Annotated in this window: 52 protein-coding genes and 1 pseudogene (2 of these 53 cut by a window edge); 29 read left to right on the top strand and 24 right to left on the bottom strand. The window is 68.9% G+C overall.

Features of this window, described 5'->3' with window-relative positions:
* A protein-coding gene (locus IEY95_RS31245) for an SDR family oxidoreductase (protein WP_189189519.1) crosses the window boundary here: on the top strand, positions 1–464 show its 3' portion. It extends 298 nt beyond the left edge of the window; only the last 464 of its 762 coding nucleotides appear in the window; its start codon lies beyond the left edge, outside the window; its stop codon occupies positions 462–464.
* 113 nt (positions 465–577) lie between these two features.
* Here IEY95_RS31245 and IEY95_RS31250 read toward each other — a convergent pair whose 3' ends face one another.
* From IEY95_RS31250 to argG, 3 genes are all read right to left on the bottom strand, one after another.
* The gene (locus IEY95_RS31250) at positions 578–1,351 is read right to left on the bottom strand and encodes a CAP domain-containing protein (RefSeq protein WP_189189520.1); all 774 of its coding nucleotides are present in this window, start codon (positions 1,349–1,351) and stop codon (positions 578–580) included.
* Between the two features lie 726 nt (positions 1,352–2,077).
* The gene (locus IEY95_RS31255; protein ID WP_189189521.1) at positions 2,078–3,997 is read right to left on the bottom strand and encodes a cellulase family glycosylhydrolase; all 1,920 of its coding nucleotides are present in this window, start codon (positions 3,995–3,997) and stop codon (positions 2,078–2,080) included.
* Positions 3,998–4,587: 590 nt separating this feature from the next.
* Positions 4,588–6,033: an argininosuccinate synthase gene (argG, locus tag IEY95_RS31260; RefSeq protein ID WP_189189522.1), complete on the bottom strand. Its 1,446-nt coding sequence runs from the start codon at positions 6,031–6,033 to the stop codon at positions 4,588–4,590.
* Positions 6,034–6,165: 132 nt separating this feature from the next.
* Between argG and IEY95_RS31265 the strand changes: the two genes are divergently transcribed.
* The 3 genes from IEY95_RS31265 to IEY95_RS31275 all read left to right on the top strand — a co-directional run bounded on the left by IEY95_RS31265 (position 6,166) and on the right by IEY95_RS31275 (position 8,516).
* A complete protein-coding gene (locus tag IEY95_RS31265) occupies positions 6,166–6,624 on the top strand; it encodes a MarR family winged helix-turn-helix transcriptional regulator (protein ID WP_189189523.1) in 459 nt (152 codons plus the stop codon).
* Positions 6,625–6,635: 11 nt separating this feature from the next.
* The gene (locus tag IEY95_RS31270; protein WP_189189524.1) at positions 6,636–7,055 is read left to right on the top strand and encodes an SRPBCC family protein; all 420 of its coding nucleotides are present in this window, start codon (positions 6,636–6,638) and stop codon (positions 7,053–7,055) included.
* 396 nt (positions 7,056–7,451) lie between these two features.
* A complete protein-coding gene (locus IEY95_RS31275; protein ID WP_189189525.1) occupies positions 7,452–8,516 on the top strand; it encodes a LacI family DNA-binding transcriptional regulator in 1,065 nt (354 codons plus the stop codon).
* Here IEY95_RS31275 and IEY95_RS31280 read toward each other — a convergent pair.
* The 4 genes from IEY95_RS31280 to IEY95_RS31295 are packed head-to-tail and all read right to left on the bottom strand — an operon-like array spanning position 8,479 to position 13,092.
* Positions 8,479–9,870 carry a glycoside hydrolase family 32 protein gene (locus IEY95_RS31280; protein WP_189189526.1) on the bottom strand — a complete coding sequence of 464 codons (1,392 nt, stop codon included), beginning with the start codon at positions 9,868–9,870 and terminating at the stop codon, positions 8,479–8,481. The genes IEY95_RS31275 and IEY95_RS31280 overlap by 38 nt on opposite strands.
* The gene (locus tag IEY95_RS31285; RefSeq protein ID WP_189189527.1) at positions 9,867–10,721 is read right to left on the bottom strand and encodes a carbohydrate ABC transporter permease; all 855 of its coding nucleotides are present in this window, start codon (positions 10,719–10,721) and stop codon (positions 9,867–9,869) included. The genes IEY95_RS31280 and IEY95_RS31285 overlap by 4 nt, the downstream gene beginning before the upstream one ends.
* Positions 10,722–10,735: 14 nt before the next feature.
* On the bottom strand, positions 10,736–11,686 hold the full coding sequence (locus IEY95_RS31290; protein ID WP_189189528.1) for a carbohydrate ABC transporter permease: 951 nt from the start codon (positions 11,684–11,686) through the stop codon (positions 10,736–10,738).
* The gene (locus tag IEY95_RS31295) at positions 11,683–13,092 is read right to left on the bottom strand and encodes an extracellular solute-binding protein (RefSeq protein ID WP_189189529.1); all 1,410 of its coding nucleotides are present in this window, start codon (positions 13,090–13,092) and stop codon (positions 11,683–11,685) included. The genes IEY95_RS31290 and IEY95_RS31295 overlap by 4 nt, the downstream gene beginning before the upstream one ends.
* A gap of 168 nt (positions 13,093–13,260) precedes the next feature.
* On the opposite strand from IEY95_RS31295, the gene IEY95_RS31300 reads away from it, so the two are divergent.
* Positions 13,261–14,805 carry a glycoside hydrolase family 32 protein gene (locus IEY95_RS31300; protein ID WP_189189530.1) on the top strand — a complete coding sequence of 515 codons (1,545 nt, stop codon included), beginning with the start codon at positions 13,261–13,263 and terminating at the stop codon, positions 14,803–14,805.
* Between the two features lie 262 nt (positions 14,806–15,067).
* Here the strand turns inward: IEY95_RS31300 and IEY95_RS31305 are convergent, their stop codons facing one another.
* On the bottom strand, positions 15,068–15,889 hold the full coding sequence (locus tag IEY95_RS31305) for an SAM-dependent methyltransferase (protein ID WP_189189531.1): 822 nt from the start codon (positions 15,887–15,889) through the stop codon (positions 15,068–15,070).
* Positions 15,890–16,149: 260 nt separating this feature from the next.
* Here IEY95_RS31305 and IEY95_RS31310 point away from each other — a divergent pair, with 260 nt between their 5' ends.
* Positions 16,150–16,647: a DUF1877 family protein gene (locus IEY95_RS31310; protein ID WP_189189532.1), complete on the top strand. Its 498-nt coding sequence runs from the start codon at positions 16,150–16,152 to the stop codon at positions 16,645–16,647.
* 7 nt (positions 16,648–16,654) lie between these two features.
* Here the strand turns inward: IEY95_RS31310 and IEY95_RS31315 are convergent, their stop codons facing one another.
* A complete protein-coding gene (locus tag IEY95_RS31315; RefSeq protein WP_189189533.1) occupies positions 16,655–16,855 on the bottom strand; it encodes a hypothetical protein in 201 nt (66 codons plus the stop codon).
* Between the two features lie 56 nt (positions 16,856–16,911).
* Positions 16,912–17,193: a hypothetical protein gene (locus IEY95_RS31320; RefSeq protein WP_189189534.1), complete on the bottom strand. Its 282-nt coding sequence runs from the start codon at positions 17,191–17,193 to the stop codon at positions 16,912–16,914.
* Positions 17,194–17,540: 347 nt separating this feature from the next.
* Here IEY95_RS31320 and IEY95_RS31325 point away from each other — a divergent pair, with 347 nt between their 5' ends.
* The 3 genes from IEY95_RS31325 (at position 17,541) to IEY95_RS31335 (ending at position 21,853) form a co-directional block, all read left to right on the top strand.
* Positions 17,541–18,500 (top strand): LysR family transcriptional regulator, encoded by a 960-nt coding sequence (locus tag IEY95_RS31325; protein WP_189189729.1) that lies wholly within the window; start codon positions 17,541–17,543, stop codon positions 18,498–18,500.
* Positions 18,501–18,718: 218 nt separating this feature from the next.
* Positions 18,719–20,674: a collagenase gene (locus IEY95_RS31330; protein WP_189189535.1), complete on the top strand. Its 1,956-nt coding sequence runs from the start codon at positions 18,719–18,721 to the stop codon at positions 20,672–20,674.
* A gap of 381 nt (positions 20,675–21,055) precedes the next feature.
* On the top strand, positions 21,056–21,853 hold the full coding sequence (locus IEY95_RS31335) for a maleylpyruvate isomerase family mycothiol-dependent enzyme (protein WP_189189536.1): 798 nt from the start codon (positions 21,056–21,058) through the stop codon (positions 21,851–21,853).
* Positions 21,854–22,045: 192 nt separating this feature from the next.
* Here the strand turns inward: IEY95_RS31335 and sbnA are convergent, their stop codons facing one another.
* Positions 22,046–23,032, bottom strand: coding sequence for a 2,3-diaminopropionate biosynthesis protein SbnA (gene sbnA, locus IEY95_RS31340; RefSeq protein ID WP_189189537.1), 987 nt, complete (start codon positions 23,030–23,032; stop codon positions 22,046–22,048).
* A gap of 596 nt (positions 23,033–23,628) precedes the next feature.
* On the opposite strand from sbnA, the gene IEY95_RS31345 reads away from it, so the two are divergent.
* The 7 genes and pseudogenes from IEY95_RS31345 to IEY95_RS31370 all read left to right on the top strand — a co-directional run bounded on the left by IEY95_RS31345 (position 23,629) and on the right by IEY95_RS31370 (position 32,569).
* Entirely contained in the window at positions 23,629–26,280 is a 2,652-nt protein-coding gene (locus tag IEY95_RS31345) for a Pls/PosA family non-ribosomal peptide synthetase (protein ID WP_229703490.1), read from the top strand.
* Positions 26,281–26,317: 37 nt separating this feature from the next.
* Entirely contained in the window at positions 26,318–28,831 is a 2,514-nt protein-coding gene (locus tag IEY95_RS31350) for a non-ribosomal peptide synthetase (RefSeq protein WP_189189539.1), read from the top strand.
* A gap of 64 nt (positions 28,832–28,895) precedes the next feature.
* Complete coding sequence (locus tag IEY95_RS31355; RefSeq protein ID WP_189189540.1) at positions 28,896–29,900, top strand: TauD/TfdA family dioxygenase; 1,005 nt, start codon at positions 28,896–28,898, stop codon at positions 29,898–29,900.
* On the top strand, positions 29,897–30,967 hold the full coding sequence (gene sbnB, locus IEY95_RS31360; RefSeq protein WP_189189541.1) for a 2,3-diaminopropionate biosynthesis protein SbnB: 1,071 nt from the start codon (positions 29,897–29,899) through the stop codon (positions 30,965–30,967). The genes IEY95_RS31355 and sbnB overlap by 4 nt, the downstream gene beginning before the upstream one ends.
* A gap of 409 nt (positions 30,968–31,376) precedes the next feature.
* Positions 31,377–31,793, top strand: a pseudogene (locus IEY95_RS49385) (molybdopterin-dependent oxidoreductase); the annotation flags it as partial.
* A gap of 4 nt (positions 31,794–31,797) precedes the next feature.
* A complete protein-coding gene (locus tag IEY95_RS49390; protein ID WP_229703491.1) occupies positions 31,798–32,265 on the top strand; it encodes a ferredoxin reductase domain-containing protein in 468 nt (155 codons plus the stop codon).
* A 31-nt stretch (positions 32,266–32,296) separates the two neighbouring features.
* Entirely contained in the window at positions 32,297–32,569 is a 273-nt protein-coding gene (locus IEY95_RS31370; RefSeq protein WP_189189542.1) for a DUF6510 family protein, read from the top strand.
* 220 nt (positions 32,570–32,789) lie between these two features.
* On the opposite strand, the gene IEY95_RS31375 is transcribed toward IEY95_RS31370, so the two are convergent.
* Positions 32,790–34,004 (bottom strand): carbohydrate-binding protein, encoded by a 1,215-nt coding sequence (locus IEY95_RS31375; protein ID WP_189189543.1) that lies wholly within the window; start codon positions 34,002–34,004, stop codon positions 32,790–32,792.
* 99 nt (positions 34,005–34,103) lie between these two features.
* Here IEY95_RS31375 and IEY95_RS31380 point away from each other — a divergent pair, with 99 nt between their 5' ends.
* Positions 34,104–34,262 carry a hypothetical protein gene (locus IEY95_RS31380; RefSeq protein ID WP_189189544.1) on the top strand — a complete coding sequence of 53 codons (159 nt, stop codon included), beginning with the start codon at positions 34,104–34,106 and terminating at the stop codon, positions 34,260–34,262.
* A gap of 73 nt (positions 34,263–34,335) precedes the next feature.
* Here the strand turns inward: IEY95_RS31380 and IEY95_RS31385 are convergent, their stop codons facing one another.
* From IEY95_RS31385 to IEY95_RS31395, 3 genes are all read right to left on the bottom strand, one after another.
* Positions 34,336–35,073 (bottom strand): DUF899 domain-containing protein, encoded by a 738-nt coding sequence (locus tag IEY95_RS31385; RefSeq protein WP_189189545.1) that lies wholly within the window; start codon positions 35,071–35,073, stop codon positions 34,336–34,338.
* A 268-nt stretch (positions 35,074–35,341) separates the two neighbouring features.
* Positions 35,342–36,247 (bottom strand): serine hydrolase, encoded by a 906-nt coding sequence (locus IEY95_RS31390; RefSeq protein ID WP_189189546.1) that lies wholly within the window; start codon positions 36,245–36,247, stop codon positions 35,342–35,344.
* Between the two features lie 292 nt (positions 36,248–36,539).
* A complete protein-coding gene (locus tag IEY95_RS31395) occupies positions 36,540–37,100 on the bottom strand; it encodes a TetR/AcrR family transcriptional regulator (RefSeq protein ID WP_189189547.1) in 561 nt (186 codons plus the stop codon).
* A gap of 298 nt (positions 37,101–37,398) precedes the next feature.
* On the opposite strand from IEY95_RS31395, the gene IEY95_RS31400 reads away from it, so the two are divergent.
* The 3 genes from IEY95_RS31400 to IEY95_RS31410 all read left to right on the top strand — a co-directional run bounded on the left by IEY95_RS31400 (position 37,399) and on the right by IEY95_RS31410 (position 40,020).
* Positions 37,399–38,310: a hypothetical protein gene (locus IEY95_RS31400; RefSeq protein ID WP_189189548.1), complete on the top strand. Its 912-nt coding sequence runs from the start codon at positions 37,399–37,401 to the stop codon at positions 38,308–38,310.
* Between the two features lie 79 nt (positions 38,311–38,389).
* A complete protein-coding gene (locus tag IEY95_RS31405; RefSeq protein WP_189189549.1) occupies positions 38,390–39,295 on the top strand; it encodes an NmrA family NAD(P)-binding protein in 906 nt (301 codons plus the stop codon).
* A gap of 167 nt (positions 39,296–39,462) precedes the next feature.
* Positions 39,463–40,020, top strand: coding sequence for a DoxX family protein (locus IEY95_RS31410; protein WP_189189550.1), 558 nt, complete (start codon positions 39,463–39,465; stop codon positions 40,018–40,020).
* Between the two features lie 244 nt (positions 40,021–40,264).
* On the opposite strand, the gene IEY95_RS31415 is transcribed toward IEY95_RS31410, so the two are convergent.
* The gene (locus tag IEY95_RS31415) at positions 40,265–41,497 is read right to left on the bottom strand and encodes an FAD-dependent oxidoreductase (protein ID WP_189189551.1); all 1,233 of its coding nucleotides are present in this window, start codon (positions 41,495–41,497) and stop codon (positions 40,265–40,267) included.
* A gap of 105 nt (positions 41,498–41,602) precedes the next feature.
* On the opposite strand from IEY95_RS31415, the gene IEY95_RS31420 reads away from it, so the two are divergent.
* The gene (locus IEY95_RS31420) at positions 41,603–42,829 is read left to right on the top strand and encodes a cytochrome P450 family protein (RefSeq protein ID WP_189189552.1); all 1,227 of its coding nucleotides are present in this window, start codon (positions 41,603–41,605) and stop codon (positions 42,827–42,829) included.
* Positions 42,830–42,917: 88 nt separating this feature from the next.
* Here the strand turns inward: IEY95_RS31420 and IEY95_RS31425 are convergent, their stop codons facing one another.
* From IEY95_RS31425 to IEY95_RS31455, 7 genes are all read right to left on the bottom strand, one after another.
* Positions 42,918–43,091 carry a hypothetical protein gene (locus IEY95_RS31425; protein ID WP_189189553.1) on the bottom strand — a complete coding sequence of 58 codons (174 nt, stop codon included), beginning with the start codon at positions 43,089–43,091 and terminating at the stop codon, positions 42,918–42,920.
* Positions 43,092–43,382: 291 nt separating this feature from the next.
* Complete coding sequence (locus tag IEY95_RS31430; RefSeq protein WP_189189554.1) at positions 43,383–43,607, bottom strand: hypothetical protein; 225 nt, start codon at positions 43,605–43,607, stop codon at positions 43,383–43,385.
* Positions 43,604–44,329 carry a nucleotide-binding protein gene (locus tag IEY95_RS31435; protein WP_308429359.1) on the bottom strand — a complete coding sequence of 242 codons (726 nt, stop codon included), beginning with the start codon at positions 44,327–44,329 and terminating at the stop codon, positions 43,604–43,606. Before IEY95_RS31435 ends, IEY95_RS31430 begins: the two co-directional genes overlap by 4 nt.
* 243 nt (positions 44,330–44,572) lie before the next feature.
* Positions 44,573–45,064, bottom strand: coding sequence for a peptidylprolyl isomerase (locus IEY95_RS31440; RefSeq protein ID WP_189189556.1), 492 nt, complete (start codon positions 45,062–45,064; stop codon positions 44,573–44,575).
* A 184-nt stretch (positions 45,065–45,248) separates the two neighbouring features.
* Positions 45,249–46,784: a carboxylesterase/lipase family protein gene (locus IEY95_RS31445; RefSeq protein ID WP_189189557.1), complete on the bottom strand. Its 1,536-nt coding sequence runs from the start codon at positions 46,782–46,784 to the stop codon at positions 45,249–45,251.
* 167 nt (positions 46,785–46,951) lie between these two features.
* Positions 46,952–47,185: a hypothetical protein gene (locus IEY95_RS31450; RefSeq protein WP_189189742.1), complete on the bottom strand. Its 234-nt coding sequence runs from the start codon at positions 47,183–47,185 to the stop codon at positions 46,952–46,954.
* Between the two features lie 207 nt (positions 47,186–47,392).
* Positions 47,393–48,301, bottom strand: a complete 909-nt coding sequence (locus IEY95_RS31455) for an SMP-30/gluconolactonase/LRE family protein (protein WP_189189558.1) — start codon at positions 48,299–48,301, stop codon at positions 47,393–47,395.
* 76 nt (positions 48,302–48,377) lie between these two features.
* On the opposite strand from IEY95_RS31455, the gene IEY95_RS31460 reads away from it, so the two are divergent.
* Together IEY95_RS31460 and IEY95_RS31465 are read left to right on the top strand one after the other, a co-directional pair.
* Positions 48,378–48,824 carry an Lrp/AsnC family transcriptional regulator gene (locus IEY95_RS31460; RefSeq protein ID WP_189189559.1) on the top strand — a complete coding sequence of 149 codons (447 nt, stop codon included), beginning with the start codon at positions 48,378–48,380 and terminating at the stop codon, positions 48,822–48,824.
* Positions 48,825–48,849: 25 nt separating this feature from the next.
* Complete coding sequence (locus IEY95_RS31465; protein ID WP_189189560.1) at positions 48,850–49,407, top strand: molybdopterin cofactor-binding domain-containing protein; 558 nt, start codon at positions 48,850–48,852, stop codon at positions 49,405–49,407.
* 174 nt (positions 49,408–49,581) lie between these two features.
* Here the strand turns inward: IEY95_RS31465 and IEY95_RS31470 are convergent, their stop codons facing one another.
* Positions 49,582–50,994, bottom strand: coding sequence for an alpha/beta hydrolase family protein (locus tag IEY95_RS31470; protein WP_189189561.1), 1,413 nt, complete (start codon positions 50,992–50,994; stop codon positions 49,582–49,584).
* Between the two features lie 248 nt (positions 50,995–51,242).
* On the opposite strand from IEY95_RS31470, the gene IEY95_RS31475 reads away from it, so the two are divergent.
* From IEY95_RS31475 to IEY95_RS31500, 6 genes are all read left to right on the top strand, one after another.
* Complete coding sequence (locus IEY95_RS31475) at positions 51,243–51,884, top strand: class I SAM-dependent methyltransferase (protein WP_189189562.1); 642 nt, start codon at positions 51,243–51,245, stop codon at positions 51,882–51,884.
* Between the two features lie 341 nt (positions 51,885–52,225).
* Positions 52,226–52,777, top strand: coding sequence for a YciI family protein (locus IEY95_RS31480; RefSeq protein ID WP_189189563.1), 552 nt, complete (start codon positions 52,226–52,228; stop codon positions 52,775–52,777).
* A gap of 372 nt (positions 52,778–53,149) precedes the next feature.
* Positions 53,150–54,316 carry an acyl-CoA dehydrogenase family protein gene (locus tag IEY95_RS31485; RefSeq protein ID WP_189189730.1) on the top strand — a complete coding sequence of 389 codons (1,167 nt, stop codon included), beginning with the start codon at positions 53,150–53,152 and terminating at the stop codon, positions 54,314–54,316.
* Positions 54,313–54,510, top strand: coding sequence for a type 2 periplasmic-binding domain-containing protein (locus IEY95_RS31490; RefSeq protein WP_189189564.1), 198 nt, complete (start codon positions 54,313–54,315; stop codon positions 54,508–54,510). The genes IEY95_RS31485 and IEY95_RS31490 overlap by 4 nt, the downstream gene beginning before the upstream one ends.
* Before the next feature lie 171 nt (positions 54,511–54,681).
* On the top strand, positions 54,682–55,608 hold the full coding sequence (locus IEY95_RS31495) for an SGNH/GDSL hydrolase family protein (RefSeq protein ID WP_189189565.1): 927 nt from the start codon (positions 54,682–54,684) through the stop codon (positions 55,606–55,608).
* Positions 55,609–56,014: 406 nt separating this feature from the next.
* Positions 56,015–56,784, top strand: the 5' end (the start) of a protein-coding gene (locus tag IEY95_RS31500; protein WP_189189566.1) for a propionyl-CoA synthetase. The gene runs 1,120 nt beyond the window's last position; only the first 770 of its 1,890 coding nucleotides appear in the window; the start codon lies at positions 56,015–56,017; the stop codon falls past the right edge of the window.

The raw sequence follows: 56,784 nt of genomic DNA on the forward strand, positions 1-56,784 counted from the left end.
CCTACATACCCTTGGCAGGTATGGACCTCGCAGCCGCCCGCCGAGAGTTCGACGAGCGTTTCGCCACGACACTCGGGGTCGCCCTCTACAGCCGTGACAAGGTCCGAGCCGGCGGCACGCTGCTGTTCATGGGCGGCACCGGCGGCCGACGCCCTGGTGTCGGCATGGCCGTCGCGTCCACCCTCACTGCGGCGCTGCCCGCGCTCATCGCCAACCTGGCGCTCGAACTGGCGCCGATCCGGGTGAATCTCATCGCTGCCGGATTCGTCGACACGCCCCTGTCGGCCTCGCTGCTGGGCGATCAACTCGACGCCCGGCGTGAGGAACTGCGCGCCGCGCTCCCCATCCGCCGGGTCGTCGAACCGGCGGACGTCGCCGCTCTGGCCGTGCACATCATGTGCAACGACGCGCTCACCGGCGCGACGTACGACATTGACGGGGGCCAGCAGCTCGTCGCCCACTGACCACCGGGAAGGACTCGGGGACGGCAGTGCCTCCTTCGGGGCCGCCCCGGGACCGATATCCCGGGGCGGGGCCAAGAACGTCGCGATGGGCGCGGAGTCCGGCGCGGGCCCGGTCAGCGGGCCGTGCCGAAGTCCTGCGTCCAGTAGCTGCCGGGCTGCGCCAGGCCGACGCCGATCTCCTTGAAACCGCAGTTCAGGATGTTCTGCTTGTGGCCGGGACTGGACATCCAGCCCGCCATGACCTGCTCGGGAGTGGAGTATCCGTACGCGACGTTCTCGCCGTAGGCGCTCCAGGTGTAGCCGGCACGCGTGATCCGTTGGCCCGGGTCCGAACCGTCGGAGCCCGTGTGGGACATGTTCTTGTGGCTTGCCATGTCCGCGCTGTGATCCTGGGCGGCCTTCGAGAGCTTTGCGTTCAGCGTCACGGGGGAGCATCCGGCCTTGCTGCGCTCGCTGTTGACCAGGGCCACGACGCGAGCCACGGCGCTGGATGCCGGGGCCGCCGTGCTGGGTGCGCTGGGGGATGCGGCGGGGGGCGTCCTGGGTGCGGCGGGTGCCGTCGAGGCCGGAGCGGTAGGTGGAGCGGCCGGCGCCGAGGGCGCGGTGGGGGGAGCGGGTGCCGTCGTGGCGGGCGCGGTGGGTGCGTGCGAAGCCCGTGCCCAGGGCTTCGAGGTCTTCTTGCCGCCGCTCCACCGGTGTTCGCCGCCGCTCCACCGGTGTTCAAGGGACGCGTTCTTCCACTGCCTCCACTGGCCGTAGGGCTTGGCGTTGTCGCTGCCCGGATCGTTCGTACAGGCCAAGGCGGCGGACGGTATGGCCAGCGCGCTCAGTGAGACGGCAGCGATGGCTATCTGCCGGTGGCGCGTCTTCCTGCGGTGCTTGCTCATGCGGACCTCGCTCCGTCGTCGCGGGAGCGCCTCCGCTGGGCTCGGCTCTGCACGGACGCGGTGCCTGAGCTGCGGTGACGCCTGCTGGGGCCGTCATTGTTAAAACCTGAGTGAGCGACTGCAACGAGCAGCACTACTACCCTGCCTCGTAGTCCGCGATCGCCCTTGAATCGGGCGCACAGGTGTGCAGCCCCGGCTCGCTGGATCCTGGCAAGACCTGACGCTCCGTCAGGAGGCCCTATGTGCCCGGCGAGCGGCGCGAGGGAACAGAGTGGGACGCATGCCACCAGATCATGTGCGCCGTTTGTCTGTTTCCGGATGGCAAGTCTCCACATGTCGCCCGGGAGTCATGTACTACCGAGCCGCGTTGGTGCGGGAGTGCGGCGTGACGGATGTCACTATGAGTCGGTGCAACCATTCCCGACGGGGCGACGGGGAGCGGTTCGGTAGGGGCCCACCACCCGCCGTGCGTTTCTTCGGCAGCGCGGACTGCCCGAGGCGCCCACTCCTGGTGAACGCCAGGAATCGTGTTCGCGAACGCTGCTGAGATGTCGACCTTGGACACGTCCGGCATGGTCCGGCGCCCACAGCCCGAGGACGGTGTCCAGGGGGACAGCGGTAACCCGACGCCCCGCTCCGGCGGCTGAGGCTGCGGTGGACTCGGCCGCCCCCAGGGCCGGGTCCACCCTCACCTGTCCGGTGGCGTCGGTCAGGACAGCCGGTGCCTCAGGGTTGCAGCGGGCTGCAGTACAGGGCCGCGGGCCCTGGAGTACTGCCCAGGCGGGTGGTGAAGGCGATACCGGCGGCGTATTCGTCGGCGGCGCACTGGCCTTTGTAGTGGCCGTGGGCGAATTCGCCGCCGGCTCCATCGGTGGGCCGGTTGTCGGAGCGGTCGAACCAGAGGGTCCGTCCAGTGCGGCCCAGCGAGGCGCGGGCGGGCGCGCACAAGGCCGCCGACACACGGTCACCGCGGCGGCTGTAGCCGATGAGGAACTGCCCGGCGGGGCACTGGAGTTTGGTGTAGCCGCCAGCCCAGTCGCCGCCTGCGGGGACGTAGCGTTCGTCGGAGACGACCGTCTGGGCGTTGCCGGCGGCGCGCAGGTCTCCAGTGGTCGTGTCGGTGCACAGGCCACGGCCGCCCGTATGGCTGAGGCCGATCAACCGCAGGCCGTCGGGGCAGGCGGCCTTGTAGGCTCCCGGATCCCAGTCACCACCGGCCCGCACCCGCAGAGACTCGACATGGTCGCCGTGGTCGGTGGTGAGCATGCGCCACACCGGCGCCGGCGCGACGTACCCGGTGCGGGTCGGGGACGTCATGAGGTGATCCCAGGCGGTGCGGCGCCAGTCGCCCTGGTCGAGGATGCCGGACCGTCGCCCCGCGGTGTCGTAGCGCAGCAGGGCCCAGTCGTCGTGGCCCTCCCATCCGACCAGGGGCCAGTAGGCGAAGTCGGTGTCATGGTCGGCGAAGTAGTCGGTGGTGTTGCCGAACCAGGTGCGGGCGGCGGTGCCCGTCTCATTGGCTCCGATGCCGAACTCGCTGACCCACACCGGCGCGGTGTAGTGCTGTCCTCCCGTGGTGACGAAGAAGGCCTGGTCGGCGAGGACTTGGTAGAGCTGGTCGCGGGTCAGGTCCTGGTAGCGGGGATCGTGGGTCTCGCCGATCCCGGTGGCGCCACTGTGCCGGGGACCGGTGTAGCCGTAGAAGTGTGCTGAGTAGACCAGCTTGTGAGCGTTTACGAGAGTGTGCGAGAGCGTGCGCGCGGGCGTGAGGGTGGGGCGCTCGTGCGGCAGTCCGTCGACGGGCAGACCGGTCCAGTTGATGCCCTCGATGACGATGAGGAGATCGGGATTGGCCTCGGTGAGGATGCGGTCGGCGGCGAGTTGTGCCGCGGCGTACCAGTCGTGGCTGTCACCCAGGCCCCAGTTGGGGTCGTCCATGATGTCGCGGCGTACTTCGTTGTAGAGATCCGCGCCCACGACACGGGAGTCGGTGGCGTAACGGCGGGCCATGAAGACCCAGTCGTCGGCCCACTGCTGGGTGGACTGACTGCTGTTCCAGCGCTCGTTGCCGTCGATGCCGCAGCACCAACGGGAGGTGTTGGTGTGGTTGTTGAGGATGACGGCGAACCCGCCCCGGGTGAGTGCGGCCACGACGGCGTCGTAGATCTGCAGAGGCGTTTTGCCGCGCAGCTGCGGGTTTGCTGCGACAGCGGCGTCCGGCACGGCGGTCGTCGTGTGGATCATCTCGTTGGAGAACGGCAGCCGGATGCTGTTGATGCCGAGTTCGTGGAAGTCGGCGAGCAGCTGGGACAGCGGGGCGCGGTCCAGGCCGAGGGGTATGCCGTACGTGTTCTGGCCGGCGTGATGGTTGGCGGGATCGGCGGTGCTGCCGCTTCCCGTCCATGAGCCCTGAGCGCCGTCCCAGTTGGCCGACTTCAGGCGGAACCGGTTCCCTTGGGCATCGACGATGTACCGGCCGCGGGTGGACAACGGCGCCTGCCAGGTGTCGGCCGCCGGGGGAGTGGTCTGTGCGGAGGCTTCGGAAGCGGGGTGCTCCGGGACGGCGGCGACCGCGGTCGGCGCTGTGGTCAGCAGCGTGAGAACCGCGGCTGTTGCTGTCAGGTACTGGACAAATCTGGTCGGCATTCGGTCCTCTGCGGGCGCGCGGTGGGGAAATGGACGATCAGTGGCTGCCACCCTACGGACGAACACCGGCCAGGTCGACGTCAGTTGTCGCCACTGTGCTCATCCGTCGGCGCGCACGAGTCGGGACCGCGCCGCGGACTTCCGGTGACACGTGTGAAATGGGCTGCCGACCCGGAGTTGAGCGCCGTCCGAGCTCTGCTCGGCGCCGACGAGCGTTGGTCAGCTCGTTCGGGCCTGCTCCCTCCCCAAGGTTCAGAATCGGCTTCGGTTCGTCCGATTCAATTCGTAGTTCGGGACGTCCTCTGCCCTTCGGCGGGGATGAACACAATGACGTAGTCCTCGAATCCCGCGCGCAGGCCCCATTCGTCCCGCTCCATGGCCGCCTCGTAGCGGGATCGGGAGTCCTGGCGGCCCTTGGCACAGACAAGGACGGTGTAGACCTTGGGAGGGCCTGACCGTACGTGACGGCGAGTTCCGCATGGGGGCACGGTGGAAGTGGAATGGCCGGCTCGACGCCTTTGGCGCCGAGCCGGCCATTCCGGTGATCCATCTCCCTCGGGGATGTCGAGGGGTCCGCTGGGCGGGGTCGCTCAGTCCGTGCCGGACTCCATCGCGGCGCGGTCCAGCATCTCGTCGTCGCCGGTGACCTCGCCGCGGGAGGCGATGGCTTCGGCGCCGCCCTCCGGCATGGTGCCGATCAGCCCGGTTGCGGCCGCCTGGGCGGCGCCGATGGCGGGGCTGCCGGTGCCGATCAGGCCGAGCCCGGCGTACTGCTCCAGCTTGGCGCGCGAGTCGGCGATGTCGAGGTTGCGCATGGTGAGCTGGCCGATCCGGTCCACCGGGCCGAACGCGGAGTCCTCGGTGCGCTCCATGGACAGCTTGTCCGGGTGGTAGCTGAACGCCGGGCCCGTGGTGTCGAGGATCGAGTAGTCCTCACCGCGCCGCAGCCGCAGGGTCACCTCGCCGGTGACCGCCGAGCCGACCCAGCGCTGCAGCGACTCGCGCACCATCAGGGCCTGGGGGTCCAGCCAGCGGCCCTCGTACATCAGCCGGCCCAGGCGCCGTCCCTCGTTGTGGTACTGGGCGAGGGTGTCCTCGTTGTGGATCGCGTTGACCAGGCGTTCGTACGCCGCGTGCAGCAGGGCCATGCCGGGCGCCTCGTAGATGCCGCGGCTCTTGGCCTCGATGATGCGGTTCTCGATCTGGTCCGACATGCCCATGCCGTGGCGGCCGCCGATGGCGTTGGCCTCCATCACCAGATCGACGGGGGAGGCGAACTCCTTGCCGTTGATCGTCGCCGGACGGCCCTGGTCGAAGCCGATCGTCACGTCCTCGGTGGGGATCTCGACCGAGGGGTCCCAGAACCGCACACCCATGATCGGCTCCACGGTCTCCACGCCCGTGTCGAGGTGCTCCAGCGTCTTGGCCTCGTGGGTGGCGCCCCAGATGTTCGCGTCCGTCGAGTACGCCTTCTCCGTGCTGTCGCGGTAGGGCAGGTCGTGGGCCACCAGCCACTCCGACATTTCCTTGCGGCCGCCGAGCTCGGTCACGAAGTCCGCGTCCAGCCAGGGCTTGTAGATCCGCAGGTGCGGGTTGGCGAGCAGACCGTACCGGTAGAACCGCTCGATGTCGTTGCCCTTGAAGGTCGACCCGTCGCCCCAGATCTGTACGTCGTCCTCGAGCATCGCCCGGACCAGGAGGGTGCCCGTGACCGCGCGGCCGAGCGGCGTGGTGTTGAAGTAGGCGCGCCCGCCCGAGCGGATGTGGAACGCCCCGCAGGTGAGCGCGGCAAGGCCCTCCTCGACCAGCGCCGCGCGGCAGTCGACCAGGCGGGCGATCTCGGCACCGTAGGTCTTGGCACGTCCGGGCACCGAGGCGATGTCGGGCTCGTCGTACTGGCCGATGTCGGCGGTGTAGGTGCACGGGACGGCGCCCTTGTCGCGCATCCACGCGACCGCGACCGAGGTGTCGAGGCCGCCCGAGAAGGCGATGCCGACGCGTTCGCCGGCGGGAAGGGAGGTGAGGACCTTAGACATAGGAAGAGTATGCATCTTCGCGCATGGTCATGCAAAGCCGCTTCAGGTTCTTTGTCGCACACTCGGTGCGTCTGCGCGCTGCGAGCTCAATGTTGTCTTGACAAGAGTTGTCACGTCAGTCATGGTGGAGGGGTGACAGCCACACCAAGCGGCTTGCGTGACCATCTCGGCTACTGGCTCCGTCGGCTCTCCGACGAGGTGCACGGGCGCTTCGAGAAAGAACTCGCCCGTCATGACGTGACCGTCTCCCAGTGGGCGGTGTTGGTCACCGTCCACCGCGGCGACGCGACGACCACAGGGGAGGTGGCCCGGTATATCGATATCGACGCAGGCGCCGTCTCGCGCCTGGTCGACCGCCTTGCCGCCAAGGGACTGATGACGCGCGAACCGGACCCGGCCTCGCGCCGCAGCCTGCGCCTGACGCTGACGCAGGCCGGGCGCGACCTGGTTCCCGAACTGGCCGTGATCGCCGATCGCAATGACTCCCACTTCTTCGACTCCCTCACTCCCCAGCAGCGCGAACAGCTGGAGGGGTGGATGCGCCGCCTCGTGGGCGAAGCCCAGCGCGACACCATGGGGACGAACAACTGAAAGGCCCTGGCATGAGCACCACCGTGACCACTGCCCGATCCGTCACCAAGACGGTCAGCATCGACCGGCCCGTCGCCGACGTCTTCGCGTTCCTCGCCGACGCGGCCAACTGGACCCGCTGGGCCATCGTCAACGTCCAGGCGATCGAGCCCACCGACGAGCCCGACTGGTGGCTGATGACCACTCCGCACGGCCCCGCCAAGCTCCGCATCCGCGGCGACGCCGAACAGGGTGTCCTCGACCACGACTATGTCGAGGAGATGGCCTCCTGGCGGGTCCCCGCCCGTGTCGTCCCCAACGGCGCCGGGAGCGAATTCATGATCACCTTCTTTCAGCCGTCCACGTTCACCGACGTTTTCTTCGACGAGCAGACCGCCCTGGTCGACACCGAACTCGCCACCCTGAAGCAGGTGCTGGAAGCAGACGCATGAGCCTGCCCACGGGGTGGAGCCCCCCAGGGGGTTTCTGATGGATCTCCGCGGCGTCGCGACGCCCGGCACGCACTCTCGCCGCACCGGACAAAAGCCCTAGTAGCTCCTCCCCCACGCTCGGCTTCGCTCGCGCGGGGGGACCCCCATCGAGGACTTCCGCCCGGCACGCCGCGAGCACGCACCGAACGCCGCTCCTTCTTCCACGGAGATCCATCAGAAACCCCCTAGTCGCCGGCGGCCAACGGGCGCTCACCGAGTAGCAGGGCCCAGCGGCGGTCCGTGCCCGACTTCCCGCCGAAGGCGGATGGCCACGCGGACGGCGCCGCCGCCCCGGTCGCCGATAAGGTGGGGAGTGATCAACCGGGCGGCGGGTGGGGGATGAGGGCAGCGGACGGCATGGGCAGCACCGAGGACAGCCACACGACGGGAACCGGGCGTCCCACGTCCCGGGATGTCGCCCGGCTCGCCGGTGTGTCGCACACCGCGGTCTCCTTCGTGTTCAACGGCCGTGCCGATGGCAACCTCTCGCTCGCCACCCAGGAACGCATCCGCCAGGCCGCGGCCCAGCTCGGCTACCGCCCCGACCCCGTTGCCCGCGGCCTGCGCCGCCGTCGTACCGCAGTGATCGGTCTGATCACCGACGAGATCGCCTCCTCGCCCTTCGCGGGCCGGCTGCTGCGCGGCGCCATGGAGACCGCCTGGGACAGCGAGCATCTCGTCCTGACCGTCGACTCGGGCGGCGACCGGGCCATGGAGGACGCGGCGGTCGCCGAACTCCTCGACCGCCGCGTGGACGGCATCATCTACGCGGCCATGTCCCTGCGGCGCGTCCGTGTTCCCGAGGGACTGCATCGCACCCACTCCGTCCTCGCCAACTGCCTGCCCGAGGACAACTCCCTGCCCGCCGTCGTCCCCGCCGAACGCGCCGGAGGCCGTACGGCCGCCCGCCTGCTCCTCGGCCAGGGACACCAAAGGATCGCGCTGGTCGGCGGCCTTGACGACATCGCGTCCTTCGAGCGCCTGCGCGGATTCCGGGACGCACTGCGGGCGGAAGGGATCACCGTCCCCAAGGAGTGGGTCGTACGGACCGGAGGCGAGATCTCCAGCGGCTACGAGGGTGCGGCGCGGCTGCTCGACGGTGCCGGCGTCGACCGGCGCCCCACCGGGATCTTCTGCTACAACGACCGGGTCGCGGCGGGTGTCCTGCATGCCGCGACCCGGCTCGGGATCGCTGTTCCCGACGACCTCTCGGTGGTCGGATATGACGACCAGGAGCACATGGCCGCCTTCCTCGCGCCGCCCCTCACCACGATCGCGCTGCCGCACCGGGCGATGGGCGAGGCCGCCACCCGGCTGCTCCTCGACGCCATCGACACCGGCCGGACGCCCCCCACCGCCACGCGGCGCATCGCCTGCCCCGTGATCAGCCGCGCGTCGGTGGGACCTGCTCCCACCCCATGACGGCCGCTGCCGATCCCGTCACCACGAGCTCCCGTACGTCGTCGGGGCGCCGGTAGACCCGCTCGGTGACGGTGACCCGGTCGTCGACGAACAACTCGTACAGGGAGCCGTCGACAAGGATCCGGAACCGGAGCTCTTCCCGGGGCGGCACCCGCACCTCGATCGGCGGGGCCCCCTCGTCGCCCGTCCGGGGCCAGCCGCCGCGGTCCAGCGTCACGGTGCCCGCCTCCGGGTCCAGGCGGACCGTCAGCTCCTGGCCCGAGGCGGACCGGAGCAGACTTACGGTCGTCCGGGCGCGAGCGGTGACGCTCAGGTCGTACGCCTCGGGGAGTGCGGTCCGGCCCGGTGCGGTGACGAACGGCTCGGCGGCGCGCAGCAGTTCGAGCTCCTCGGCCGGGGAGACCCGCAGCGACCCGTCCGGGTGTACGTCCACCACTCGGGGCGCTGTGAGGACGCCGGCCCATCCGGCGCGCACGGCCTCGCTGGGATCACGTGCCTCCCAGGACCAGCCCCACATCAGGGCCCGGTCCGCCTCCTGGAGCACGGCGGGGGCGTAGAAGTCCCGCCCGTGATCGAGCCGGCCGGCGAAGCGTGCCTCGAAACGCAACTCCCCCTCGCCGTATGGTTGCAGACGTCCCATCAGGTAGCCCGTGGCGCACGGATCTCCGTCCCACAGTGAGACCACCAGCCCCCATTCCCCGCTCGCCGTCGCGTACATCTGCGGGCACTCCCAGCCGACCGCCTTGTCGCCGAACGCGTCCCCGGCGACAGGGTCGTTGCCGTCGACCAGGACCCCCGCGAACCGCCAGTCGGCCAAATCGTCGCAGTCGTACAGCAGGACGGACGGCGTACCGTCCGCGTGTCCTGCCCCCACGAGCGCCCAGCGCCGGCCGTCGTCGGCGAAGACGAACGGGTCGCGGAACATCACCACGTCCAGACCGGGCGGTGGGCCGGTCACCACCGGCGTGGGCAGCGGCTTCCACTCGGTGAGCGTGGCGTCGTCGGGGTCCGTCGCCCGCGCCAGGCAGATGGTGCCGAGGCCGGAGTGGTGACGGTCGACTCCCGTGTACACAGCGGTCGGCACACCTCCGTCGTCGACCACGCACCCGGACCAGCAGCCCGCCTCGTCCGGGCCGCCGGGCGTCGGAGTAAGGGCGATCCGGTGGTGGTCCCAGTGGGCGAGGTCGAGGCTGGAGACGTGGCCCCAGTGGATGTCCGCGTGCACCGGCGCGTTCGGGTTGTGCTGGTAGAAGAGGTGGTGGCGGCCTCGCCAACGGAAGGGCCCGTTCGGGTCGTTGATCCAGTGGGAGGGCGGACGGACCCGGAAGCGCGGCGCATGGGGGTCGTGGCTCAACGGTTGACTCCTGCGGAGGTGATGCCCTCGCGGAGAGGGCGCTGACCGACGACGAACACGGCGACGGCAGGGAGCATGGAGAGGACGACACCGGCGAGGACCACCGAGATGGAGCCGGTGCCGAGGTTGCCCTGGAGGGAGACCAGGCCCAGCGGCAGGGTGTAGTTCTGGCCGGAGGTCTCGAGGATCAGTGGCCGGAAGAACTCGTTCCAGTGGTAGTTGAAGGCCAGCACGCCGACGATGGCGAGGCCGGGCGCTGCCAGCGGTGCGTAGACGGACCGGAAGATCCGCCAGGGCCCGGCGCCGTCGAGCATGGCCGCTTCGCCCAGGTCCTTGGGCATACCCAGGAAGTACTGGCGCATCAGGAAGGTGCCGAACGCGGTCGGGAAGGCCGGCACGATCAGGCCGAGCAGGGTGTCGGTCAGGCCCATCGACTTCAGCACCAGGAACACCGGCACGATGGTGACCTGCAACGGCACCATCATGGTCGCCAGCACGAGCCCGAACAGCGGCTTCTTGAAACGGAATTCGAGGCGTGCGAAGGCGTATCCGGCCAGGCCCGCCGTGATCATCTGGCCCACGGCGATCAGCGCGGTCACGAGCGTGGAGTTGAGGGCGAGCAGCCATACGTCGATCTGGTCGAAGACCCCGTGGTACGCCTCGGTGGTGGGATGCGTCGGGATGATCCGCGGCGGCAGGTCGAAGGAGTCGGCCGGGGTGCGCAGCGAGGTGGAGACGGTCCAGATGACCGGCCCGAGCGTCAGCAGGGCGCATACGGTCAGCCCGGCGATCCGTGCCCAGGGCGCGAGTGAGTGCCGCGTACGGCTCAGGGACAGCGTTGCTTGGCTCATGGGACTCACCCGGCTCACTGGTAGTGGACGAAACGCCGGCTGAGCCGGAACTGGAGGGCGGTGACCGCCATGATCAGCACGAACAGCAGCACGCCCACCGCGGACGCCTCGCCGAACCGGAGCTGTTCGAAGGCCTTCTCGTAGATGACCATCACGGCGGTCCTGGTGGAGTCGCCGGGCCCGCCGTTCGTGAGGACGTACGGCTGCTCGAAGACCTGGAGCGCGTTGATGATGCCGACGACCGACGCGACCAGCAGCGTGGGCGACAGCAGGGGCAGCGTGACGGTGAGGTGTTTGCGCAGGCCGGTCGCGCCGTCCAGGGCGGCGGCCTCGTGGATCTCCTTGGGGATGTTGTTCAGGCCTCCGACGAACAGCAGGAAGGAGAAGCCGAACTGCTGCCAGACGTACACGAGAATCACGGCGGCCATCGCCGAGTTCTCCGATGTCAACCACGGCACCGGGGCGATCCCGATGAGACCGAGCAGCCAGTTCACCACCCCGAAGTCCTGGTTGAACAGGTACTTCATCACCACCGAGATGGACGCGGCGGACAGTACCAGCGGGAAGAAGAACGCCGAGCGGAATACCGACCGCAGCCACACCGGCATCCGTCCGTTGACGGCCAGTGCCAGCACCAGGGCGATGAGCAACTGCAGTGCCACCGCGAACACCATGAACACGAGGGTGTTGCGGAAGGAGACCAGCACGGTCGAATCGCCGAACACCTCACGGTAGTTGGCGTCCCCGGCGAAGCTCGGGGAGTCGATCACGTTCCAGTGGAAGAGGCTGAGGACGACCGAGCCGGCGATCGGGACGACGGTGAAGACGACGATGCCGACGATCGTGGGTGCCAGGAACAGCGCGGCCAGCAGCCGGGTGCCGCGCTCGCGGGCGGAGGGCCGGCGGGCGACCGCGAGCGGTGCGGCCGGGCGTGTGCGTACGGCCGGGGTCTGGGTGTTCGTCATACGTCACGCTCCATGGCCTTCTCCAGGTCGCCCTGCATCCGGCGCAGCGCAGGGCGCACCGCCCGCGGGGAGGCCAGCGCGGTACCGGTGTGCTTGAGCAGCACCTGCTCGACCTCGGCGACCTGCGGCGGCGCGGGGATCGGCCCGGTGTCGGGGAACTTGTCGAGGGTGTCGTAGAAGACCTGCCAGTGCGCCGGGCCGGTCTCCTGGTAGCGGGTGCCGGTGAGCATCGAGCGGCGCGCCGGGGTGGTCTGGTTGCCCTTGAAGAGCTGGGTCAGGGTGTCCCTGCGGGCGGAGTACTTGATGAACTCCCAGGCCTCGTCCTGCTTCTTGGACGTGCGCAGCAACGCGTAGCCGGCCGCGCCGAACTGGTGGCGCTGGGTGCGCCAACGCGGGAAGTACTGCACGTCGTAGCCGCTGGGCCGCATGCCTGCCAGATGCAGACCGCCGGCCCAGAAGCCGCCCGCCGGCGTGACGCCGACCCGGCCGGTGGAGAACACGCCGACCAGGTTGCTGCCGTTGCCGCCCTCGGGTCGGGTGCACAGGTCCTCCTGGATGAGCGAGGCGAGGTAGTCGTACGCCTCCGCCACGCGGATGTCGGTGGCCTGCGGGGTGGTCCACCGGAAGCCGCCTCCGCGCCCGCGCCGCTGGGCGGCCGGGTAGAAGGTGTCCCACAGCCAGGAGCCGCCGGGCGCCTTGGACTCGGCGAGCAGGTTGGTGCCGTTCGCGAACAGCCAGGGCACCACGCCGCCCCACAGCCGGTTGGTCCAGAAGTACGGCGTGAAGTGGGAGCCGCTGGAGCGCTTCATGTCCCGCAGCAGCGCGGTGAAGTCGTCGCGGGTCCAGTCGGCGGCCGGGAAGTCCGCGCCCGCCCGCTTGAGCACCTGCTTGTTGAGATACATGTCGGCCGCGTTGAACTCGACCGGCAGCTGGTAGAGGCTCCCCTCGTACATCATCGACTCCACCAGCGAGGGGTGGACGTCGGCGAAGTACTCGCGCAGCTCGGCCCCGTCCCGCTTCACCCAGCGGTCCAGGGGGACGCCGAGGCGCTGGGCGAAGAGCTGGACGCCCTCGGTGGCGACGTAGACGAGGTCCGGAGCGGTGCCCGCCGCGATCTGGGTGAGGATCTTCGCGAAGAAGTCCGACCAGTCGACGGCCTGCACCGCGTTGATCCGGAGCCTGATGCCCGGGTGCAGTTTCCGGAAGCCCTCGCTGAGGCTGCGGACGGCGGCTTGGTCGAAGGCGGAGCCCAGGGTGGCGACGACGAGGGAGCCGTCGTCGCGGCCGGGAATGTCGGCTCCGGTGAGCCGCTCCCAGCTCGCGGCGGTGCCGGCCAGGGCGGCGGCTCCAGCGCCGTAGGCGCCGTACCGCAGCAGGGTGCGGCGGGAGAGGTGCGAGTCGGTCATCAGACGGGCCTAACTCGTGTTAGTTCAGGGGTGATGCCCCAGATGATGTGAAGCGGGTCGCGGCACTGTCAAGGGTCGTGAACGCTTGACCTTTAACGAGTTAGGTCTACAGTCCTGGTTCCACATGAGCCACCGTTCGCATGACTCGCACGAGAGGAACGATGCGTGATGCGTGGGATGTCCAGGAGAGCCTTGTTCGCCGGGTCGGCCGCGGGAGCGGCCGCCGTGGCGCTGCCCGCGGTGCCGGCCGTCGCCCGCCCCAAGGGCGGGAGATCCGGCGCGAGTTACCGCGCCGAGTACCACTTCACGGTCCCTGACGCGTGGAAGAACGACCCGCAGCGACCGGTCTGGATCGATGGTGAGTACCACTACTACTACTTGTACAACGCGGACTACTTCACCGGAGCCGTCGGCACCGCCTGGCGCCTGGCCACCAGCACCGACCTGGTCGCCTTCCGGGACCGCGGTGTCGCCGTCCCCAAGGACACAACCCCGAACGGGGACGTCTGGTCGGGCTCGGCTGTCGTCGACGCGGACGGCACAGCGGGATTCGGCGCGGGCGCGGTCGTCGTCATCGCGACGATGTCCCACGACGACGGGCCCACCTCACAGGCGCAGTACCTGTACTACTCCACGGACGGCGGCCGTACCTTCACGAACCACGGCACCGATGCGGTCCTGCCCAACCCCGGCGTGCGCGACTTCCGCGACCCCAAGGTGATCCGGGACGAGGAGCGCGACCGATGGTTGATGACGCTCGCCGAGGGCACGAAGATCGGCTTCTACCACTCCGACGACCTCAAGAGGTGGACGTATGCGGGCGGCTTCGTCAAGGACGGGATCGGCACGCTGGAGTGTCCCGACCTGTTCCGCATCACGACGGCGGACGGTACGGCGAGGTGGGTCCTGGGCGTGAGCGCGAACGGCAAGGGGTCGGGGCTGCCGAACACATATGCGTACTGGCCGGGCTCCTTCGACGGAAACGCCTTCACCGCCGACGCCGCCGACCCGCAGTGGCTCGACCACGGCTTCGACTGGTACGGAGCCGTCACCTTCGACAAGCGTCGGGCTGACGGCTCCGTCGACCCGCGCACCCGGAACGCCCTGGGCTGGCTGAACAACTGGGACTACCCGAACATCACTCCTACGATCGACTGCGACGGCTTCAACGGCACCGACTCGATCGTCCGCGAGATCACGCTCGAGCGCGCCGCTTCCGGCGCGTACTACCTGGCCTCGCGGCCGATCGCAGCCCTGGACGACCATGTCTCGCGCACGGTGCGCCTCGGCGACCTGAAGGTCGACGGCAGCCGAGTGCTGGACTACACCGGCGTCGCCTACGAGCTCTCCTGCGAGATCGCCTGGGATCAACTCGCGGGTGCGGGCGTGCAGTTGCGCCGCTCGGCCGACGGCGGACGGCACATCGACGTGGGCGTGTACGGCGACTACGCGTTCGTCAATCGGCGCGGTGCCGTCAACCCCGACACCTCCGGCAAGTGGCAGGAGAGCCACACCCCGTTCGACCCCTCCGCGCGCAAGGTGAAGCTGCGGATCCTCGTGGACCGCACGTCCGTCGAGGTGTTCGTCGACGACGGCCGGTACGTGCACTCGATGGAGGCGTTCCCATACCTCGTCGACACCGGGCTCGCGCTGTTCACGATCGGTGGTGCGGCAGTGTTCCGGAACACGGTGATACGGGAGTTCAGGGTGTGATACCTCCCGCGCGGGCATGACCGAGGTCACCGGCATGTCGACCGGTCGCCCGCGCGGGCCGGTATCTTTCCGGTGGGGCCGATGCACCGTCAGCGGCTGTTTGTGCAGGGGCGTGGGGACACGTTCCGGACACGTTCCGTGTCCTCACGCCGGGGGAAGTCCGCCAGCCCTGCGGACAGTTCGGGCCGCTCGACCACCGCCCTGCCCGAGGCCGGGGCACACAGCAGAGTGTGGGCCCCGGGTCCGCGCGGGCCGAGGGCGATCAGGCCTTGCGTCCCACGCCACCGAACATGGCCACCTCAGCAGGCAGACCGGAGTCACCTCCGTCGTCCGGACGCCACCAGTTGCAGGAGACCACGCCGGGTTCGAGGAGTTCCAGCCCGCCGAAGAACTCGGCGACGGCGGTGGGGGTGCGCTGCGTCAACTTCGGCGTGCCGTGCTCGTTCCAGAACGCCACCGCGGCGTCGACGTCGGGCATGTCCGGCCGTGTGATGGTGTGCGAGAGGACAAGGTGGCTGCCCTTGGGCAGCGCGTCCATGAGGCGCCGCACGATGCCGTACGCCGCCTCGTCGTCCTCGATGAAGATGACGACGCCGAGCAACACCAGCGCAACCGGTTCACTGAAGTCCAATGTCCGGGCCGCCTGCTCCAGGATCGCGTCCACGTTGCGCAGATCCTCGTCGAGGTAGTCCGTTCGCCCCTCCGGCGTGCTGGTCAGCAGGGCGCGGGCGTGCGCGAGCACCAGCGGGTCGTTGTCGACGTAGACGATGCGGGACTCCGGCGCGACGCGCTGGGCGACCTCGTGTGTGTTGTCGGCGGTGGGCAGACCGGTGCCGATGTCGAGGAACTGCCGTATCCCGCACTCGCCCGCGAGGTGCCGTACGGCGCGTCCGAGGAACAGCCGATCGGCGCGGGCGTAGTCGCCGATGCCGGGGTGCAGCTTGCGGATCTGGTCCCCTGCCTCCCGGTCCACCTCGTAGTTGTCCTTGCCACCCAGCCAGTAGTTCCAGATCCGGGCCGTGTGCGGCTGGTCGGTCTTGATTCTCTTGCGTACCTCGCTCGACGCGGCGGGGGTCTCGCTCACGGGGGTGTCCTCCAGATCAGCCGTTGATCGCTCAAGAGGCAACCTAGCGTCAGGAGTTGAGAACAGCGACTCAATCCGGCACCGGACCGAGGACGGGCGACCACACACGGGGCTCGCTGCCGGCCAGGGGGCGGCCGCATCAGGACCCCGTGTGTGTCGCCCCCTTCGTGCGCAATCCCGCACCCGGCCCCGCGCAGCTGTGTAAGTTCTGTCCGTTCGGCCCGACAGGCGGGCCCCGGCGAACTGGAGGACTCGTCGCCGTGAGCATCCATCTACACCTTCGCGCCGTCGCGGGGTCCGAGATCCGGGACGACCACAGGTGGCTTGCGGCGTTCATGTCCGAGGCTTGGGACAACCACCCCGACGAGTACGCAGCGGGTATCGCTGACTCGATCGACAAGGTCTGGGACGACGTCAATGACCTCTACGCCGCTGCCGATGCCCTCGAAGCAGACGCCGACAAGCCCTGGGCGCTGCCGATTTACGGCGGCCGCCCCGTGGCGCACAGCGCCGACGCCGACCCCTCCAACCCACCCCTGATGATTCTGGAGGCGCCTGGGGTGTCACAGGCCGCAGACTTCCTCGCGAGTGTCTCTTTCGACGAGCTGTGGAACGTCGCCAGTGCCAGGCTTCGCTACTCCGGCCGAGACGAGGCGCAGGACAGGCAGGAGTTCCTCGACCATCACAGGGACCTCCTGGGGTTCTACGGGCGGGCGGCTGCAGTGGGCCACGCCGTAGTCAAGGGGGTGTGGGCTTGAGGCGTGGTCACGTGCCGTTTTCAGCCATTCGTTGATGGCTGCGACCTGCACGGTTGCTGGGCAGCGGACGGCGAGTTTGTCGTGGCGACGGCACGATGGCGTTCGAGCCGTCGGCGAGGATTCCCGTAGCGCCGAGCACCTGGAGTCCGACACCGGCGGCGGAGATCTCGCGCAGCGTGTCGAGAAGGCTGCTCAGGGCCTCGGGCATGTTTGCCCGGTACGGCAGCGCCGGCGAGGCCGAGCGACACGAGGTGGAGACGGAGGTCAGATCTCCATCACGGCATCGCAATCGGGGCAGACCACGGACGCATACTCCGCGGGGTACCACGGCGCTCCGGGGTGCTCGGAAGGCTTCCAGGAGCTTGTCTCCATGGCGAAGGTGTCCTTGCCGCAGAGCGTTCGCGGTCCGGTCGCGGTGAGCGCCCCTGGTGCGGGGGGCGCCGCGTGCACCCTGAGGACGGGCCGTTCCTCACCATGCGCTACGCCCGGCGAGGTGCGCGTGGCCGTCGACCGGTCGACCTCGTACACGACGACGATCTCGCTCATGCCTCTACGGTAAGCGGCCGCGCGGTCGACCCGCCTGTCGCAGCCGGCAGGCTGCCCGGAGCCGGGTGCCGGATCGAGTTCGGTCACTGAGGAGTCCCTCCGGGCGAGTACGTTCCGTCTGCCGGCGCCACAGCCCCCGAGGGCAGGGAGGGGATGTGGCCGGGCCGTCGAGGCAGCCCGGTCTCCGGGTCCCCCCGCCTGCCCCCCTGCCGAATGGCGGCGCATCCGCATCTTGTGGGTGGGACGGCGCGATGGAACGCTTCCCCTCCGCTGGTGTGACCAGAGGGCGGCATCGTTGTCACGGACGTGTGGCCGGCGGCCCGGTGATGCGGACGGAGAGAGGGCGGATGGAGCTGGAGCTTCGGCATCTGCGCGTGCTGTGCGCGATCGCTGATGCGGGGAGCCTGGGGCGGGCCGCGTCGGACCTCGGGTACTCCCAGCCGGCCGTGAGCACCCAGCTTCAGCGGATCGAACGCTTCTTCGGTCAGTCGCTGTTCGAGCGCGGGGTGTCCGGTGTGAGGCTGACGCGATACGGAATGGAGGTCGTGGCTCAGGCACGGGACGTCCTCGCACGCGCGGAGGCGATCGGGCTCCGTCCAGTCGGGGGCGCGGCGAGAACGCGCCGGGTCCTGCGGGTGGCCGCGACCAACTCACCGGTGCTGTCGGGCATGGTGGTCCGTGTCCGAAGTCGGCTGCCGGATGTGTCGCTGACGGTGAGCAGCGTGTACGCGTCCTCTCAGATCGTGGAACTTCTGGAGAGGGGCGAGGTGGACGTGGCGATCGCCGCGGACTATCCCGGAATGGAATTGCGCCACTCCGCCGCGGTGGCCCATCGAGGGATCGTCACGGAGCCGATGTTTGTGGCCCTGTCGGCTCGTCATCGGCTCAGGCATCGCCCTCAGGTGGCGCTCGCAGATCTGGCCGATGATGCGTGGTTCGTGACACCTGACGACGGGGCGGGCTGGCCGGGAGTCTTCTATGCCGCATGTGAGGCGGCCGGCTTCTCGCCGGTGGCGGTACACGAATTCCTGGGCGACCGACTGCAGTTGCAGAACATGATTGCCGACGGCCTCGGGGTGTCCTTGGTGCAGGCGACGCTCCGGCCGACGCCGGACGTGTTGATCAAACAGTTGATCGGCACACCGCTTTGGTGCCGCTACGTGCTGACCTGGCGGCGCGACAGAGTTCCCGACGAGCTGGCGGAGACGCTCTTCGTTTCCGCCACCGCGGCGTACCGCGAGCTCATCGCGCAGTCGCCGCACTTGAGGGCGTGGGCGTCGCGTACGTGGAGCGTGGCCGGGGCGTAGGGGCTGGGTTCAGGCCGCACCGGCTGGTGCGCGGCTGCCTGCGGCACCGGGCATCCGGTCGACTGTCGGGCCGGATGGTGAGGCCTGGCCCGGATGTTATGGAGCAGCCGTGCAATGTGCTATGTCACACCCCATTGTTGGCGGCGAGGGGGATTGAGAGGGTGCCTCTCACGCCTCATCACTGTTTTCGAGGCGCATCTATCCGTGAAGGAGTCCAGATGCGCTACCGCTTTGCCCTGCCCAGATGCCTGGTCGGTTCTCTCGCTGCCGGTGTCACCATTGCCGGGCTGCTGGCGACGCCGGCGCTCGCCGCGCCCCCGTCGCCGGCCGACACCAACGCCGTCACCGGATCCCGAAGCACGACGCCGCCCGTGCCGCCGACCGGCTCGGCCCTCGGTTCCTCCGACCGGGCCGTGCAAGGCCGACGGGTGACTCCCGCTCAACTCCCGCCCCTCAGGGCAGCGATGCCCCCGCATGACCCGGCTGCCACGGCCGGACCGAAAGTCGCACCGGGGGCGGCCTCCTGCACTCCGGCCGACTTCGGCAACCGCACTGGATCCGCACTCGTCGCATTCGTCAAGGCGTCGACCACGGACTGCATCAACAGCCTGTTCGCCGTCACCGGTACAGACGCGCACAAGATCTTTCGCGAGGCCCAGATGGCCACCGTGGCGAAAGCCTTCACGAGCGCGGCCCGGAGGTACGGCGGCGACAACTCGGCTCACGTGTGGCAACTCGTGCTGTTCGTGCGTGCCGGCTACTACGTGCAGTTCTACAACCCGTCGGACGTCGGCCCCTACGGCGCGGCCCTGACCAGAGCCACGGCGGCCGGGCTGGACGCGTTCTTCGCCCGCCCGCATTCGAGCGACGTCACTTCCGCGAACGGCGACGTTCTGGGTGACGTCATCATCCTCACCGACAGCGCTGACCTGCAGGACCGTTACCTGAACGTCTACCAGCGGGTGTTGGGCGGATACAACAGCTCCTACGACGCGGTGCCCAGCATGCTGGCAGCCGTCAACGACGTCTACACGCCCCTCTGGCGCGGCAACTGGAACCCCGCCTACGTCGATGCGGTAGCGGCCGACCCGGGCATCATCGACACCCTCGACCGGTTCGCGCTCGCCCACATGAACCTGCTGGGGACCGAGCGTGCCTACCTGGATTCCAACGCGGGAATGAACCTCGCCCGCTACGTCGAGCATCCCGCGCTGCAGGCCCGGGTCCGGCCGCTGGCCAAGGGGCTGTTGAACGCCTCGGAGATCACCGGCCCCAGGGCCCAGCTGTGGGTCGCGGTCGCGACCCAGGCGGACTACTACGACAAGGCCAGCTGCTCGTACTACGACGTCTGCGACCTGGCCGACAAGTTGACCGAGGCGGCGCTGCCGATCACCCACGCCTGCGACGCGACGCACACCATCCGGGCTCAGGCACTGACCGCCGCCGACCTCGACGCGACATGCGCCGACGTGCTGGCCCAGGACCCGTACTTCCACGGCCTCGTCAAGGACGAGGGCCCCATACCCGGCCAGTACGAATCCACCATCCAACTCGTGGTGTTCGCCCACCGCGCCGACTACCAGACCTACGCCGGGGCGATTTTCGGCGTCAGCACGGACAACGGCGGCATAACCCTGGTGGGAGATCCGGCCGACCCTCACAACCAGCCCCTTTCGATCATGTACCAGAAGGACTACGACGACGGCTTCGTGGCGCGGATCTGGAACCTGAACCACGAGTACACGCACTACCTCGACGCCCGTGACGACATGAAGGGCGATTTCCCCCAGCAGACCTCCGTCCCCGATGTCTGGTGGATCGAGGGCCTGGCCGAATACATCTCCTACAGCTACCGCGGCATCACCGATGACCAGGCGGTCACCGAGGCGGGCAGGCACACCTACACGCTGAGCACGCTGTTCCAGAACACCTACGCCAACAGCGATGTGACCCGCACCTACCCCTGGGGCTACCTCGCGGTCCGCTACATGTTCGAGAGGCACCCGGCGGACATCCAGCGCATGCTCGCCCACTTCCGAGCCGGCGACTACGCGGGCGGCTACGCCGTCTACAACTCCGACATCGGGACACGCTACGACGCCGACTTCGACGCCTGGCTCACCACGTGCGCCGCGGGCGCCTGCGCCGAACCGGCCGAAGGAGGCGGCGGCTGACACGGCGGCCTCCGTCCGACGCGTTGGTCCGACCGAGGGGCCGAGCGGCTCCAACCGCCTGGCATCACTCGGCGGGTGCGTCCTGTCGAGGCCGATGACGACACGGTCCCACCAGGCCGCCGGTCTGGTGGGACCTGGACGCACGCGTGAGGCGAGTAAGGCCTGCGTTTGGCTTCTCCCTCGGCAATGCTCGCGGTCGTAGTACGCCCTGGATGGGGGGAACACCCTCCCGGACCGTCCGCCGTCCCGCGGCTGCCGTTCGGCCGTGTGGGCCCTGAAGACATGGAACGGCGGCACACCGCATACCGTCATCGATATGTCCGCCGATCCAAACCCTTCTCGACCAACCCCTCGGCGGAACCCTCCGAAAGGCATGTCACGATGAAGACCTCGGACCATCCCGGCCATGGATCCGCGTTCGCTCCGGTCGACCACCGTGCGGCGGTCGCGGCGGAGACCGCACAGTTCGTGTCGGTCGTCAAGGACGCCGACTTGGCGACAGCGGTGCCCAGCTGCCCCGGGTGGACGCTGGCCGACCTGGTCAAGCACACAGGCAGCGTCCAACGCTGGTTCTCGGTCCTGTTGCGGACCCGCATCCAGGAACCCCCGCGGAAGCGAGAAGTGGATCTGCGGCTCCCGGACCAGGAGAACGCATACGCCGACTGGCTGGCCGAGAGCGCGACCGTGGCCGCGGAGGCCTTCGCAGCCACCGATCCGAACCTGCCGATGTGGGCATGGGGTGCCGACCAGCACGCACGCTTCTGGGCACGCCGGATGCTCTTCGAGACGCTGATGCACCGAGTCGACGCCGAGCTGGCACTCGGCCTGCGGCCCACGATCGACGGCCCTGTCGCGGTCGATGGGATCGATGAGTTCCTCGTCAATCTGCCCTTCGCCGCCTCCTTCGCCCCCAAGGTGGCCAACCTGCGCGGCGCCGACAAGACCATCCGCCTCCGCACCACGGCCGGGGACGACGAGTGGCTCGTCCGCCTGCGGCCCGACGGCTTCGGGCTCGACACGACCCGTCCGACCGCAAAAACTGCTGACGCGACGGTCCGGGGGACCGCGTCCGACTTGCTCCTGCTCGTCTACGGCCGCCTGTCCTACGACGCGGAGGTCTTCGTGCACGAGGGGGACGAGGACCTGCTGACCCACTGGTTCGCCAACTCCGCCTTCTGAGGACGCGCCGTCCTCTCGTCCGGGTGGCGCCGGAGTCTGCGACGGGCTCGGCCCACGACGCGGTGAACGTCGTCGCCGAGCTGTTCGTCTGCCAAGCCACCGCCGTGGAATGTGGGCGGCGGTGGCCGGAGGGCATGTGAGGCTGGGGCACGTACGGGATCGCTCCAGGGTGCTGCGCCCGCCTTGCGGGAGTCAGGCTGCCTGGGGCGCGGTGATCGACGGCTGGGAACCGAGGACGTCCTCGCCGTACAGGTCCTGCACCCAGTTGGTCTGGTAGATGGTCTCCAGATACCGCTCACCCAGGTCCGGGGCGATGGCCACCGCGGTCAGCTCCCGTCCTTCCTGCCGGGCCAGCCAGTCCATCGCGCCGCTGACCACTGTGCCGGTGGAACCCCCGAAGAGAAACCCACGCCTGGCCAGCAGGTGACAGGCCCGGATGGTGTCGGCCTCCGCCACGCACACCACATCGTCCACAGAGGACTCGTCCAGCAGCGGCGGGCGCCTGCTGGTGCCCAGGCCGGGAATCATGCGCCGGCCCGGGGCGCCTCCGAAGGTCACCGAACCCACGCTGTCGACGGCCACGATGCGTACCGGCCGGTGCCACTCGCGGAAATAGCGCGCACAGCCCATCAGCGTCCCGGTGGTGCCGGCACCGACGAAGAGCACATCCAGGTCCGGGAACTGTCGGGCGATGGCCGGCGCGGTCCTGCGGTAGTGGGCCATGCCGTTGCTGGGGTTGGTGTACTGGTTGAGCCACACATAGCGATCATCGGAGGCGCACAGCGCACGGACGTGGTCGATGCGCGCGCCGAGGAAGCCGTCGACGGGGTCGGGCTCGGTGATGATGTGGACCTCGCCGCCCAGGGCCTCCATCGTCAGCCTGGTCGCCAGGTTGCAGCGGGAGTCGGTCACGCACAGGAAGCGGTAGCCCTTGCTGGCCGCGATCATGCTCAGCGCCACACCCAGGTTGCCCGAGGACGACTCGACCAGAACCGAGTTGGGCGTGAGCAGGCCGTCGCGTTCGGCGGCCTCGACCATTTCGGTGGCAGCCTTGAGCTTGATCGATCCGGCGAAATTGAACCCCTCGCATTTGAGGAACAACGGGTGACCGATGGTTCGCTCAAGGTCGACGTAGAGGTCGTCCTCGTTGAAGGCCTGGGGAACGGATATGACGGGCATGTTCGTCTCCTCGACTTCGACGGAGTCCCGCCCGGCCGCCGATCCGTCTCGGCCCGGCCCGGGGGAAAATTCGGCGGCGACTTGCGATTCGCCGGAATACATTCAGTACGCCCGAATCGGCGCAGCCTTGTCATGCCACCGAAATTCGGGACTTGACACGCACCCTGTTCGCGCGCAGGCGTCTGTGGCTGCGCCCGGGGGAGGGGCTGAATCGGCTGCCGGCACCAGGGCCGCGGCCACTCCCGCGAGCTGCCGCATGCATATACCGCGCCCATGACCTGCCCGATCGTGGTACCTGGCCCGCACCGGAAACACCGGGCCGGAGGGCGGGTCAACTCAATTCCCGGGTGATTTCCCCACGGATTGAACGGGTGCCTGCGATACGCGGCCATAAGTCGGGCGACGCGCTCGGAAAGCAGGGGATCGCGGGGCCGATGACCGGCAAAGCTGTCGGGTTATCAAGATCGACGTGTTGCGTCAAGCCCCGAAATTCAGGGGCAGGACAGGAATTCCCCGGCCAGGCGTACTGGAGAGGCGGGCATCGCGAAACCGTCCGCACCGAACCACGTCGACCGAAATGTCCTCAGGGAGCTCACGTGATAGGGAAATCTGTCGAAGTCTTGTCGGCTGTTCCGGCTGACGTCTCGACCCTCCAGGGTGGCGGGGACGCCGGCCCGGCGACCGGCACCGAGAGACTTCTGGCCGAGGTGCTGGCCGGCGTCGTGCGTGTCGAGCAGGTACCGGCCGACAGCCACTTCTTCAACGACCTGGGCGCCGATTCCCTGGTCATGGCCCAGTTCTGTGCGCGGGTCAGGAAGCGGGCGGACTTGCCGACGGTGTCGATGAAGGACATCTACCGGCACCCCACAATCCGGAGCCTGGCCACCGCGCTCGGCGACGCCGTGCCCACGCCCGGCCCGTCCCCGGCCTCGGCTGCGGACGTGTCGGTACCGGTGCAGACACCGACCGATGCGGGGGCTGCGAACGCCATGCCGGCACGGACCGAGGCGGCGGCGCGAGCCGAGGTACCGGCAGCCGGAAGTACACGGCGCTACATCGTGTGCGGAACGCTGCAGTTCCTGATCTTCCTGGGCTACTCCTGCCTCGCAGCCCTCGTCGGCACGCAAGGCTACGAGTGGATCTCCGCGGGCTCGGGCCTGTTCGACCTCTACCTGCGGTCGGTCCTGTTCGCCGGCGCGAGCTTGCTGGGCCTGTGCGCCTTCCCGATCGTGGCGAAGTGGGCGCTCATCGGCCGCTGGCGATCGGGCGAGTTTCCCCTGTGGGGCATGGCCTATCTGCGGTTCTGGGTCGTCAAGACCCTGATCCGCAGCAGCCCGCTGCGCCTGTTCGCCGGTTCACCGCTGTACGTGCTCTATCTCAGGGCGCTCGGCGCGAGGATCGGAAAAGGCGTCACGATCCTGTCTCACGCCCTACCGGTCTGCACCGACCTGCTCACCGTCGGTGAGGGCACGATCATCCGCAAGGACGTACTTCTGTCCTGCTACCGCGCCCATGCCGGCCTGATCCAGACCGGCCCGGTCACCCTCGGCCGCGACGTCCTCGTCAGCGAGCACACGGTCCTCGACATCGAGACCTCGATGGGCGACGGCGCTCAGCTGGGCCACGCCTCCTCCCTGCGCACCGGCCAGGTGGTGCCCGACGGGGAACGCTGGCACGGCTCGCCGGCGCAGCCGACCGAGGTGGACTACCGGACGGTCGGCCCGGCCGACTGCTCCACCGTCAAAAGGACCGTGTACGGCGTTATGCAGCTGCTGAATCTGCTGGTGGTGGTTCTGCCGCTGGCGGTGGGCGGTGTGAGCGTCCTGTTGGCCGAGTTTCCGCAACTTCATGCGCTCGTGAACCCGCAGCGGGTGGACGTCACCAGCCCCGCCTTCTACGCCTGTGCGCTGACCGCTTCCCTGGTGCTCTTCCTCGGCTCCCTGCTCGTCGGCCTCCTCGTCGTGGGCATCGTGCCGCGTTTGCTCAACCGGGCCATCAAGCCAGGCAAGGTCTATCCGTTGTATGGGTTCCACTACGGCGTCCACCGGGCTGTCGCGCTGATGACCAACAGGAAGTCCCTCAACACGCTCTTCGGCGACAGCTCCGGCATCGTCCACTACCTGCGCTACCTCGGATACGACCTGTCCCGCTTCGAGCAGACCGGGTCGAACTTCGGCACCGAACTGAAGCACGAGAACCCGTACCTGAGCGCTGTCGGAACCGGCACCATGATCGCCGACGGACTGTCCCTCATGAACGCCGACTTCTCGAGCACGTCGTTCCGCGTGTCCCGCACGTCGATCGGGCCCCGTAACTTCCTCGGAAACCGCATCGCCTACCCCGCACAGAGCAGGACCGGTGACAACTGCCTGCTCGCCACGAAGGTCATGGTGCCCATCGACGGACCGGTGCGCGAAGGCGTGGGCCTGCTGGGCTCACCCAGCTTCGAGATCCCGCGCACGGTGATGCGGGACAACAGGTTCAACCACCTGCAGACCGGCGACGAGCTGCGCCGCCGCCTGGCCGCCAAAAACAGGCACAATGCCGCAACCGTCGGCCTGTACCTGCTGGCGCGGCTGATCCACTTCTTTGTGATCACCCTCATCACCATGGGTGCGGTCGACCTCTACCCCTCGCTCGGTGCGCCGGCGATCGCACTGGCAGGCGTCCTCACCCTGACGTTCACCGTCGTCTACTTCGCGCTGATCGAACGGGCCTCCACCGGATTCAAGCCCCAGAAGCCGCTGTACTGCTCGATCTACGAGCCCTCTTTCTGGCGCCATGAACGCTTCTGGAAGATGGCCTCGATCGACTACATCCAGGTCTTCGACGGCACGCCCTTCAAGAACGTGATCCATCGGCTGCTCGGGGCCCGGATCGGCAAGCGGGTCTTCGACGACGGCTGCTTCTTCCCGGAGCGCACCCTCGTCACCATCGGCGACGACAGCACGCTGAACGCCGGGACCGTGGTCCAGTGCCACTCGCAGGAGGACGGCGCCTTCAAGTCCGACCGCAGCGCCCTCGGCAGCGGCTGCACCCTCGGGGTCGGCGCCTTCGTCCACTACGGCGTGACGATCGGCGACGGAGCGGTGCTCGCCCCCGACTCCTTCCTCATGAAGGGCGAGGAAATCTCCCCGCACGCCCAGTGGGGAGGCAACCCTGCCCGGGAAATGCCGGACAACGAAGCCCATCTCGAGGGCCGCCGAGAACACCGGGCCACCCACGCCGCCCCGGCCCGCGGCCACTGACACCGCGACACCGGCGAAAAGCAGAGGAAACGAACCGATGGCAACGTATGTGAACCGCACTCAGACGAACAGGGAGTACTGGCGCGGCGTACTGACAGCCGGCGGATTCACCCCCGCCCCATGCTGGACCCACCACCCGGAGACGGGCGTGGGGGAGTACGAGACACAAGCCTCCGACGACACGGTGACCGGGCTGCGCCGGCTGGTGGACGAGCTGGGTATGCCGCTCGATTCGCTGTTGCTGGCCGCGCACGCCAAGGTGCTCGCGGTGCTGTGCGGAGAGCGGGAAATCACCACCGGCTACGTCACCGAGGGCGGCCGCCCGCTGCCGTGCCGGCTGACCACTGCACCCGCCTCATGGCGGGAACTGCTGCAGAACACCCACCAGGTCGCCGCTGAACTGCGGGCACACCAGGACGTCCCGGCCGAGGACATCGACACGCTGAGGCGCGAACTGGGTCTGACCGGGCCGCCGTTCGAGACCGTCTTCGATCCCACCGCGATCGACGGGGAGCTCACCGAGGACACCGCGCTGTGGGTGGGCATCCGTCACCGCGACGGCAGGCTCGTGCTGCGGCTGCGCTACCGCACGGACCGGCTCGACGCCGACAGCGCCGCCCGCATCGCCGGCTATCACCTGACCGCACTCGCGCAGATCACCGCCGATCCCGACGCCGGACACGCACACCAGAGCCTGCTGTCCGACGAAGAGCGGCGATTCCAGCTCGAGCAACTGGCCGGACCGGTCCGGGAGTTGCCGAACGCTCGGGTGCATGAGCTGTTCGAGGACCGGGTGCGGATGCATCCGGATGCCGTCGCCGCCGTGCACGCCGGCCGGCAGTGGACCTATGGGGAGCTCAATGCCCGGGCAAACCGGCTGGCCCGCGCCCTTGCAGCTCGCGGGCTCGGCCGCGAAGGCGTCATCGCGGTGGTGACCGAACGCAACCTGGACTGGCTGGCCGCGGTCCTGGCGGTCTTCAAGGCCGGAGGTGTCTACCTCCCCATCGAGCCGCACTTCCCGGCCGAACGCATCGCCGCCGCTCTCTCCCGCGCCGAATGCACCCTGGTGCTGACCGAACCCGGCAGCACCACCACCCTCGACCAGGCACTCGACTCCCTGCCCGAAGTCGACAGGCTCCTCGTCGACACGGCCTACGAGGAAGACCACGCCGACGATGATCTCGGCATCCACGTCGCGCCCGACCAACTCGCCTACATCTACTTCACCTCGGGCTCCACCGGTGAGCCCAAGGGGGCGATGTGCGAGCACGTGGGCATGCTCAACCATCTCTACGCCAAGATCGACGACCTCCATATCGGCGAAGGGCAAGTGATGGCCCAGACCGCTCCCCAGTGCTTCGACATCTCCCTGTGGCAACTGGTCGCCGCACTCCTGGTCGGCGGGCGGACCCTGCTCGTCGAGCAGGACGCCATCCTCGACGTCCCCCGCTTCCTCGACACCATCACGGACGGCAGTGCCACCGTCCTGCAGGTCGTGCCCTCCTACCTCGAAGCCCTCCTGACCGAACTCGAACAGCGCCCCCGCACGCTGCCCGACCTGCGATACGTGTCGGTCACCGGGGAGGCGCTGAAGAGGGAGCTCGCCGAGCGCTGGTTCACCTCTCAGCCCGGGACCAGGCTGGTCAACGCCTACGGTCTCACCGAGACCTCGGACGACACCAACCACGAGGTCATGGACCGGGCGCCGGAACGCATCCTGCTCGGCCGCGCGGTCAACAACGTGCACATCTACGTCGTCGACGAGCACCTCGCACCAGTGCCGCTGGGCGCCCCAGGTGTGATCGCGTTCTCCGGGGTCTGTGTCGGCCGCGGCTACATCAACGACCCCGAACGCACCCAGGAGGCCTACCTGGCCGATCCGCACCGCCCAGGCATGCGGCTCTACCTCGGCGGCGACTACGGACGCTGGCATCCTTCGGGGAAGCTGGAGTTCCTCGGCCGCCGCGATGCCCAGGTGAAGATCCGCGGGTTCCGGATCGAGATCGGCGAGATCGAGAACACCCTGCTCCGCGTCCCCGGTGTCCGCGATGGCGCGGTGGTGGTGGCCGAACGCACCGACCAGAGCAAACACCTGGTCGCCTGCTACGCCGCCCCGAAGCCCCTGGACGCCGGGATCCTCGCCTCCCGGCTGGGTGCCTCGCTGCCCGCCTACATGGTCCCGGCGGCTTTCCACTGGTGCGAAAACCTGCCGCTGACCGCCAACAGCAAGATCGACAAGAAGGCACTGGCGGCGCTCGCCGCCGAACTCGCCACGACCGAGGACGACCACGAGCCGCCGGTTTCACCGACCGAGCATCGGCTGGCAGCCGCATGGGGACACGTCCTCGGCGTCGCACAGGACCACATCGGACGCCGCGACCACTTCTTCGATCGCGGCGGCACCTCCCTCTCGGCGGTGAAACTCGCCATCGCCCTGGACCGCGCCGTGTCCCTCAAGGACGTCACCGCACACCCGGTCCTCACCGACCTCGCCGCCCTGGTCGACCACCGAACCGAGCGCCACGCGACCGAACCCATGACCTCCTCTTGAACCTCATCGAAAACCGCATCGAAAAAGAACCGCATCGAAAGACCACACCGAAAGGAAAAGCACCATGTCCTACCCGACCACGGCGGCCCTCCTCAAGCTGGACCTGAACCCCGGCAAGCCCCCGATCCTGTACACCGAGACCCCTGACGACGTGTCGGCCTGGGCGGCTGAACACCACCGCGCACTGCGCGCTCTCGTCACCGAACACGGCTCGCTCCTCATCCGCGGCCTGCAACTGTGGGACGCAGAACGGGCCGGCGCCGTCCTCCACCGTCTGGCCCCGGCACGCATGACCGACAAGGAAGCCTTCGCCCGTCGCCAGGAGTACACCCCGGGCGTGTACTCCTCCTCGGCATGGCCGCCGAACCAACCGATGTGCATGCATCACGAACGCAGCTACGTCCTGCAGCCCCCGGGCCTCGTGCTGTTCGCCTGTCTGACCGCGCCCAGCGCCGGTGGAGCCACCGCCGTCGCCGACGCCGCCACCGTCCTGGAGGCACTGCCCGCCGAGCTGGTCCAGCGCTTCGAACAGGAAGGCTGGCTGCTCACCCGCACCTACAACGACGAGATCGGCGCGCCCTACGCCGAGGCCTTCGGCACCGACGACCGGAGGGCCATCGAGGACTACTGCCGCGCCGCCGCCATCGCATTCGCCTGGCAACCCGACGGCAGTCTGAGCACCCGCCAGCGCCGCCCCGCCGTGACGGTCCACCCGGTCACCGGCCGCCGCTGCTGGTTCAACCAGATCGCCTTCCTCAACGAATGGACGATCGAGCCCGAAATCCGTGAATACCTCATCGAGGTGTACGGCGCCGAGTCACTGCCGTTCAACACCCGCTTCGGAGACGGCGACCCCATCGGCCCGGACGTCATCCAGCTCCTCAACGACACCTATACCGCCCACACCGCCCGCGAGCGGTGGAAGGCCGGCGACCTCATGCTCGTCGACAATGTGCGCACCGCGCACAGCCGGGAGGCCTTCCAAGGACCACGCGAGGTGCTCGTCGCGATGGCCGAGCCGCTGCGTCAGGCCCAGTGCCCGCCGACCGCCGAGGTGAGCGCCGCATGACCACCGTCCGTTCCACCGCCATGGAGTCCGTCATGTCCCAGCCGCACACCGTGCCACCGTTCGCAGTGATCTCCGGCGCCCAGGTCCAGCAAGCCCTTCAGGACCGGGAAAAGCAGGTCGTGGACCTCGTCGAGGCCACCTACGAGCTGCACGCCGCCGGAGAGTCTGTCAACCCCCCTTCCTACTTCCTGCGTTTCCCCGACCGCCCTTCCTCCCGGATCATCGCGCTGCCCGCCTCGATCGGCGGGCAGGTGCGAGTGGACGGCCTCAAATGGATCTCCAGCTTCCCCGACAACGTCCAGTCCGGCATCCCCAGGGCCTCCGCAGTCCTGATCCTCAACGATCACGACACCGGCTACCCGTTCGCCTGCCTGGAAAGCTCCATCATCAGCGCCACCAGAACCGCCGCGTCCGCGGCACTGGCCGCCGACCGCCTCACTCGCAACCGACAACGCCCCACGCGCATCGGGTTCTTCGGCACGGGCCTGATCGCCCGCTACATCCACACCTTCCTGACCGCCGTGGGCTGGTCCTTCGACGAGACCGGCGTCCACGACGTGTCCCCGGACAGCGCTGCCGGCTTCCGCGACTACCTCCGACAGACCTCCGCCGCCGGACAGATCACCCTGCACGACAGCCCCGAGGAACTCATCCGCTCCAGCGACCTCGTCGTCTTCGCCACCATTGCGGGCGAGCCACACGTCAGCGACCCGGCCTGGTTCGATCACAACCCCCTGGTCCTGCACGTGTCCCTGCGCGACCTCGCGCCCGAGATCATCCTCGCCTCGACGAATATCGTCGACGACGTCGAACACTGCCTCAAAGCCGGCACCTCCCCCCACCTGGCCGAGCAGCTCACCGGCAACCGCGACTTCCTGCACGGCACACTCGCCGACGTCATGACCGGACGCGTCACACCCCCCACCGACCGGCCACTGGTGTTCTCGCCCTTCGGCCTCGGAGTACTCGACCTCGCCGTCGGCACATACGTCTACGACGAGACGGCCCGCTCCGGGCAGCTCCGCGTCATCGAGGACTTCTTCCACGACTTGCGTCGACACGGATGACCGGTTGCGCCGACACGGATGACCGGCCCACCGCACCGTCCGGCGGAGGGGGAGCCGAAGCGCAGGCCGACGTCGATCGGTGCGCGGGTCGACGGGGGTCGGCGCACAGTGCAGGCGGTGTTCGTAGACGACCGTACGCGGTCAACCGATCCAGGACTTCCCTCACCACGTCCCACGTCGTCGGAGTGCGACGAAAAACGTGCTCAACGGACATCGATCTGCTGCCGGAGCAGAAGGCTCTGAGCGGACGAGCAGCCGCCCCGCTCCGACACTGGCTGGTGGACCTTAGTGCCCGGCGCAGAATGACGTGCTGGGGATCAGAAGGCACCGCATTCACTCACACCCGCGACCGGACACACGCGACACGCTGCCGCTTGCCTGACTTCCCACGAGCCCAGGAGATGACGCCATGAGCTCCTTCTCACCCGGTTTCCGCGGGCGTGCCCGCTCTCTGGCGGACCGTCTGCCTCCCGGCCAGTACCCCACGGAGCAGTTTCCGGTGCTGTAGGCGGGCCCTACTCCGCGCGTCCCCACGGAGACGTGGGCGTTCACGGTGACCACGGAAGAGGGACGCACGCACCGCTGGACGTGGGAGGAGATGATGGCCCTTCCACAGCAGGACACGGTGGCGGACATCCATTGTGTGACCCGCTGGTCCAAATTCGACACCGCATGGCGCGGTGTCTCGCTGGACGCCTTCTTCGAGGACGTCGAGACGGCCGCCGAGTACGTCGTGGTCCACAGTCATGGCGGTTACACCACGTACGTGCCGCTGGAGGACCTCCTTGATGGCAAGGCCTGGATCGCCCACTCCTACGACGGCTATCCCCATGGCCGACGAGCTACCGTCGGGCGCCGAGGTGGAAGTACGCGGTCCGCTCGGCAACTGGTTCGTCTGGCGCAGCGAGCAGACGGAACCGGTGCTTCTGGTGGCGGGTGGCTCCGGATTCGTACCTTTGGCGGCGATGATCCGCGCCCACCGCGAGGCGGCATCGCGCAGCCCTTTTCACCTGCTGTATTCCGTGCGGACCCCCGACGATGTCTGGTACCGAGACCACCTGGCCGACGGGGATTCCTGCCTCGACGTCCGCATCGTGTACACGCGCCAGGCCCCACCCGGCAGCACCCGCGCGCCCGGCCGTCTTACGCCGGACGATCTGGACGCGTCGGCGGCCGGACTGCAGCCGAACAGCCCCATCTACGTCTGCGGACCCACGGGCTTCGTCGAGAGCGCCGGCGACCTGCTCCTCGACCTGGGGCGCGACCCCGCCACCATCCGCACCGAACGCTTCGGCTGACTCGCCGACCAGAACCGCACGGGAGGTCCTCATGACAGACGCGTCCACCCACCTTGACGGCAACTGTCTCGCCGGCCCGCTCTCGGAGATCCTCTCGGTGGAACCCACCACGGCCTGGTGGCGCTGCCCGGAGTGCACCCGGTCGGGCCCACTTGCCCGACTGCACGTCTACGGCCCCGAGCCGGGTCTGACCGCCCGGTGCCCAGGCTGCGCGTATGTCGCCCTCAGGCTGGTCAGGGAGGGGGAGCACATCTGGCTGACGATGGGGAGCGGTACCGGCGCGTTCCGCTTCTCCCTCACCTAGAGCTTGTCCCGTACGGGGCTCGTGCTGTGCCCGTTACCGTTTGATGGGAGGGAAGCGGACCACTCCTGGTGGGACAGCCGAGGTCGCTGCGGCCGGAGGTGGTGGGCGGTCACCACCCCGGCCGTTCACGGCAGTTGTGCGGTCGCGGGCATCGTGGGGTTGTGTCCCGCTCACCCTGCGGCCTGCGGCGGTGTGTCCGCCTTCGACTTCTTCCAGCGTGTCAGCAGGTCCCCTCGTCCTGCCAAGGCCCCCACTCCGAGGCGCCAGGCACCTCGTTCTGGGTCCACCACTTGGCCTTCCAGTTGTGCTTGTTGTACGAGACCTCGTTGCCGGCGACGTAGACGGCCGTCGAGCTCCAGGCGGTCGTGCATCCGGTGCTCGGAGGCGTCGGGGTCGGAGTGGGTGTGGGGGTGCTGGTGGGCGGGGTGGCTCCGGCGAACTTCACCGAGTACTTCGCGAAGTCCCAGGAGTTCTGCGCCACGCTGGAGCACGTGCCCGATGTACGGCCGCCGTTGTCGACGGGAGTGCACTGGCGGTCGCGGTTGAGGGACCAGAAGGTGAAGCGGTCCATGGTGTGGCTGGTGGCGTAGTCCAGCACCGTCTGGAAGTCGGCCTGCGAGAAGATCTCGCCGGTGTCGCTGCGTCCGTTCATGCCGGAGAAACCCTCGTGGGCATAGGCAGTCGCCTGGTCCCAGCCGAAAGTGGACTGGAGGATCGTGTTGAAGTTGGTGAGGGCGCTGGTCTGAGAGGCCGCGCCGTTGAAGCCGCCGTCGAACGGCATGATGGAGAAGTTGTTCGGCGTGAACCCCTGCGACTTCGCCTCCAGCAGCATCTGCTTGCCGAACCAGCCGGTGCCGTCCGCCGTACCGGCCGTGGTGACGGAGACGTAGAGGCCGGGATTGTTCTGCTGGAGGATCTTGGCAGCGCCGATCTCGTTCTTGATGGCCGCAGTGTTCTCGTACTCAGGCTCCTCCAGATCGAAGTCGATCGCGTGCAGGCCGTACTTGGTGATGACCTGCTGGTACGCCGCGGCTGTGGCGGCCGCGTCCGAGCAGGCCTGTCCGAGCTTCGTGCCGCCGTACCCGCCGATCGAGACGGAGATGTCGCCGCCCTTGGCGCGGATCGTGTTGATGACCGACTGCACGGCCGTGTCCGACGAGACGGCGGCTGTGCCGCCCCAAGTGGGGGAGCAGCCACCGCCGTTGGGCGCGAGGATGAACGCCAGCTGGAATGCCTTGAGGCCGGTTGCGTCCATGATGGCGGACGGGTCCGGCGGGTCGTTGTCCAGTGGCATCAGATAGGGAGCGGCGGCGTACCAGCGGTTGCTGAGCGCGGTGGTCGCACCCGAGGCATTGCCCGCGACCAGGGCGGTCGTGCCGACTGCGGTCAGGCTCACGGCGGCTGCCGCGCCCAGACATGCGCGAAGACGTCTCACTGTGCCTCCAGGGCAGTGGGGGAGTGGCCCCAGCTTCTGGGCACTGTCGCGATCATGTCAATGCGTTGGACTAGACCAGAAGGGTCTTTGGACTAGACCATGCGTTTCCTTTACCTGGACGGCATGAGCTCGGCCAAGGTGGTCGGGTACGGCACCGGGGAGGTCGGCGACCGGCAGAAGAGAAGCCGGCTCGACGAGTCGGCGACCTCGCGGTACTACGTCTCGAACGTCTTGTCCCCGAGCCGGTACAGCCCCTGAGACGCAGCGGGCGCAGCGTGCCCCGACCGGCGGACGGTTGACCAATTCCCGCCGCGGGGTGGCCCTGTCCGGATCAGTGGGCGCGATCGTACTCGTCGTGGCGGCGCAGCCAGAAGGTCTCCTCGCCGTCCTCGTGGCGGCCCATCGGCGTCCGGTCGAGGAGGCCGTAGTAGGCCATGGCAGGCTCAAGGCCGCGCGCGGTGGTGACGTACGTCCGGTAGACGGTGTCGTCCGAGCGCGCGTATGCGCTCAGTCCCGGGCCTTCGGTGACGTACCCGAGCACGTCCGTGCCGGACGCCTGCGCCATCTGACTCACGGTGGGCGGAATCTCGCCGTCGAGGAACGGCCTCAGCTCGTCCTCGGTGTGCAGAAAGCCGAGGTCGCGGTGGAAGTCGCTGCCGACGGTGGAGACCCAGTCGAAGCTCCAGCCCATCCGCTCCCTGTAGGCAAGGAGCTTGTCGAGTGGCGCCCGCGAGGAGCAGATCAGCGTCACGTCACGGGCCTTGAGGTGGACCGCGTTGGGGTCGAGGGTGTCCGCGATCGAGGAGCAGACCGTGCATCCGGCCTCGTACGGCGGGCCGAACATGAAGTGGTAGACGAGCAGTTGCGAGCGTGTGTCGAAGAGGTCGGCGAGCGACTTCGTCCCGTCCTCGGTCTCGAAGCTGTAGTCCTTCTCGACCGGTACCCAGGGAAGGTCCCTCCGCTTCCGGGCGAGCTCGTCGCCCCGTCGGGTGAGTTCCTTCTCCTCCACGAGCAGTTCTTGTCGTGCGGCCTCGAATTCCTCCTGCGTGCCGATCCTGTGCTCGGACATTGCCTTTCCCTCCTGTGTGGGAGCAAAGCAACGCATCGCATCGGGCGGTCGCCGCAGCGGCTGCCTGCAGCGCCCGCACCGGCGTACCTGTCCGGCTATACGTCCACCGTACGCGCGCGGTGGTGGGCCTTCGAGACCAGCCGGACATCGCGGAGGGCGGCGAGATCTGCCTGGTCGAGACCTGGGTGGCCGACTTCTTCCTCGTGCTCGTCCCGTTCCGAGTCGACCCACGGGCCGGGTCACGGAGGGCGCGTCGACGGGTGTGCCGTCAGTGGGCGGTCGCCGAGGTGACAGCGGCCCGAGCCTCGCGTTCCACCAGGGCGATGCCATCCTTCATCGACGTGTTGCCGTCGGAGAGGACGGCGACGAGGTAGTGACGTCCGTTCGCCGTGACCCGTCCGACGCTGTTGACGTCCCACAGTCCGGTTGTGTTGCGCTGCAGCCAGCCGTTCTTCAAGGCCCACCCGGAGCCGCCGGCCGCGGAGACGCCCCACGCCTGCTCGCCGACGATGCGCGTCATGAGCGTGCGGATGTAGGTTCGCGACGCCTCGGTGAGCGCAGTGGAGCCCCCGGGTGAGGCCGAGCCGGTGTCGAACACCGCGCGCAGCAGTCGAATCTGGTCGCTCGCCGTCGTCCGTGTCAGCCCCCACTTGGCGCCGGGGCCGCCCTTGGTCGCAGTCAGCCCCAGCCGCTTGTTCGCCGCTTCCAGGCCCGGCGCCAGGCCGATTCGCCGCCAGAGCGCGTTCGCCGCCGCGTTGTCGCTGCGCTCGATCATCGCCTCTGCCTGGTCGCGCTCCTGCGCGGTCAGGGCGTGTCCCGTGTCCTGCGCCTTGAGAAGTGCTGCGGCAAGGATGTCGACCTTGACGATGCTGGCGGTGTCGTAGGGGGTGTCGTCCCCGTACACCGCGGGCTCCCGGCCCGTGCCGTCCAGGTCGAACACCGCAGCCGTCACCCGCGCCCGCCCCTGAGGCTGGACGAGTGCGCGGGCGTCAGTCGTGGCGGTGTCGGACCGCACCGACGCCGGGGCGGCGACCGCCCGGTCGAGTGAGGCGGCTGAGAAGAGCGTCGCCAGTGAGGCCGCGAGAATGCCGGTGCGGACCACGGCGCGCCTGCCATGCGGCTTGGGCCTCCCCGCATTCTGCGGTCGCGGCGAGGGGGACGGTCGGTGCGCCATGGGGAGGAGCCTCGGCAGTTCATGGGAGAGGTACAGAACTGCGAACGTATAGAAAACGCCCGTCCCACGACGTGACCGCTGCCACGAAAGGGCCCATTGGGGGCGAAATGTGTCGAGAGCCACAGGTTGGTGCGCGGGTGACTCCGCACTGGCTCGCCGCCGCGACTTTGACCCGCCATCCGGGCGGTCGCGGCCTCACCGGCAGCAGTCACGTACGTCTCGCTGGCTCAGGTGCTCAGGTGCTCAGGTGCTCAGGTGCGGAGGTGCGGAGGTGCGGAGGTGCGGAGGTGCTTCAGCGAGCCGGGGAGAGCGCCGCGCGTGCGATCGTGAGGATTTCGTCGGACAGCGGCGAGTCTTTGACGGCACGGGCCAGCACGACGGCGCCGAGCATGGTGCACAGCCGCGTGATGCCGTCCTGGTCCTCGGCGGCGAGCCAGGTGGCGAAGTCCTGTACGCCTTCGGAGTAGGCGCGATGGGCGTCGTTATCACCTGTGTCGCGCGCCATGTCGGCGGCGAGCGCGGCGGCGGGGCAACCAGTGGACGCGTTGTCCCGGTGGCGGGGAGACAGGTACGCGTCGATCATGGTCCGCTGGGCGTCTTCGCGCTGCCCCTCGTTCTCCTCCAGGGCGGCCGTGCGCCACTGGGCCAGTTCGTCGAACGCATGCCTGACCGCCTCGTCGATCAGGGCTTCCTTGGAGTCGAACTGCTTGTAAAAGCCGCCGTGGGTCAGGCCTGCGGCCTTCATCAGGTCGGCGACGCTCACGCTCGTGCCCCGCTCCCGAAAGAGGCGCGAGGCCGTCTCCACGACCCGCTTGCGGTTCTCCTGCGCCTGCGCCTGCGACACGCGGCCCATGAGTACCTCCTCGATGGATGACGGTTGGCATCTATCCTAGCTCCGGAATAAATTATGCCAATAATCTATTTGGTCGAGCGTGGCAGCCGCCCCCTGGCCACCGTGCCGACCATCGCCCGGCCCCTCCCCGCGCCGCCTGCCCCTTCCACCAGAAAGTCCCTTCATGGAAACCCCCGTCGGATCCGCTCCCGCGTGTGAGCAAAGACCCTGCGCAGCGGACGAGCTCTCCCCTCAGCGAACCCCGGCCGCCCGCCGCCGCCCGCCGGTGAGGGCCTGGCTCCAGCCGACAGTGATCGCCTTGATCGTCGTGGCGGCCTTCATCGGCTGCTACGTGGGCCTGCAGCGCGACCCTCAGCCCCACCAGATCCCCCTCGCGGTCAGCGGACCGAACCTGCCGAGCCAGATAGGCCAGGCCCTCGGCGGCACTGTCGATGTCCAGCCGGCCGCCGGTGCCGAGGACGCGCGCGCGGCACTCGAGCGCCACGACGTCGTCGCCGCGCTCAGCGCCGACGGCCCGGGCCGGCTGCACCTGGAGATCGCGGGGGCAGTCGGCACGTCCACCACATCGGCCGTGAAGAACCTCGTCGGCGCCTACGCAACCGGTGCGGGTGAGCACGTCACCACCGAGGATGTTGTCCCCCTGGCCCACTTCGACGCCCGGGGACTGGCCGGCTTCTACATGGCCTTCGGCGTGACCCTGGCCGGTTTCGTCCTCGGCTCGAACGCTCTCGGCCTGACCGGTCTTCTGCGCCTGCGCCACCGGTTCTGGCTGCTGGCCGGCGCCTCCGCGGCCATCGGCACCGTCGCGGCGATCATCGCCGGCCCCGTACTGGGAGCGGTCCCGGCCCCGGTCGTCCCGCTGGTCTGCACGCTCACCCTGCTGGCAGCTGCGGCTGCCTTCACCACCAAGCTGCTCGGCACCTATCTCGGCCCCATCGGGGTCCCGGTGGCCACCCTTGTACTCCTCACCGCCGGCAACGCCACCAGTGGTGCCACCATCGGCGCCGATCTGCTGCCTGCCGGAGCCCGAGCCGTCTCCGCACTGCTGCCACCTGGCGCGGCCGTCCGCGCGATCACCGACCTGAGCTACTTCGACGGCGCACACACAGCAGGCCCTGTGATCACGCTCGCTCTGTGGGCCGTCATCGCCGGCGTCCTGGTCGGCCTGCGTCCTCGGCTGATGCGGCGGCGCGCCGCAGTCGCCGCCTGACCCCTGCCACGTGCTGAACGCACGTGCGATCACGCCACCACTCAACTACCCAGCTGTCCAAGCGGAAGGAGAATGGCCAATGTCTGCCGGCAACCTTGTTCTCATCACCGGCGCCGGTGACGTGGGCCGCACCGTCCTCGACCAACTGCGCGCGCAGGACGTGCCGGTGCGCGTGATGGTCCGTCGCGACGACGATCGTGCGGCAACGTTTCGGGCGCTCGGCGCGGAGGTCGTCATCGGCGATCTGACCCGGCCCGAGACCGTCGCGGCCGCGCTGAACGACGTCAAGAGGATGTACTTCGCGATGCCCGTGTCGCCGGACCATCTGCTGGCCGCGACGGTGGCGGCCACCGTGGCCCGCGAGAACGGGCAGCTGGACGGCCTGGTCGACATGTCCCAGATGACGGTGTCGCAGATGACCGCTACCAGCACCGCGGAGTCCCACCAGCAACGGCTGCACTGGCTGGCAGAGCAGGTACTGAACTGGTCGGGCCTGCCCGTGATCCACATCCGGCCGACGTCGTTCCTGGACAATGCGCTGTTCACCACGCTGGCGGCGCAGTCGATCCGGGCGAACGGCACGATCGCGCTGCCGTTCGGTACCGGGCGGACCTCACCGGTCGCCGTGGCCGACGTCGCCAGGGTGGTCGCCACCGTGCTCCGCGACCCCGCTCCACACATCGGTCACGTCTACGAACTGACCGGGCCCCGCACGGTCGACATGACGGAGATGGCCGAGGAGTTCTCACAGGCGCTCGGGCGTCCGGTGACCTATGTCGACGTGCCGCTGGACCAGTGGCGGGCAGAGACGCTCGCGAAGGTGGGCCTGCCGCCGCACACCGAACAGCACATCGTCACCATGGCCCGACTGCACCGCGAGAACCGCTACGACCGCGCATCCGATGACGTCGAACGCGTCACCGGGGTACCTGCCCAAACCATCGAGGCGTTCGTGGCCGCCCGCAAGGACTTCTACCTGGGCTGAGCCGGTCTTCAGTCGGCGCCCAGATGCATGGTCATGGTCGCTGCGGAAGGATCGGCAGGGGTGGTCTGTGCTCTGCGATGCCGCGCAGGGCATACCGCCGACCAGTGCCTCGGCGCCCGTCCGAGCTGGGGGTACTCCCGTTCCGGCGTTCTTTCCGGAGCATTGAAATGGATACGAAGCACATCTTGAGCTCTCTTTCGAGTCCTACGGAATCGCGAGCGGATGTCACCACCGCGGCGACGTCGTCCGCGGCCGACTGGGGCCTTTTGCTGATCAGACTGACCTTCGGCCTGCTGCTGGCCGGGCACGGCGCACAGAAACTGTTCGGGATTTTCGGCGGTGGCGGCCTGACGGCGACCGCCAAGGGGTTCGCCGACCTCGGCTTCCGCCCGGGAAAAGTCTTCGCCGTGATCGGTGGCCTGTCCGAATTCCTCGGTGGCCTCGGCCTGGCCGCAGGACTGTTCACTCCACTCGCGGCCGCCGCCGTGATCGGCGTGATGATCAATGCCATGGCGACCGTCACCGGCGCTCACGGTCTGTGGGAGCAGAATGGCGGCGTGGAGTACAGCGTCTGCATCGCCATCGTTGCCCTGGCTGTCGCCGCCATCGGTCCGGGCCGGCTCGCTGTCGACCGGTTCTTCCGCTGGGGCGCGGGCGGCTGGGGCGAGGCCGCCGTCGCCCTCGGCCTGGGCGGTATCGGCGCTGCGATCACGCTGAGTCTGTGAACCTTGAGGGTCGCGCCTGTAGCACAACTTGGCCGACGCCTCCTCGAAGGCCCTCGCAACGGGCGATGAAGGCCCTCGCAACGGGCGAGTTTCCCGCAGGGATGCGGACCTGCAGCACGAGCAGCTCCCGTTTCCACGTCTGTGGTCGACGGTCACGGTCGCGCATCTCCCCGTGCTGCCAGGCCCGTATGACAGAAGCGCAGAGCCAGAGCCCAACGAAGCACCGCCAGCCGTGCGCTGCAGCTCACCGCACCGACTCGACGGGCGGACGCTCGCGCACAGCGCCGTAGCCGATGAAGTACGCCGGCACGCGCTTCAGCCACGGTGACGTGGTGAGCAGCTTGCTCATCCGCTCCGCCCGCCTGGCGTTGCCGAGGGGCGGGCGTCCCCCGAGCACGGGCGCGATGACCCTCGCGTGAGCGATCCGCTGCAGTGCCTGCGTTGCCGCCGTGGTCGGCCAGCGGCGCCGCTGGACGCCGCGTACGTCCCGCAGGCCGACCACACCTTTGCGCAGCGGCCCGACGAGATACCGCGCCGCGGCCACCGCGTCTTCGACGGCGAGGTTGATGCCGATGCCGAAGACCGGTGACATCGCGTGTGCCGCGTCGCCGATGCACAGCAGTCCCGGGCGGTGCCAGCGCCGGAGGCGGTCGAGCCGTACGTCGAGCATCTTCACCTCTTCCCATGACCGCAGCGCATGGGCCCGGTCCGCCAGCCAGGGCACGGCGGCCGAGAAGTCGGCCATGAACCGCTCGAGTCCGGCGGCGCGGCGCTCGGCGTCGGTCCCCTTGGGAATCAGCGCGGCGCACTGCCAGTACTCCCCACGGTCGATCAGCGCGGTGAGGAACCGGTCGCCGGCGCCGCCCACAAGCCCGTGCGGGTCGCCTGTCCGCCGTGGCAGCCGGAACCACCAGGCGTCCATGGGACAGGTGAACTGCCGCAGTCGCAGTTCGGGCCGCGACCGGGCCAGCGAGCTCCGACCGTCGCAGGCCACCGTGAGGGTGGCCCGCAGTTCGCCGGTGCGGCCGTCGGTCGTGCGGTATCGCACTCCGGTGACCCGTCCATGTTCCACCAGGAAGGACGTCGCCTCGGTGCTCATCCGCACGGAGAAGGACGGCTCCTTCCTGGCCTCGTCGGCGAGGAGGTCGAGCAAGTCCCATTGCGGCACCATCGCCACGTAGTTGTATGGCTCCGGCAGCGCGCTGATGTCCGAGACGGTGATCAGCGAACCGTCCACGCCGAGCGGCAGCTGGACCGTGGTCACCCGACGTTGCTGCAGACGGGCGAAGCGCTCGGCCAGGCCGAGATCGTCCAGCAGCGCCAGGGTCGAGGGATGAACTGTGTCGCCGCGGAAGTCGCGCAGAAAGTCGCCGTGCTTCTCCAGGACCGTGACGGCTACGCCGGCCCGGGCCAGCAGCAGGCCGAGGACCATTCCCGCGGGGCCTCCGCCCACCACGCAGCACGTTGTCCGCTCCATCGCAGTCCTTCCCTTCGGTGTCGTCCGCGACCCAAGCCATTGGGACATATACCCTCAAAAATGAACAAGTTCGCCGTGTGGGATCGTGACGCCCCTGGAGACCCGATGAGCCAGCAGCCGGTCCTTCTGCCATACGCCGATCCGGCCTTCATGGCGGATCCCTTCCCGCTCTACCGGCAGCTGCGTGAGGACGGCCCGGTACGGCGCGCCGTCGTCGCCGGCGGCCTCGAGGCATGGTTGGTCACGCGCTACGAAGACGGCCTCGCAGCCCTGTCCGACTCACGGCTGAGCAGCGACGTGCGAGACGCCTCGGACCCCCGGCTGCTCGAGCGGCTGCCCGCCACGGAACGCGAGTCGATGCTGCGCACCATGCTCCGCTCCGACCCGCCCGACCACACTCGCCTGCGCCGCCTGGTCTCCAAGGCGTTCACCGCCCGCAGGGTGGCCGAGCTTCGGCCGCGCGTCCAGGAGATCACCGACCAGTTGCTCGACGCGATCGTGCCCGCCGGCAAGGCCGACCTCGTGGAGGACTTCGCGCTGCCGCTGCCGGTCACCGTGATCCGCGAACTGCTCGGCGTGCCCGTCGCCGACCGGCACGACTTCCAGCGGTGGACCGACGAAATGATCCTTCAAGGAGACGAGCCGCCGGACCCGGTCCGGGTGGGCCGGGCATGGCGGCAGATGCGCTCGTACCTGACCAGACTCCTCGCAGACAAGCGAGCCCGGCCCGGTGACGACCTGCTCAGCGCGCTGATCGCCACCCGAGACGAGGAACACCGGCTGGACGAGGACGAGCTGATCGCCATGGCCTTCCTCCTACTGGTGGCCGGATACGTCACCACCGTCAATCTGATCGGCGGCGGCATCGCCGCACTGCTCGCCCACCCCGACCAGCTGGGGATGCTGCGGGACGATCCGGAACTGCTGCCCGGTGCGATCGAGGAGTTCCTGCGCTACGACGGTCCGGTCAACCCCGGCATCGCACGGTTCGCGCGCGAGGACGTCACGATCGCGGGAGTGACGATCCCGCGCGGGGCGACCGTGCTGGTCGCCTCCGCCATCGCCGACCGCGACCCCGCGCGGTTCCCGGACCCCGACCGCCTGGACATCACCCGGCAGGACAACGCGCACCTCGCCTTCGGGCACGGCATCCACTACTGCCTGGGAGCGCCGCTGGCCCGGCTCGAGGGCCAGATCGCCATCGGAACCGCCCTGCGCCGCCTGCCCCACCTCGGCCTGGCCGTGTCGCCCGGCGAACTGCGATGGCGCTCGGGCGGTCTACGTGGCCCCGCACAGCTGCCCGTCACGTTCACCCCCGACGACGCCGGCTGACGGACCGCCCGCGGCACCTGCAGCACGCCCGGTGTGTTGACCACAAGCGTGAGCCGGACCCAGCAACGCTCAGTCCGGCTCGCTGCGGTCACGCGGAATCGATGTCGTCCACCCGCTCGCCCTCCGCCTGGGACGGCTCGGTCCTGGGGACGTCCGGGTGCTTCATGGCTGCACGCTCAGCCGGTTCGTCGCGCTCGCCCTCGGCCTGGGAGGGAGTGTGAGAGTACAGCCAGGTGTCGTAATCCGAGGCTTCGGATGTCATGGCGCGCCTCCCTTGGTGGCTCATCTCCCATGGTCCTCCCTCGGCCCCAGCAGGGCGAGAGCACCCGGCACTGCCTCTCGCGCCCCAAGCCACCGAAGCTGCAGGGATCCGCAGCCCTGCCGATCCCGGGTGGCGCTGAAACCCCCGGCCGCCCTCCGCCGCCGGACACCGGCCGGGCGGACGGTGAGGAAGATCGAGGGGACCGCCGAGTTCTTGGACCTGGTCGGTGCTGCCGCCGGTTCATGGCCGCCTGCGGCCCACGCACCGTGCCCTGGGCGTGTGCCGCCCGGCTTACGTGGTGCTTCTCTGGGGACGCAGCACGGCGGCGCTCGCGCGCAGGAGCGCGGAGACGTGTGGTCCCACCCATCGGGTGAGGTCGCGCGGCAGGGCGGGGTCGAGCTCGATGGTCACTCGGAGATATCGGGTGTGCAGCTGAGTGACCTTGGTGTGACGGGGTGCGGCGACTTCCGGCCCGCGCTGCAGTGCGGCTCGGTAGGTGTCTTTACGCTGATTCACGCCTTGTCCTGACGTTTGATGAGTTCGTCTGCGAGGTCCATGTAGGCCGAGCCCTTGACTTCGACCGTGCTGCCGAATGACTGGGCGTACAAGTCGAGCCGTGGAATATGGGTGGACAGCACGTCGAAGCCCCGTTCGGTGAGGGCTTCGCGCGCGTCGGCATCAGGACCTGTGCGCGTGGCCTCGGGCCGGTTGGTCCGGTTCAGCAGGACGGTGGCGCGGGCCGGCTGGGCGCGCAGGGACTGTACGTCGCCCATCTCACCGCCGATGGGCGCCATGCGGTCCAGCTCGATGGGGGCCGGGGTCACCGGCACGATCCACTCGCTCGCGTACCTCATGATGCTCCGGGCGATATGCGCGTGGTCCTCCATCTGCGGGGCGTCGAACACGACGGCCTGCCGATTGCCGAGGAAGTCGTTCACACGCCGGTGCACATCGCCGACCGGAAGGGCGACCACGGGAAACGGGAAGCCTCCTGCCAATTCGCTCCAACGCAGCGCGGAGGAGGCCGGGTCGCTGTCCACCAACAGCGGTGAGATGCCCGACTCGTGAAGTGCGTGAGCCAACCAGACAGCGCTGGTCGTCTTTCCCACTCCGGGTTTCAGATTCACAAAGGCATGGCTCATCAACACAAGAGCCAACGCTAATGACCGAGAGCGGCCGACTGCCGTCGGCGCGGGGCACACAGTCTCACCGTTCACCCTGCGGTGCCGGTGAATCATTCGGTTGGGTCAATGCGGAAGTCGCCAGGCCCAAAGGGGGCCTGGCGTGGCGACGGGCACGGCACAAGGACACCGTTTCGTCCCTGTCGCGACCACCCGCGGCGCCGAGGCATCCGGCACATCTCCCCGCAGGGGACCGGCAGTCGGCCTGTCCGCCTGTGCACAGGCTCAAGCGGACACGCCTTCCGCCGTCGACGAGGGCTGTTTGAGTCGGCCAACCGACTCAAACAGCAGTCAGACCAGTCAGACAGTGCCGCAGTCGGAGATGACGATCTTCTTGGCGGTAGCGCCGTTACGGCTGCCGAGCGCCTCGATCGCCTTCACTACGTCCATGCCTTCGACGACCTCGCCGAAGACGACGTGCTTGCCGTCCAGCCAGTCGGTGACGATGGTGGTGACGAAGAACTGCGAGCCGTTGGTGTTCGGGCCCGCGTTGGCCATGGACAGCAGTCCCGGCTTGGTGTGCTTGAGCTTGAAGTTCTCGTCGGCGAACTTCTCGCCGTAGATGCTCTTGCCGCCCGTGCCGTTCTGGTTGGTGAAGTCGCCGCCCTGGAGCATGAAGTCCGGGATGACGCGGTGGAACGGCGAGCCCTTGTAGCCGAAGCCGTGCTCGCCGGTGGCCAGCTCACGGAAGTTCTGCGCGGTCTTCGGGACGACGTCGTCGAAGAGTTTGAACTCGATACGACCGATCGGCTCGCCGTCGGCAGTCACCTCGAAAAAGACGTTCTGGCTCATTGCTCCGCTCCTCTGGACTCGAATGGTTGCACCCGAGCATATGAGGCCGAGGCCCTCGGCGCGTGACCCGGGGCGATCATGCGTCGTCCGGCGTGGGACCCAGGAGCTGCTGCAGCTGGGCCACGACCCGGTCGGGGTCGTGTCGCCTCCGGCTCACGCAGCTGTCGATCCGGGCCGGTTGACGCTACTGGCCGAGCAGCGGCAGTACGGGAAAAATGTGGTCCTGCCAGATCAGGCGGGAGGCTTCCTCCGGGTAGGCGGTGACAGCCGGCCGGCTGTCGAAGAGCTGCACGAGGCGTTGCTCGGTGTCGTACGCGGGCCAGCCGGGGTCGCCGTGGGTGGCGAACGCCGTCCATGCGGCGCGCATGCTGGTGGAAAGCGCCTCTGCCTCCGGGGACGGGCCTTCGCCGATCAGCATGGCAGGCTGGCCGCGGTCCAGATTGCCGAAAACGAGCGGTACGTCGAGGCCGTGGCAGGCGCCGAGGGCGCCGCCCATGCCCGGGGCGGGCCAGGTCAACTCGTAGACGTGGGCACGGCCGCCGGCGACGGTCTGGGCCTGTGCGAGGTGGAGGCTCGGCATACGGAACAGCCAGTCGGACTGGACCAGTTCGTGCAGCTCGTCCGGGCTCGCGGCCGGAAAGCCGTCGCGGTAACGGCGTGCGCCGTCTCGGCCGGGGCCGAAGACATGCAGCGCGGTCGCCGCCTGTTCCTGTGTCACCTGGCCGAGCAGGCCGTCGAGCGCGGTGAGCAGGCGCTGTTCGTCGCGGGTGTGGCCGACGAGGAGCTCGATGTCCCGCCCGGCGCCGTCGGCCAGGGCCTGCCATGGGGTGACCGGCAGTATCTCCCCTTCGACGACCGGCGAGAACGGGATCGACCGGTGCGCGACCGGACCCCAGCGTTCGGCCCACTCGGCCATCCTGCCGCCGACCGCATCACCGGCGGCGGACAACCGTGCCGGGGCCACTGTGGACAGGTCGGCCGCCGTGGGCCTCAGTCCCAGCTCGGCGGCGCAGGCGGTGGCGATGTCGGCGGCGAGCGCCGGCGAGAAGAACGTGCCCGGCACGCTCTGCGCGACGGCCCGGGAGAAGAGCCCGGCCGCACGCTTCATCGCCAGCAGCGCCGCGACCGATCCGGCGCCTGCCGACTGGCCGAAGACCGTGACGCGGTCGGGGTCGCCGCCGAAGGCCCGGATGTTGTCACGCACCCACTCGAGAGCGGCGACCTGGTCAAGCAGACCCCGGTTGGCCGGCGCCCCCTCGATCTGCCCGAAACCCTCAAGTCCCACACGGTAGTTGAACGTCACCACGACGACACCGCTACGCGCCAGGCGGCCGCCGTCGTACTCGGGAAGACCCGACATGCCGATCGTGTAAGCGCCGCCCTGAATCCACACCATCACCGGCAGCCCTCCGCCCGGGCCCGGCTCGGGCGACCAGACGTTGACCGTCAGCCAGTCGTCGCCCACCGCGTCCTGCGAGCGCGCGTCCATGCCGAAATGGCCGCCTTGAGGGGGTGGCGGTCCGTACGACACCGCCGCCCTCACCCCGTCCCATCCCCGTACCGGCCGCGGCGCGGCGAAACGCAGCGAGCCGACCGGCGGCTCGGCGAACGGGATGCCACGGAAGACCGCCACACCCGCCTCCCGGCTGCCGCGTAGCGCCCCGGCCGCGGCACGGACCTCGGGCTGGGACCCGGACGGCTCGGACGCGACAACGGTCATCGCAACTCCCTCTCTGGACAGGTGGAGCGCGATCACATGGGTTCGAGTCGGCCCGGACCCTCCGGATCATCCCGCTGCATCAGGATGCGCGCCAGCCATTTATGGACGGCCCGGACTCGTGGGACAGGGCACCGCCGACCAGAACCCCGATCACCAGGGTCGACACCCTACTGTGGTCCGACGTCGACCACGAGAACATCCACATCGACGAAGTGAGCGGCCCGGAGGCGCCGCGGCCCAAGGTCGACCTCGTAGTGCAACTGCTCTGCGAGGGCGGCATGTTGAAGGTCATCCGCTTCCACTGCCTTGTCAATGGTGGCTGCCAGGATCGTCGACCGGACCCGGTCGGTGCCGGCGAGCAGCCAGGCGAAGCCGCCCGCGTGCCGCCAGCCGTCGCTCACCGCCAGAAACGTCCGGCACGAGGGCGGCAACCGGTGCCCGAGCCGCTGCCGGCCCCCGCGCCCGGGCGAGGGCTACGCGACCCTCCGCGCGGTGCGGCAGCGGCCGTAGAGGCCCTGCCGCACCACACGGCGGTGGTCGCTCCGTCTCCCCGCGGACATCGTCACCGCCACAGCCCAGACACTTCTCCGCCTCCACCGGGCCGAGGCCTAGAGGCGCGGCGCCCCGGTCACCGACATCACCAGCGAGTACAGGGAGGTGGTGGCCGTGATGAACAGGCGGTTGTTCTTCGGGCCGCCGAAGGCGATGTTGGAGACGGGCTCGGGCACGCGCAGTCGGCCGATGAGGGTGCCGTCGGGGTCGTAGCAGTGGACGCCGTCGTCCAGGGCGGCGGCCCACAGGCGGCCCTCGTCGTCGAAGCGGATGTTGTCGAAGTGGACGTCGCCCCGGCCCTCGGCGAAGACCTTCCCGTCGGAGAGTGTGCCGTCCTCGCGGATGTCGAACATGTGGATCCGCGCGCTCCGCGAGTCGGAGACGTACAGCCGCATCTCGTCGGCGGACAGGATGACGCCGTTGGGTCCCGCGAACCCGTCGGCGGCGAGGTGCACGTCCCCCGTAGCGGGGTCGATCCGGTACACGTTGCACGCGCCGATCTCGGAGTCGGCGCGATGGCCCTCGTAGTCGCTGGTGATGCCGAAGTCCGGGTCGGAGAACCAGATCGTGCCGTCGGAGCGTACGACGGAGTCGTTCGGGCTGTTGAGCCGCTTTCCGGCGTACTGGTCGGCGAGGACGGTCACGGTCCCGTCGGGCTCGGTGCGGGTGACGCGACGGTTGCCCTGCTCGCAGGTGACCAGGCGGCCCTGCCGGTCGAGGGTGTTGCCGTTGCTGTGGCCTGCTGGGGTACGGAAGACACCGACCGTGCCGGTGGCCTCGTCCCAGCGCAGGATGCGGTCGTTCGGGATGTCGCTCCAGATCAACTGGCGCCAGGCGGGGAGATACAGCGGGCCCTCGGCCCAGCGGCAGCCGCCGTAGAGGACCTCCAGCCTGCTGTCGCCGTTCGCACAGCGTCCGGTGCGGAAGCGGTCGTCCAGGATCTCGTACAGGCCGTCGGCGGACATGGTGTCCTCTCAGAAGGATTGACCAGAATGCGATTCAACGTAGCACGCATATGCCCGAACCAAGTATGGTCATCGCGTGAAACCAGTAGATGACATCGACCGTCAGCTGATCGCGCTGCTCCAGCGGGACGCCACCCAGTCGTACGCCGCACTGGGCAAGGCGGTCGGCCTGTCGGCGGGTGCCGCGCACGAGCGCGTGCGCAAGCTGCGCGAGCAGGGGATCATCCGGGCCACGACGGTCGACGTCGACCCCGCGGCGCTCGACCGCGGCGTCCTCGCCTTCGTGCTGGTCGACTCGACGGCCTGGATGGGCGACCGGGCCGATGACTTCGCCGCCGTGCCGGAGATCCAGGAGGCGCACGTCATCGCGGGCAGCGCGGCCGTCCTGGTCAAGGTGCGCACCGCGACCACCGAGCGGCTCCAGGACGTGTTGCGCCGTCTGTACGCGATCGACGGGGTCAGCGGGACGCAGGCAACGGTGGTTCTGGAGACCTTCTTCGAAAGGCCGTTGGACGCCGGTTAAGTCTCGGTCAGGCCGTGTCTCTTGGATGAGACCGACTCGGAGGGGCGGCCGCGCCGAGGCGTACGCCGACATCCTCAGCCGGTACGGGCTGGCGGAGCTGACGGCGAACGGCTACAGCAAACCCCGGTCACAGGACGAGCTGGGAATGGCCCTGGCGGGTCCCTTCGGCGCCAAGTTCGTGGAGGTACGCGTCGATGCCGAGCTGGGACTCGTACGCATCGCCCGGATCGTGTCCGTGATCGACGGCGGCCGCAACCTCAACGAGAAGACCGCCCGGAGCCAGATCGTCGGCGGGACCGTCGGCGGTATCGGCATGGCACTCTTCGAGGACACCATCACCGACGCCCGCAGCGGGCGGATCACCAACGGCACCTTCGGCGACTACCTCATCCCCGTCAATGCCGACGTGCCTGACATGGATGTGGTGTTCGTGGGCGACCGCGGCCGAGGTAGCCCCATCGGCACCAAGGGGATCGGCGAGGTCGGCCTGGTCGGTATCGCCGCCGCCGTGACCAACGCCGTGCACCACGCCACGGGAAAGCGCATCCGCTCACTTCCCGTCACCCTCGACGCACTGTTGTGACGTCCCCAGCGGTCGGGGCCGGGGTCATGTCTGTCCCGTCAGGGACACCGTTGGCGAATTCGGCAGTGGTTGTGCGACGAGGGGCGTTCGGTCCAGTTCCAGCCCCCGGCGCGAGGAGCCGGTCCGAACGGTGCGCGGCATGGTCGAGCGGCGACAAGTAGGTCACCGCAGAAGTCAGCGGCCCCTCAGCTTCTCCTGCAGCCAGTCGAAGACGACCTCGCAGTGCTGCTGCGGGGCCATCGGAGAGCAGTGCAGCTGCGCGCCGGTGGCCCTGGTGAGCTTCACGTAGTCCTTGGGAGCCGTCAGCTTGTCGAACATCTGACGCGGCTGGCCGGGATAGAACTGCTCGTCGTCGTAGTCGAGGACCAGCGTGGGCATCTTGATGCGGCCCACGACGTTCGTGATGTCCAGCGACTGGATGAGTGTGGCGGGGGTGTAGAAGTCGGTGAACATCTTGCCCGCGCGGGCGTCGAGCATCGCCGGCACGGAGAAGGGCTCGAAGCGCTTCTTCAACGTCGCAGCCGCGGACGGAGGCAACTGGGGCACGACCTCCTTGTTCCAGATGTTGTTGGTCTTCGCCTTGTCCGGGGTGAGGATCTCCCGGATCTCAGGGGGAAAGCCCAGCCAGGGCATGAGCACTCCGGGCATCGCCACCAGAGCGGCGATCCTGTTCTCGAAGGCCGCGGCCCGGGGCGCCAGGTCTCCGGCCATGCTCAGCCCGGTCAGGGCGATCTTGCCCGTGTCCACGTCCGAGCGGGCGGCCAGCCAGTCGACGAGCGGCGTGACCACGGTCTCCCATCGCGGTGTGAAGACCACCTGGTTCACGAAGAGCAGCTGTCCCTGGCCGGGCCCGTCATAGACGAGTGCATTCCAGCCGCGCTCCAAAGCGGCCGAGACGCCGTAGGTCCACATGTCGACGTTCTGTCCGTCGCTGCCGTTGGTGAGGATCACGGTGGGGCGCCGCTCGGCGGAGTCGTCCGGTCGGAAGAACCACACCGGCAGCGGGGTCTTCCCGTACGGGATGTCGGCCTTCACCGGTGCCGGGTCGGACAGCTCGCAGAACTTGTCCCAGGCGCCGCGTCCGGCCTTGTACAGCTGTTCTTCGCTGCCGGGGTCGTCGGTGCCGAGGACGAAGAACAGCGCCTGGCCGTAGTACTGGGCGGCCCGCAGCGCACGGAAGCGTGTGGTCTGCGTACCGGGCTTGCTGCCCTGGGGCGCCCCCATCAGTTGATCGCCGAGTTTCCTGAAGGTCTCGGTGTACGTCTGCGCGGAGAGGCCGGCCTTGTTGATCGCGTTCACCGCGGTGAGCACCTCGCCCACCTCTGCGGCGCCGTAGCCGGACGCGCCGAGCGCGAGGAGCCCGTTGAAGTTGAAGGCCGAGTCCTTGAAGAGGGTCATCACCCCGGGCGTGGGACCGTCCGCCGGGGCGGAGGCCGAGGCCGTGCGGCCGGGGGTGGACGCCGATGCGGGCGACGCGTCCGACGGGGTGCACCCGGCGGCCAGCATGGCCCCGGCCCCGCCGACGAACCCGGCTAGAGCGGTGCGGCGGGTGGGGCCGGATGCGCGATCACTCGATACGTATGTCACGCCAGCCGAACGTACGAGCCGCGCCTCCCGGCCCTTTTCCGCGACACCCGCCGTTCCCTCGAATGGCGCACCGCTCAGTCCTTGGGCGGGACTTCCCATGGTGATGGACCGGCTCGACCCCGAAGGGCCCTACGAGTGTGGCTTGGGCCCTGTACTACGTTGGAGCTGGAGCTGGAGCTGGAGCTGGAGCTGGAGCTGGAGCTGGAGCTGGAGCTGGAGCTGGACTCCGAGCCGGGAAGGGGACCGTCATGCGACAGGGCAGCGACGCGGACGAGCGGACCCGCCGGATTTGGGAGCGCGAGGCGCCACGCTACGACAGCTGGATGCGCCGCTTCGACCGGTACATGCTCCGCGACGGCCGTTCGTGGGTGTGTTCCCAGGCTCGCGGCCGCGTTCTGGAGGTCGCCGTCGGCACCGGCCTGAACCTCCCCTTCTATCCCAACGGCACCGACGTGACCGGCGTGGACCTGTCCTCGGCCATGCTGGACCGCGCCCGCACCCGGGCGGACGAAGTGGGCCTGAAGGTTCCTCTCGTCGAGGCGCCGGCCACCCGACTGCCTTTCCCCGACGCCTCCTTCGACACCGTGGTGTGCGCCCTTGCCCTGTGCTGCATCCCCGACGACCGTACGGCCGTCGCCGAGATGCACCGCGTCCTCAAGCCCGGCGGCACGCTGCTCCTGATCGACCACGTCATCAGCCATCGCTTTGCCGTGCGACTGGTGCAGCGCCTGCTCGATCCGCTGATGGTCGCGTTCGCCGACGACCATCAGCTGCGCCGTCCGCTGCACCTCGTGCGCGAGGCCGGCTTCACTGTCGTCCGCCGCGACCGCTACAGCCTCGGCATGATCGAACGCCTCGCCGCCGTCAAGGACACCGCAACAGTCCTGTGAACCCGTCAGGACCGCCCGGCGGAACGGGCAAGCCGACAGCCGGCCCATGGGCAGGGAAGCACGCGCGGCGGGAGCACCACGCAGGATGACGGTCGCCGGGCGGCGGCGCACGGATCGGGCCTGAGCGTGCCGAATACTCCAATGGCGGCGGTGACCACGGCTGGTCACAGCCACTCGTTGAGGGCTGCGGCCGGCACGGTCGCCTCGTGACGGACGGGTTGTGACCGCGCCTGCGTGATGGCTACGCCGTCCGACGGAACGCGGCTCCGTTCGGAGCGTGCGGTCATCGTCTCCAAAAGCCAGTTGAGATGCTGCCGTACGTTGGGCAAAGGTCTGTGGTCATGGAGTTCTTCTGTTACCACCGTGATCGGGCCGGCTCCGTGGCGTTGCGCGACGAACTGCTGGAAGAGCACTGGTCCTACATGGACCAGTACGCGACGGAGATGATCGCGCGTGGCCCGACCTTCGCCGACGACGGCGATACGCCTACCGGTAGCGTGCACATCCTCGATCTGCCCGATCCCGCCGATGCCCGCGCGTTCGCCTTCGACGAGCCCAACTACCAGGCCGGCGTGTACCGGGACGTGCTGCTGCGTCGGTGGCGCAACGTGCTGGGGCGCACCATGTGGGATTTCCCCGGCGGCCGGACCGATGGCAACCGGTACCTGGTGCTCGGTCTCGGCACGGGGCAGGCTGTCGACCTCGTCGTGCCGCCCAACCGGGACGAGTTGATCGCGTTCGGACCGCTGCTGTCGGACGACGCCACCACCTGGCTGGGTACGGCGGTGCTGGTCCGGGCCCCAGACCCGGACAAGGCACGTGCCGTTCTGACCCCGGACCGGTATGCGGAGATAGAGGTCCACGACTGGCAGTTCGGCGGGCGGCCGTCATGAACCGGGGACGTGCCGTGCCGACGGCGCGCGGCCGTTGATCGCGGTGGGAGACGGCCCAGGCGCCGGCTTCCGCGCCCGCTGAGGCCTCTGGACTGACAGGACAACAGGTTGCCCCGCCGGTACTGGCTCGCGCCCCGCCGGTACTGGCTCGCGCCCCGCCGGTACCGGCTCGCGCCCCGCCAGTACTCGGCATTGACGAGTTCGCGTTCCGCAAGGGAGGGGATGGGAGCCGTCCCCGCATTCGGCGAGGGCACCGAGTCGATCCTCGCCGACCTGGGGTACGGCCGCATCGAGATCGACGGCCTGCGGGCCGACCATGTCATCCGAAGCCACCCCGCCACCCCTGAGCCCCCCAGCAAGGAGCGCCAGAGCATGAGCACCCTCGACGTCCTGTCCGAGGACGAGCAGTTCATCGTCAGTACGGTGCACGACTTCGTCGACAGGGACGTCAAGCCCGTCGTCCAGGAACTGGAGCACGCGAACACCTACCCCGAGGCCCTGATCGAGCACATGAAGCAGCTCGGCGTCTTCGGCCTCGCCATCCCCGAGGAGTACGGCGGCACCCCCGTCTCCGTTCCCTGCTATGTGCTGGTCACCGAGGAGCTGGCCCGCGGGTGGATGAGCCTGGCCGGGGCCATGGGCGGGCACAACGTGGTCGCCAAGTTGCTGCTGCACTTCGGTACCGAGGAGCAGAAGCGGCGCTATCTGCCGCGAATGGCCACCGGCGAGGTCCGCGCGACGATGGCACTGACCGAACCGGGCGGCGGCTCCGACCTGCAGGCGATGCACACGGTCGCCCGCCAGGACGCGGACGGTTATGTGGTCAACGGGACGAAGACGTGGATCACCAACTCCCGCCGTTCGCAACTGATCGCCCTGCTGTGCAAGACGGACACCGAGGCGAGCCCCGCGCACCAGGGCATCTCCATCCTCTTGGTCGAGCACGGCCCGGGGCTCACGGTCTCGCGTGACCTGCCCAAGCTCGGCTACAAGGGCGTGGAGAGCTGCGAGTTGTCCTTCGAGGACTACCGGGCGCCGGCGGACGCGGTGCTCGGCGGTGTCGAGGGCAAGGGGTTCGCACAGATGATGAGGGGCCTGGAGACCGGACGGCTCCAGGTCGCCGCCCGAGCCCTGGGCGTCGGCCGGGCCGCGTTCGAGGACGCCCTCGCCTACGCCCAGGAGCGCGAGTCGTTCGGCAAGCCGATCTGGCGGCACCAGTCCATCGGCAACTACCTCGCGGAGATGGCCACTTCACTCACCGCCGCCCGCCAGCTGACGCTCTACGCGGCCCGAGAGGCAGAGGCTGGGCGCCGGGTGGACATGGAGGCGGGTATGGCGAAGCTGTTCGCCTCGGAGACGGCCATGCAGATCGCCCTCAATGCCGTCCGTATTCATGGCGGTTACGGCTACTCCACCGAGTTCGACGTCGAACGCTACTTCCGGGACGCCCCGTTGATGATCGTAGGCGAGGGCACCAACGAGATTCAACGCAATGTGATCGCAAGCCAGCTTGTCAGGCGCGGAGGACTGGACGCGTGAATATCGGTGTGTGTGTGAAGCACGTGCCCACGAAAGTGACGGTACGCCAGAAGCAGCCCTCCATCGCCTACCGGTCCCTCGCAGACCGCTCCGACATCGTGGAGCTCTCCCTCGTCTCCCGCGACGGTGCGTACGAACCGTTGGTGCGGGAGTTCCTGCGCATCGCGGCAGCCGGGCCGCAGCCGGCGCCATGAGGGTCAGCCGGCCGGGGTGAAGGCGAGACCCGGACGAGCGGGAGACGACGGCTTCCTACCTCTGGTCGCAAGAACCAACTGGCCGGTATACAAGCCACGTCGGGCTTGCGCGGTCGGACCGGACCTGGCTCCGGCCCTGCAAGCCGCCACGGACTCAGGGGGAGGACCTCGATGAAGCAGCCTACGCATCCGGGCACCACGGCGCCCAGGCGCCGACGAGCGACCTCCATCGGTGCGGCGGTCGGCAGTTGTGCGCTGGTCGTCGCCTCCGTCGTTTCCGCGGCACCCGCCGCGGCGGACGGCGCAGGCCTCGGCCGCGGTTCGCGTTACGTGTCCCTGGGCGACTCCTACACCTCGGGGCCGGGGATCCCGCAGCAGGTGGACGCGAACTGCGCCCGCTCCGACCACAATTACCCCTCGCTGGTCGCGGCGGAGCGAAGAGCGACCGCGTTCAAGGACGTGAGCTGCGGTGGAGCCACCACGGAGCACATGTGGAAGCCGCAGGGCACGAACGGCCCGCAGCTGGACGCCCTGGGGCGTGACACCGACCTGGTGACCGTTCAGATCGGCGGCAACGACATCGGTTTCAGCTCCATCATCGGCACGTGCGCCCAGCTCTATGCCACGGATCCGACGGGAAACCCCTGCCAACGCCACTACAGCTCCTCCGGGGTCGACCAGTTGAGCCTCAACATCCTGGAAACGGCGCCGAAGGTCGCCAGTGTGCTCCGGGCCGTGCACGGCAGGGCACCGCACGCGCGCGTGCTCGTGGTCGGCTACCCGGATCTCCTGCCGGACGACGGCATTGGCTGCGCCCCCGCGGTGCCCTTCGCAGCCCAGGACTTTCCCTACCTGCGCGACACAGGCAAGCGCCTCAACCTGATGCTCCGCCTGGTGGCGCAGCTGAACCGGGCCGAGTACGTCGACACGTACGGGCCCACCCGCGGTCACGACATGTGCAAGGCGCCCGAGGACCGCTGGATCGAGCCCCTGCGGCCAACCTCCCCGGCGGCTCCGGCACACCCGAATGCCAAGGGCGAGGAAGCCATGGCGCGTGCTGTGCTGCAACGTCTGGGCGGCGGGCGCGGGCACAACTGACAGACGCCGCCATGGTCCTCGTTCCGGATCGGCTGACGTACCGGAGGCGAGGGTCCGCCGGGGGCCATGGCCGGGCTGACCAGTACTTCAACTGTGAAGAATAAAGAGTCGCAACGTGGACGGCGGCCGGGTCAGCCGGAAACGCGTGCCGTCATCCTTGCCGTCGCTCGGCGGCACTTCCTCGAGGACGGCCATCACGCTGTGACGTTGCGTTCGATCCGGGGCAGTGGGCTTGCCCAGCGGGCCCAGCAGCCGGCTGCGAAGGTGGGTCCAAGGGGGGCGGTGCACGGCCTCGCCGGACACGTGATCGACATGTGAGTAGGCTCGTCGAAGACGGCCACGACGTGCGCCGCCGCAGCAACCCGGACCCTCGATGCGGCACACGCGATGCGACGAAGGAGAGCCCATGGGAGCGTACGAGGATGTCTTCCGTGCCAGTGTCGAAACTCCGGAGCGCTTCTGGCTGACGGCGGCGGAAGCCATCGACTGGGATGTCGCTCCGTCTCGCGCCCTGGATTCCTCGGGTGCGCCGTTCTACCGCTGGTTTCCCGACGGGCGGCTCAACGTGTGCTTCAACGCGGTCGACCGGCACATCGAAGCCGGCCGGGGCGAGCAGCCCGCGCTCATCTACGACTCGCCTGTGACCGGCACCCGGCGCACCTACACCTACGCGCAGCTGAGGGACGAGGTGGCGGCCTTCGCCGGAGTGCTCGCGCAGCTTGGTGTGGGGCGCGGTGACCGGGTGGTGATCTACATGCCGATGGTTCCCGAGGCCGCGGTCGCGATGCTGGCCTGCGCACGGATCGGCGCGGTCCACTCGGTCGTCTTCGGTGGGTTCGCGCCGCACGAACTCGCGATCCGTATCGACGACGCCGCCCCGAAGGTGGTCGTCTCCGCCTCCTGCGGCATCGAGGGCAAGCGTGTCATCGCGTACAAGCCGATGCTGGAGCGGGCGATCGAGCTCGCCGTCCACAAGCCGGAAAAGTGTGTGATCCTGCAACGCCCGCAGGCGGTGGCCGAGTTGGGGCCCGGCGATCTCGACTGGGCCGAGGCGGTCGCTGTGGCGCCACCGGCCGACTGCGTTCCCGTCCCGGCGAATGATCCGCTGTACATCCTCTACACGTCCGGAACGACCGGGAAACCCAAGGGCGTTGTGCGGGACTGCGGCGGCTACGC

Source organism: Streptomyces albiflavescens, from assembly GCF_014645835.1.
Taxonomy (GTDB): Bacteria; Actinomycetota; Actinomycetes; order Streptomycetales; family Streptomycetaceae; genus Streptomyces; species Streptomyces albiflavescens.

Excerpts from the sequence above, each read along its gene's own strand:
- IEY95_RS31250 (WP_189189520.1), bottom strand. The coding sequence starts at position 1,351 with ATGAGCAAGCACCGCAGGAAGACGCGCCACCGGCAGATAGCCATCGCT.
- IEY95_RS31255 (WP_189189521.1), bottom strand. The coding sequence starts at position 3,997 with ATGCCGACCAGATTTGTCCAGTACCTGACAGCAACAGCCGCGGTTCTC.
- argG (WP_189189522.1), bottom strand. The coding sequence starts at position 6,033 with ATGTCTAAGGTCCTCACCTCCCTTCCCGCCGGCGAACGCGTCGGCATC.
- IEY95_RS31270 (WP_189189524.1), top strand. The coding sequence starts at position 6,636 with ATGAGCACCACCGTGACCACTGCCCGATCCGTCACCAAGACGGTCAGC.
- IEY95_RS31275 (WP_189189525.1), top strand. The coding sequence starts at position 7,452 with ATGGGCAGCACCGAGGACAGCCACACGACGGGAACCGGGCGTCCCACG.
- IEY95_RS31285 (WP_189189527.1), bottom strand. The coding sequence starts at position 10,721 with ATGAGCCAAGCAACGCTGTCCCTGAGCCGTACGCGGCACTCACTCGCG.
- IEY95_RS31290 (WP_189189528.1), bottom strand. The coding sequence starts at position 11,686 with ATGACGAACACCCAGACCCCGGCCGTACGCACACGCCCGGCCGCACCG.
- IEY95_RS31295 (WP_189189529.1), bottom strand. The coding sequence starts at position 13,092 with ATGACCGACTCGCACCTCTCCCGCCGCACCCTGCTGCGGTACGGCGCC.
- IEY95_RS31300 (WP_189189530.1), top strand. The coding sequence starts at position 13,261 with ATGCGTGGGATGTCCAGGAGAGCCTTGTTCGCCGGGTCGGCCGCGGGA.
- IEY95_RS31315 (WP_189189533.1), bottom strand. The coding sequence starts at position 16,855 with ATGCCCGAGGCCCTGAGCAGCCTTCTCGACACGCTGCGCGAGATCTCC.
- IEY95_RS31320 (WP_189189534.1), bottom strand. The coding sequence starts at position 17,193 with ATGAGCGAGATCGTCGTCGTGTACGAGGTCGACCGGTCGACGGCCACG.
- IEY95_RS31325 (WP_189189729.1), top strand. The coding sequence starts at position 17,541 with ATGGAGCTGGAGCTTCGGCATCTGCGCGTGCTGTGCGCGATCGCTGAT.
- IEY95_RS31330 (WP_189189535.1), top strand. The coding sequence starts at position 18,719 with ATGCGCTACCGCTTTGCCCTGCCCAGATGCCTGGTCGGTTCTCTCGCT.
- IEY95_RS31335 (WP_189189536.1), top strand. The coding sequence starts at position 21,056 with ATGAAGACCTCGGACCATCCCGGCCATGGATCCGCGTTCGCTCCGGTC.
- sbnA (WP_189189537.1), bottom strand. The coding sequence starts at position 23,032 with ATGCCCGTCATATCCGTTCCCCAGGCCTTCAACGAGGACGACCTCTAC.
- IEY95_RS31350 (WP_189189539.1), top strand. The coding sequence starts at position 26,318 with ATGGCAACGTATGTGAACCGCACTCAGACGAACAGGGAGTACTGGCGC.
- IEY95_RS31355 (WP_189189540.1), top strand. The coding sequence starts at position 28,896 with ATGTCCTACCCGACCACGGCGGCCCTCCTCAAGCTGGACCTGAACCCC.
- sbnB (WP_189189541.1), top strand. The coding sequence starts at position 29,897 with ATGACCACCGTCCGTTCCACCGCCATGGAGTCCGTCATGTCCCAGCCG.
- IEY95_RS49390 (WP_229703491.1), top strand. The coding sequence starts at position 31,798 with ATGGCCGACGAGCTACCGTCGGGCGCCGAGGTGGAAGTACGCGGTCCG.
- IEY95_RS31370 (WP_189189542.1), top strand. The coding sequence starts at position 32,297 with ATGACAGACGCGTCCACCCACCTTGACGGCAACTGTCTCGCCGGCCCG.
- IEY95_RS31380 (WP_189189544.1), top strand. The coding sequence starts at position 34,104 with ATGCGTTTCCTTTACCTGGACGGCATGAGCTCGGCCAAGGTGGTCGGG.
- IEY95_RS31385 (WP_189189545.1), bottom strand. The coding sequence starts at position 35,073 with ATGTCCGAGCACAGGATCGGCACGCAGGAGGAATTCGAGGCCGCACGA.
- IEY95_RS31390 (WP_189189546.1), bottom strand. The coding sequence starts at position 36,247 with ATGGCGCACCGACCGTCCCCCTCGCCGCGACCGCAGAATGCGGGGAGG.
- IEY95_RS31395 (WP_189189547.1), bottom strand. The coding sequence starts at position 37,100 with ATGGGCCGCGTGTCGCAGGCGCAGGCGCAGGAGAACCGCAAGCGGGTC.
- IEY95_RS31405 (WP_189189549.1), top strand. The coding sequence starts at position 38,390 with ATGTCTGCCGGCAACCTTGTTCTCATCACCGGCGCCGGTGACGTGGGC.
- IEY95_RS31410 (WP_189189550.1), top strand. The coding sequence starts at position 39,463 with ATGGATACGAAGCACATCTTGAGCTCTCTTTCGAGTCCTACGGAATCG.
- IEY95_RS31415 (WP_189189551.1), bottom strand. The coding sequence starts at position 41,497 with ATGGAGCGGACAACGTGCTGCGTGGTGGGCGGAGGCCCCGCGGGAATG.
- IEY95_RS31420 (WP_189189552.1), top strand. The coding sequence starts at position 41,603 with ATGAGCCAGCAGCCGGTCCTTCTGCCATACGCCGATCCGGCCTTCATG.
- IEY95_RS31425 (WP_189189553.1), bottom strand. The coding sequence starts at position 43,091 with ATGACATCCGAAGCCTCGGATTACGACACCTGGCTGTACTCTCACACT.
- IEY95_RS31435 (WP_308429359.1), bottom strand. The coding sequence starts at position 44,329 with ATGATTCACCGGCACCGCAGGGTGAACGGTGAGACTGTGTGCCCCGCG.
- IEY95_RS31440 (WP_189189556.1), bottom strand. The coding sequence starts at position 45,064 with ATGAGCCAGAACGTCTTTTTCGAGGTGACTGCCGACGGCGAGCCGATC.
- IEY95_RS31445 (WP_189189557.1), bottom strand. The coding sequence starts at position 46,784 with ATGACCGTTGTCGCGTCCGAGCCGTCCGGGTCCCAGCCCGAGGTCCGT.
- IEY95_RS31455 (WP_189189558.1), bottom strand. The coding sequence starts at position 48,301 with ATGTCCGCCGACGGCCTGTACGAGATCCTGGACGACCGCTTCCGCACC.
- IEY95_RS31465 (WP_189189560.1), top strand. The coding sequence starts at position 48,850 with ATGAGACCGACTCGGAGGGGCGGCCGCGCCGAGGCGTACGCCGACATC.
- IEY95_RS31475 (WP_189189562.1), top strand. The coding sequence starts at position 51,243 with ATGCGACAGGGCAGCGACGCGGACGAGCGGACCCGCCGGATTTGGGAG.
- IEY95_RS31480 (WP_189189563.1), top strand. The coding sequence starts at position 52,226 with ATGGAGTTCTTCTGTTACCACCGTGATCGGGCCGGCTCCGTGGCGTTG.
- IEY95_RS31485 (WP_189189730.1), top strand. The coding sequence starts at position 53,150 with ATGAGCACCCTCGACGTCCTGTCCGAGGACGAGCAGTTCATCGTCAGT.
- IEY95_RS31495 (WP_189189565.1), top strand. The coding sequence starts at position 54,682 with ATGAAGCAGCCTACGCATCCGGGCACCACGGCGCCCAGGCGCCGACGA.